This is a genomic window from Mangrovibacterium sp., assembly GCF_059905295.1.
The window spans coordinates 1-42,193 of record NZ_JBZQJF010000241.1 but is presented as its reverse complement, the minus strand read 5'-3'; the positions used below and the strand labels follow the sequence as shown (position 1 = coordinate 42,193).

Below are 42,193 nucleotides of genomic sequence, written 5' to 3'. Positions count from 1 at the left end.
CACCGATAGAGCACGGATGTGGTTTGGACATTTGCCCAAGTGCCACCAATAGAACCTGGATGTGGTTTGGACATTTGTCCAAGTGCCACCAATAGAACCTGGATGTGGTTTGGACATTTGTCCAATTGTCACCAATAGCGTATGGATGTGGTTTGGACATTTGCCCAAGTGTCACCGATAGCGTATGGATGTGGTTTGAGCATCTGCCCGAGTGCCATCAATAGTGTATGGATGTGGTTTGGACATTTGCCCAAGTGCCACCAATAGCGTATGGATGTGGTTTGGACATTTGCCCAAGTGCCACCGATAGCGTATGGATGTGGTTTGGACATCTGTCAAAGGTATACCGGGAGAAAAGTTTGGCTGTTCCGGATTCAGGGGGTCTGTCGGATGATTTCGCCAGCTAATGAAAAACAGACATGATTCAGGGGAATCACCAACAGGAATGAAAGTGGATTCTTTTGAATCGGATTGATCCTCCCATTCCGACAAAGTCGGAATTTCCCTCCCTCGCGAGGGAGGGCCAGGGTGCGTACATTAGATACAAAGTAAAAACAGAAGAGACTTTCACAGAAAAGGCTCAAATCCGAAGATCTGAGCCTTTACTATTCCGTTGTTTAATTTTATTTATCCGTTTCAATAGCTGCTAAAATAAACGGTGCAACACCTTTGGTATCGTTGGTGTTGATTTTTTCGGTTGTATAGTATTCGTAGCTTCCGTCGCGATAGGTGGGTTTTCCGCCCAGTCCACAACTTCCGCAAATGTTCACCATGCTTGGTAGGCCGTCGTCGCCGGTTACAATGAACGTTTTTACCATATCGTCGAAGGCATTCGCTGCAATTTCTTTGTACTTCGGATCGAGATAACCCTTTTTAGCTCCCTTGGCGAAAGCATAAATGTACATTGCAGTTCCTGAGCCTTCCAAATAGTTTCCTTCGCGATCTCCCTGATCCAGCACCTGGTACCAGGCACCTGATTTCGGATCGCGAACTTTCAGTAAGGCATCGCAGGTTTCCTGTAGAATTTTAATGATCTCAGGGCGGTCTTTATGATCCTGCGGCAGGTAATCCAGCACATCCACAATGGCCATTACATACCAGCCCATAGCGCGACTCCAGAAGTTCGGCGATTGCCCGGTTTCCGGGTTGGCCCACTTTTGCTCTTTACTCTCGTCCCAGGCGTGATATAGCAGGCCGGTCTTTGGATCTACTGTTTTTTCATGAACCAGCACAATTTCGTGTGCCGCTACATCAAACCAATGCGGAGCGTTAAAGTCTTTCGCATATTCAGCCAGAAAAGGCATTCCCATGTAAACACCATCCAGCCAAATTTGCCAGGGGTAGATTTTCTTATGCCAGTAACCTCCCGATTTTGTTTTCGGGTGCTTTTCCATTTGGCGGACAAATTGCCCGAGCGCTTTTTGGTATTTCAGGTCACCGGTTTTCTCCCATAAGATTAACAGGTTTCGTGCCGGGTTAATGTTATCAATGTTGAATTTGGTTGAATCGTAGCGGGCAACATGGCCGTTTTCATCAACCATTTTGTCCATGTAGGTTTTCATGTAGGCCGAATATTTCGGATCAACATTTCCCAAACGGTCGATGGCCATACCTAACAAAGCAACATCATAGGACCAGCCACGACGTGTTCGTCCATTGTAATAGCCCAGGCTGTCATTTCTGGTCATAACCGCGTCAGCCATTTTAATACTCCATTTGGCTGGAGCTTCAGTTTGTTCTTTGTTTTGTTTGGTTTTTCCCGACGAACATGCCGTGAATAGTACGAGTAAACAGAGATAAGCAAAATACTTCATGTTTGTTTAGTTTTATTATTGAATATTAATTTGGAATTCAAATTCAGCTTGAATTTTGATGGTGCTTTTTAGGCCTGCTAAACACAGAACGAACTCTTTTCATAAAATCCTCTGAAAAATACAACTATCTTTGTGAAATCGTTTACATTTGTTCGGAATTTTTCTATATTAGAACGATAAACGAAATTATAAACCTCAAATATAAATGATCCTATGGCAAGTATGAATGATGTCGCCAAACGGGCAGGTGTTTCAATAGCGACTGTATCGCGGGTTTTAAATAACAGCGAAAGTGTGAATGAAGAAACCCGGATGAAAATTCTTAAAGCCATTAAAGAGCTCAAATATCAACCCAGTCGTGTTGCCAAACGTTTACGCTCAAAAAGCGGTGCCGGTAATTTGTTAGGTGTGTTGATTCCTGATATTCAAAACCCTTTTTATGTGGATGTGCTTCGTGGTATCGAAGATGTTGCCTATGAGAATAATTACGTGATCATTATGTGTAACTTCAACCAGGACGAGAAAAAGGAATCCATGTACCTGGAGATTCTGGAGTCTGAGGCCATTGATGGCTTAATCGCAGCGCCCGCAAATGAGGATGATCAGCGTGTGAAAAAGATTGTTCGCAATGGCTTGCCTGTTGTTTGTGTCGATCGCGGATTAAAAGGAATGGATGTTGATATTGTTTGGGTAAATAATGAGGAAGGAGCTTACCAGGCTGTCAGTTATATGATTGAAAAAGGGTATAAGCGAATTGCTCATATTGGTGGTTTGCCAACAATTCCTTCCAGTCGTTTGAGAAAGGATGGGTACCTGAAAGCGTTAAAGGAAAATGGGATTGAGATTGATAAAGATCTGATTGTGCAGGGTGACTCCAGTTATACCAGTGGTATTCAGTATACTTCCCAATTATTGGATCTTAAAAACCCGCCGGATGCTATTTTTACAGGTAACAACCTGATTACCCTGGGTGCTTTGGAAGTGATCAACGGTCGCAAACTTAATATCCCTGGGGATATTGCTGTTTTAGGTTTCGATGATATGAATTGGTCGAATGCGCTTAATCCGCCACTGACTGCAGTACGCCAACCGGCCTACGAAATTGGTAAGCGGGCAGGGGAGTTGCTGATTCAGCGAATTAAGGATCCGAAACGTCCAAGTATACAGATGACGCTTAACTCCGAATTGAAAGTCCGAAGTTCTTGTTAATGAAAATCGTTTACATTAAATAATGTCCTTTGAAAGAAGACATTATTTTTTTTGTTTTTGTTTGGAAAATGTAAACGTTTACATTATCTTCGAACTGTGTTTTGAAGCTGGATGTGTGTTTTGTAAAATAGGTTTTATTCGTTCGAGATATAACGCACCCGCTAATCAAAACCATTTCAATAACAAGAATAGATGTAAATGAAACTAATCAAATTAAATACGCCCTCGCAATTGGTTATTGGCGATGGGAGTTTGTCGCAGTTTTTTGAAGATTTTCGTGCTTCTGGAATGAAGCGTTTATTTGTATTAACCATCCCGGTTATTCAACCCTTACTTCAAACCTATTTTAATTCGTTAAAAGAAGCTGGTATAGCAGTTGCTGTTAATGAGCAGATTGCTGCAGAACCCAGCTTTGCGGAAGTTGAACAAATTCTGGATGAAGCCCGAAGTTTTAAAGCAGATGCCGTAGCCGGTATTGGTGGAGGTAGTGTGTTGGATGCAGCTAAGTTTATCGCTGCACAATTGAAAAATACCCAAACAACGGCCGAAATTATCGGAATTGGTAATCTGAAAGAACGTTCAACCTATTTGGCATGCTTGCCAACTACTGCAGGAACAGGTAGTGAAGTTTCGCCCAATGCCATATTCCTGGATACAAGCGACAATGAGAAGAAAGGTGTCATTAGTCCTTTCCTGATGCCGGATGCAGCTTATGTAGATCCTCTGTTAACGGTTGGTGTTCCGCCGGCAGTAACTGCTTTTACCGGTATTGATGCTTTTACACATTGCCTCGAAGCATTTATCAACCGCTTTGCACATCCGGTAATCGACCGCTTTGCGCTTGATGGCATGCAACTCATCTTCAAAAATCTGAAGCAGGCATATGACCACGGAGATGATATGGAGGCACGGGCAGCAGTTGCACTTGGAAGTGTTTACGGCGGGATGTGCCTGGGACCAGTAAATACGGCGGCCGTTCATGCATTGGCTTATCCGCTGGGAAGCAAATACAAAATTGCACATGGCTTATCGAATGCTGTGATGTTGCCCTACGTGCTGGAATATAACTTGCCGGCAGCCACCGAACGTTTTGCAATTATTGCAAAAACTCTTGGTGTTGTTGGCTGTACTACTGATGAGGACTATGCAAAAGCAGGTATTGATGCCATCAAGAAATGGATCCTGGATCTGAATATTTCACCAAAGCTTTCAGCCCTGGATATACCGGAAACGGCATTGGAAGATATTGCGGCGTCAGCATTGAAGGTTCAGCGGCTATTGAATAATAATGTCCGCGAAATTGCATTGGAAGATGCCTTGGCTATTTATAAGAAGGCTTTTTAAGATTTACTGAAACTAAATTCACCCGAGATAAGATGAAAAAGAACAACCCATATAAAGGCGTTATTGTGCCGATGATCTCTCCCTTAACCGATGACTTCGCTGTTGATCGGGAAGGAGTAAAACAAATTGTTACAAATTTCTTGAAATACGATGTTGCTCCTTTTATTGCCGGAACAACAGGTGAGGCAAGTTCACTGTCGTTTAAGCAGAAACTTGACCTGGTTGAAGCTACAGTTGAAGTAGCTAAAGACAAGGCTGTAATTTATGCCGGTATTTCATCCAACTGCCTGCCCGAAACAATTGATATGGCAAAGAGTTTTGCTGATGCAGGTGCTGATGTGTTGGTGGCCAATGTTCCTTCGTACTACCCGCTTACGGATGCGCAGGCTGCCAAATACTGCGAGCAACTGGCTGATGCCAGTCCGATTCCTTTGATTTTTTATAACATTACTGCCACAACAGGCTATTCAATTCCATTGGAATTAATTGATCAATTGAGCCATCACCCCAAAGTCGTTGGTTTGAAGGACTCGGAACGCGATGAAGAGCGTTTGGATCAAGCTTTGGACTTGTGGCGCGATCGCGAAGATTTTGTACACCTGATTGGTTGGGCAGCGATGTCGAGCTATGCACTGAAAAATGGTTCCGATGGTATCGTTCCAAGTACCGGAAACTTTGCGCCAGAGTTGTATGCCGAATTGTATGCAAATGCGCTGGAAGGAAACTGGCAACGGGCCGATGAGCTGCAGAAATTAACTAACGAGCTAGGTGCTTTATACCAAAAGAATAGAACACTTGGTGAATCTTTGGCCGCATTGAAAATCATCATGAATGAGCGAGGTTTATGCGGAACACAAGTAATGCCGCCGATTTACAAGGTGGAAAAAGCCGTAGAGGAAGCCTATCGTCGTGAGGTAAATGCCTTTTTAACAACTTCAAATTTGTAAAAAAACTCAACATGAAAAACGATAAAATAGTATTAGCTGTTACAATGGGTGATCCTGCGGGAATCGGCCCCGAGATTGCTGCTAAAGCCTTTGCTGATCCAGCTGTGTTTGACAAATGCAGTCCGCTGTTGGTGGGGAACGTTGCAGTGATGGAAGAAGCAATTAAGCTAACCGCTGTTAATCTTAAAATCAACCCGATTAGCGATGTTAAAGATGCCAAATTGAGTTTTGGTACAATCGATATTTATGATATTCCTGCCGACTTAAGCAAGATTTCTCATGGGAAAGTGACTGCTGAAGCAGGTGATTTGGCTTTTAGAGCTGTTCGCAAAGCCATTGAATTGGCTATGAATGGTGAAGTGGATGGAACTGTAACCGGTCCGATTCATAAAGAAGCAATTAACCTGGCTGGTCATCATTTCTCCGGACACACGGAAATTTATGCTCATTTCACCGATACGAAGAAATACACCATGTTGCTGGCCGACGAGAAGATTAAGGTTACCCATGTGAGTACACACGTTTCACTGCGAAAAGCCTGCGACTTAGTTACTCGTCAACGCGTTTTCGATGTGATCCGATTAACCAATGATGCATTGAAACGCATCGGCATTGCCAATCCGCGAATTGGTGTTGCTGGTTTAAACCCACATGCCGGTGATGGTGGTTTGTTTGGAACTGAAGAAACAGAAGAAATTTTGCCGGCTATCAAAGAGGCAAAGGCAGAAGGCATTCAAGTTGCCGGGCCATATCCTCCGGATACGCTGTTCTCGTTGGCTAATGGAGGTAGTTTCGATGGTTGTGTAGCTATGTATCACGATCAGGGACACATTCCGTTTAAGCTGGTTGGCTTCATCTGGGATGAAGAGAAACAGGCTATGAAAAGTGTGAAAGGTGTGAATATCACATTGGGTTTACCAATTATTCGAACATCTGTAGACCACGGAACAGCATTTGAAATTGCAGGAAAAGGAATTGCCAGCCCTGATGCACTGGTTTATGCAATGGATTATGCGATTAAACTATATCTAAATAAATAAGACTCTGGAAGATGATTGCAGTAATTGCAGATGATTTTACGGGTGCTGCCGAAATTGGAGGAATTGGACTTCAGTACGGATTAAACGTATTGATTGTGACCGAAATATCCGAAGTGGTAAAGCCCGATTTGCTGGTTGTTGTAGCAGATACACGGTCGATGTCAATTGATGAAGCAAAGCTGAGAATTGAGCATTTGACGAAGGGCCTGTTACAACTGAACCCGCAATTTATTTATAAAAAAATTGATTCTGTTTTAAGAGGTAATATATACGATGAATTGCTGGTTCAACAACAGGTTGAAAAGAAAGACCGTGTTGTTATAGTGCCTGCCAATCCGCATTTTAACCGGATTATAAAAAACGGTACGTATTACGTCGACAATGTTCCATTGGCCCAAACCTCGTTTGCAAACGACCCGGAATTCCCGTTAACGTCGAGCGATGTTCGTGAAATTATCGGTGATACACCCTCGCAAATTAAATGCTTGAACTACGACGTTGAAATTCCGGACACTGGCTTTGTTGTTGCGAATGTGAGCACTAACGAAGATATTGAGCACTGGGTTGAGCAGATGGATGATCAAACAGTCTACGGTGGTGGAGCTGGTTTTTTTGATGCGATTTTGCGGCAAAAATTTCAACATCGGGAGCTTGGCGAAGATCTGGAGGCCTCGGATGCACAGAAGACTTTATTTGTGTTTGGTAGTACCTTCCCGAAGACGAATGACTTTATTACAAAGTTGAAGTCTGCTGGTATGATGTTTATTAATCTTTCTGAAGATTATTTTCAACAACTCTGTTGCGAAGCTCAAAATGTGACCGAATTAGCTGAAGATATTGCTTCATGGATAAAAGATGGCCGAAAAGTTGTAGTGACCACAATTTTTACTGATAATTTTGCGGAAACAATGGATCCGGAGACGGTTCGTCGTGAAATAGGTCGACTTGTCGAAAAGGTGTTTGAAATTATTCCTGTTGAAGAATTATATATTGAAGGTGGTGCAACAGCTGCTCAGATAATTAAGAACCTGAATGTATCGAAACTAAAGCCAATTAGGGAGCTTAGTTACGGGATTATTCAGATGGAAGTTGATGGTTATCCCAACCTGAGCCTGATTACAAAACCGGGAAGTTATAAATGGCCCGATAGTATAATTCCCAACACCAATTAAACTGAATCCAAATCAAACAATCGAAAAACCAATAAAACAAAAACTGAACAAATGAATCCTGTGCCTAGCATACATTTTATCGATTACTTCATCATGTTTCTAACCCTGGTCGTCTCACTGGGAGTCGGCTTCTGGTTTTCGAAACGCCAAAAAGATACCAACAACTATTTTAAAGCAGCCGGTTCTATTCCTTCGTGGGCAATCGGTATTTCTATCCTGGCAACCTTAATCAGTAGTATCACATTTTTAGCCTATCCCGGCGAAGGATATACTTCAAACTGGATTCGGTTGGTCCAAGGTTTAATGGTGCCGGTTGTTTTAGTGGCTATTGTTGGCTTTGTTGTTCCCTTATTTCGTCATGTGATCCAGCTGAGTACTTACGAATATTTCGAAAAACGCTTTGGATTTTTTGCCCGGATGTATACGTCGGTGAGCTTCATATTGACTCACTTCTCCAAAATGGGAACCGTTTTCTTCCTGATCTCTTTGGCATTAAGTAAGATGGTGGGACTCGACACAGCTACAATCATCTGGATTATCGGTGCTGCTGTTATCGTTTTAACGCTTTTAGGGGGGATTGAAGCGGTAATTTGGCTCGATGTGATTCAGGGATTTTTGCTGATTGTAGGTGGAATTATTGCGCTGGGTATTTTGTTGTTTACGCCCGAAGGTGGCCCGATGGAAGTATGGCGCGTTGCCATGCAAAATGACCGAATCGGGTTTGGTCCGTTCGACTGGAATTTTGTACACCTTACGTTCTGGGTGATGGCTCTGAATGGTGTATTCTATGCAATTCAAAAATACGGAACTGACCAGACCATCGTTCAACGTTATTTAACGGCTAAAACCGACAAAGCAGCAATCCGGGCTTCGTTGATTGGTGTGCTACTTAGTGTACCGGTTTGGGCAATGTTCATGTTTATTGGTACAGCTCTGTTTTCCTATTACAAAATTACTGGAGATGCCCTGCCTGCAGGGATTGAAGCTGATGCGGTTTTCCCGTACTTCATTTTAACAAAATTGCCAGTCGGGGTGGTAGGATTAATCCTTTCAGCATTAATGGCGGCAGCAATATCGAGCCTGGACTCGGACCTGAACTGTTTGTCGGCTATCCTGATGGAAGACTACTACAAACGCATATTCCCGAACAGTACCGACAAACAGCAACTCCGGATGGGACGCTTGTTTATTGTGTTGGCTGGTTTGGGAGCAATAGCTGTGGCCTTGTTTTACGTTAATGCTGGTAGTGAAGGGGTCCTTGGAATTATCTTCACCCTCTATGCAATTTTCTCAGGCGGTATTGCCGGAATGTTCCTGTTGGGAATTTTCAGCACACGTGCTAACAAGCAGGGCTTATATTGGGGAATTGGTGCCAGCGTATTATTTACAGCCTGGGCATTGCTGACTTCTACACCAATTGGACTGGGCGATAATAAGTCAATTATTCTGGATCTTGGAAATTATAATTATACCCAGCATAAATACATGATTGGCGTGTACAGCCACGTGGTATTGATGGTTGTTGGGTATGTAGCCAGTTTATGTTACAAAGGGCGCGAAACAGATATTTCGCTGACCTGGACTGGTTGGAAACAAAGAAAAAAACAGCTAAACAAAGCATAAAACAGAAAACTAATGAAAATGAAAAATCTACTCGTTGCAGGTTTGGCGCTTTTGTTGTTGGCTTCGTGTCAGCCAAAGGCAAAAAAGGAAGAACCTAAAGGAATGGAATTATTAAAAGTATCAGCTAATCATCGTTTTTTTGAGACCGAAGATGGTAAGCCTTTCTTTTGGTTGGGTGATACTGGTTGGTTACTTTTTACAAAGTTGAACCGCGAAGAGACCGAAAAATATTTGGAAACCCGCAAAGAACAAGGATTCAATGTTATTCAGGTCATGGTATTACACGGCCTGGGGGCGGTGAATGTTTATGGCGATTCTGCCTTGGTTAACCACAATGTGGCTATTCCCAACGTAACTGAAGGGAACAACTTTAGCGATTCTACCCAATATGATTACTGGGATAATATGGATTACGCGATTGACCTGGCTGCTAAAAAAGGTCTGTATATGGCCTTGGTTCCGGTTTGGGGAAATAATGTGAAAGATGGTGGAGTGTCGCGCGAAGAAGCTTCAGTTTACGGCAAATGGCTTGCAGAGCGTTACAAAGACCGGAAAAATATTATTTGGCTGAATGGTGGCGATACCTTTGGAAGCGATTCTACGGCTACTTGGAATATTATAGGAAATGCGTTGAAAGATAACGATCCGAATCACCTGATTACGTTCCACCCTCGTGGTCGTATGCAGTCAAACGACTGGTTTAAGGATGAGCCCTGGTTGGATTTCAATATGATTCAATCCGGACACCGCCGTTATGATCAGGATGATACTGAACGTGGTTACGGACAGGATAACTGGCGTTATATTACCGAAGACTGGGACTTAACACCTGTTCGTCCCACTATTGACGGAGAGCCTTCCTATGAAGGAATTCCACAAGGCTTACATGATACACTGCAACCATTCTGGAACGATGCTGATGTTCGTCGCTATGCTTATTGGTCGGTATTTGCTGGTGCTTTTGGTTACACTTACGGAAGCAGTGCTGTCATGCAATTTTACCAACCTTCTGATAAAGGAGCCGCTTATGGTGCTAAAGAATATTGGACGAAAGCCATTAATGATCCCGGGGCAAATCAAATGAAATATGTGAAAGAGTTGATGTTGTCACGTTCGTATTTTGATCGGGTACCTGATCAAAGCTTAATAGCTGGTGAGAATGGCGAGAAATACGATTTTCTGATTGCAACACGTGGAAAAGATTATGCTTTCATTTATACCTATAACGGCCGCGATATTCCGGTACAGATGGGCAAAATTGCTGGCGATAAAGTGAAAGCCAGTTGGTTTAACCCACGAAACGGACAATTCTCAGAAATCGGAGAGTTCGAAAATACCGGTGTGCAGTCCTTCGATCCTCCGGGAGATGCCGGCGATGGTCATGATTATGTACTGGTACTGGATAGCGTAAAATAGATTGAGCATGAAAAATAGAATATTACTGTTGGTTGTCCTTTTGGGAATCTTGATTTCCTGTTCGAAGGAAAAGGAAGCTTACCTGTTCAGCTCTTTTCGCGAACCGGCAGATAAAGGCCTGTTCTTTGCTTACAGTGAAGATGGCTACCATTGGAAAGACTTGGGGGGTCCATGGTTGGCTCCTGAGGTTGGCAAGCAAAAAGTCATGCGCGACCCATCGGTTGTTCAAGGCCCTGATGGTACATTTCACATGGTTTGGACTTCATCGTGGCGCGGAGATTTAGGCTTCGGTTATGCCAGCTCCAAAGATCTTATTCACTGGTCAAAGGAGCAGCTTATTCCTGTAATGACCGATACATCGACCGTGAACGTTTGGGCACCTGAGCTTTTCTACGATGATGATAATGATCGATTTATAATTATCTGGGCTTCTACTATTCCTTACAAATTTGAAAAAGGTGAAGAAGAAGAAAAGAATAACCACCGGATGTATTATACAACCACAAAAGACTTTAAAAGCTTCACCGATACGAAGTTGTTTTATGATCCCGGTTTTAGTGTAATTGATTGTGTGATCGTAAAACGTGGGGCCAACGATTATGTGTTGGTATTGAAAGATAATACGAGACAAAAACGAAATATTGAGGTTGCCTTTGGTAACAGTCCGTTGGGACCATGGCATGATATTTCCAAACCTTTCACTGGTTTTAAGTCTGAAGGGCCGACGGTTGTGAAAGTAGGGGAAGACTACTTGATTTATTACGATGACTATGGAAACATGCGATATGGATGTGCCCGTACGCGCGACTTTAAATCGTTTGAGGATATCTCCGACCAGGTGACATTACCGAAAGGGCATAAACATGGCACGATTTTTAAAGTAAAACAATCAGTTGTCGATGCTTTATTGAAGCAATCAAAGATGAATAATGAGGATTAGTTGATGTGATAACAGGAATTCGGTTAACAATTGAAAAATTGATCGGATTCCTTCTTTTTGAAAACATTTAGTAAAACAATCAGAAACATGAACTTAGGAAAGAAATTAATCAGCATGGTTTTTCTGGCGTCAGCCTTTACCGGCTTTTCACAGGCCCAGGAATTACCACATTATACAGGCGAAAAATTAAACAATCCCGATTATCACCACGGACAGCTGTCACCGGTGTTGGGAGTACACAATATTGAAACATTCCGGGCGAATCGCGAATTTCCTAATCTGGCCGATAGTTTGGGGTGGACCTACAACCATGCGCCCATGCTGGCCTACTGGAATAACACCTTCTTTTTGGAATATCTGAGCGATCCGGTTGGTGAGCACATTGCTCCCGGAGCCACCTTGCTGCAAACATCCAGCGATGGTACTGAGTGGTCGAAACCGAAAGTGATTTTCCCACCTTACGACATCCCCGACGGTTTTAGCAAAGAAGGTGATACCGCAGTAGCACATAACCTGAAGTCGGTGAATCACCAACGTATGGGTTTTTATGTGAGCTCAAACAACAAGCTGTTGGTGTTGGCTTACATTGCTATTTCTCTCAACGAAAAAGACAGCCCGAACGATGGTAACGGTATTGGTCGTGTTGTTCGCGAAATTAAGGCTGACGGTAGCTACGGACCAATCTATTTTATTCGCTATAATCATGGTTGGAATGCCAAAAATACCAGTCTTCCTTTTTATACAAAGAGTAAGGACAAAGCTTTTGTTAAGGCTTGTGATGAACTGCTGAACAACCGTCTGATGGTTCAACAATGGAATGAGGAAGCAGATCGTGACGATCCGTTGATTTCGTTGAAAGGAGATTATAAAGCGTTTAACTTTTATCATTTGCCCAATGGGAACGTAGTCGGTTTGTGGAAACATGCTTTAACGGCAATTAGTGAAGACGAAGGTAAGACCTGGACGCATCCAACCCGTGCTCCGGGATTTGTAAACAGCAACGCCAAAATTTGGGGACAACGCACTTCTGATGGTCATTATGCAACGGTTTACAATCCATCTGATTTCCGCTGGCCTCTGGCTATTTCAACAAGTACTGACGGATTGAACTATACCAACCTGTTGCTTGTAAACGGGGAAATCTCGCCGATGCGCTATGGTGGAAATTATAAATCCTACGGTCCACAGTATGTCCGCGGAATTGCCGAAGGAAACGGAACCCCGCCAGACGGCAACCTGTGGGTTACTTATAGCATGAACAAAGAAGATATTTGGGTTTCTAAAATACCTGTTCCGGTTATTGATCGGGAAGCATCTGATGTAAATGACATTTTTAATCAGATGCCGGAAGGTAAAGAGTTAGACCGTTGGAACATTTTTAGTCCGGTTTGGGCTCGTGTGCAAGTGGAAAAAGATGATGAAGGAACGCGCTGTCTTGTTTTGAACGATCAGGATGAATTTGATTATGCCAAAGCAGAACGTCTTTTCCCGCGTGCAGCAAATGTGGCTGTCGAGTTTAAGCTGAAACTTGCCCAAAACGACCACGGAAAATTGGATGTTGAGTTGGTTGATGAAAAAGGGACTGCGGCCTTACGTTTATGTTTTAATGCTGAAGGTCAACTGCAGCAAAAGAATGGTTATCGCATGAAAAACATCATGAGCTATGAAGCCGGGAAAGAATATGATATCCGGATTGAACTGACAGCCGGGAATCGCTTTTACCATGTATTTGTAAATGGTGAAAAGAAGTCGACAGGCCTTTGTTTTGCGCCTGTTCATGCAGTGGAACGCGTGACTTTCCGAACTGGTGATGTTCGTCGGTTCCCGGATGTTGATACACCCACAGATCAGGACTACGACCTGAAACAGACCGGGAAACCTGCTCCGCTGGCTCGTTTTTCAATTTATTCGTTAACGACAAAAGATTTATAAAAATGAAATTTCATAGAACAGTTTCTTCATACATCATGGTTTTGATCGTTTCCCTGGCAGTTGTTAGCCAGGGAAACACTTATGCCGCCGGAAAATCGAAAGATAAAAGCATTTTGAAAGCTGATAATTTCAAGCACTATGTGGACTATTTTAACCGGATGGAAGATGAAAATTTGTCCTTTGCCATTCCGAATGCGCAAGCCTGGGATTGGATGAAAGCAAATATTCCGTTGTTTGAATGTCCCCAGGATAACTTCGAGGAAATCTACTATTATCGCTGGTGGACTTATCGTAAGCATATTAAGGAAACACCTGAAGGCTGGGGTATAACAGAATTTCTCATAGACCGCTCTTATGCCGATAAATACAACTTGATTGCTTGTGCAATCGGTCATCATATTATGGAAGGTCGCTGGTTACATGATCCCGAATATATTCAACAAGATGTACATGTGTGGTATCGGGGCAATGATGGAAAACCGATGAACAAATTGCATAAATTCAGTAGTTGGACACCTTACGCCTTATTGCAAGCTTATTATGTCAATAGTGATAAAGCTTATCTGCTTGATATGTTACCTGATTTGACCAGCGACTATAAGCGTTGGGAGGAAGAACGCCGTAATGCAAACGGACTGTTTTGGCAAAATGATGTCAAGGATGGTATGGAAGATCAGATTAGCGGCGGACGTCACGAAAGAAATGAGCGCCCGACAATCAATAGTTATATGTATGGAAATGCAGAGGCGCTGTCTGAAATTGCCAAAATGAAAGGGGATTCAAAAACATCTGCTTTATATGCAGCAAAAGCTGACACGATGAAAGAGCTGATTGATACTAAACTTTGGGATCCTGAAGATCAGTTCTTCGAGACAGTAAAACAATCGGGTGGATTTGCAAAAGTTCGCGAAGAAATTGGCTTCATTCCCTGGTATTTCAATATCCCTAATGCAAGCCAGTCAGTAGCTTGGAAGCAAATAGATGACAACAATGGCTTCTCAGCACCATTTGGCTTGACAACTGCTGAACGTCGTCATCCCGATTTTAGAAGCCACGGCTGCTGTAAATGTGAGTGGGACGGTGCGATCTGGCCTTTTGCGACAGCTCAAACGTTAACTGGCCTGGCTAATTTGCTGAATGACTACAAGCAGGATGTAGTGACTGACAGTACCTATTTTCGTCAAATGGAATTGTATGTAGAGTCTCAATATTACCGTGGACGTCCGTACATTGGCGAATACCTGGATGAAGTAACCGGCTACTGGTTGAAAGGAGACCAAGAGCGTAGCCGCTATTATAACCATTCAACTTTTAATGACTTAGTGATTACCGGCTTGGTTGGTTTGCGTCCTCGTCCGGATAATATCGTTGAAGTAAATCCGCTGGTTCCGGCAGACAAATGGGATTGGTTCTGTCTCGATAAAGTTCTTTATCACGGTCAAATGGTGACCATCGTTTGGGACAAGACAGGTGAAAAATATGGTCATGGCAAAGGACTGTATGTGCTTGTGAATGGTAAAGAAATTGCCCGACGAGCTGATCTGGGAAAACTGACAGGGAAGCTTTAAGACGCTCATTTTATCAGTCGCAGTCTACGTTTTCAGGTGCGACGAATGACAACAAATGACTATCAATGACCACCTAATGACTAAGAAATAAAACATGAAACGAATTATAATTTTCACGCTTTTGCTTGCCTGGGCCTTTCATTTTCAAGCTGAAGCTAAAAAAACGGATTGGCGAAAAGGGATTCTGGTCGATGAATTCATTTATACCAAAGCACCGTATCCTTCTTGTCACTCGGCAACCATTGCTGAAACGCCATCAGGACTGGTGGCTGCCTGGTTTGGTGGAACGCGTGAACGAAACCCGGATGTTTGCATTTATGTAAGTCGGCAGGTAAACGGTAAATGGACTGAATCGGTTGAAGTGGCTAATGGAGTGCAAAACGATAGCTTGCGTTATCCGACCTGGAACCCGGTATTATTTCAAATGCCGGGAGGGAATTTGCTGTTGTTTTACAAGATTGGCCCAAAACCATCAGAATGGTGGGGGATGATGATGCGTTCTTCCGATGATGGAAAAACCTGGTCGAAACCCGAACGCTTGCCCGAAGGTATTTATGGACCGGTTAAAAATAAACCGCTTTTGCTAGCTGACGGAACGTTAATTTGCCCGACCAGTGTGGAAGGTGATGGTGGATGGAGAACTTATTTTGAGTTTACCAAAGACGAAGGTAAGAATTGGGAAAAAGGGGATTACATCAATGATGGAAAAATCTACCAGGCTATTCAACCGACTTTATTGACCTATGCTGACGGGCGTATGCAGAGTTTAGCGCGTACCCGTAATGCCGTGATTGGATCATCCTGGTCTACTGATCAGGGCAAAACCTGGTCACTGATGCAAGCTTCCGGATTACCCAGCAATAATTCAGGGATTGATGCCGTGAGCCTCAAAGATGGTCGCCAGCTGATTGTTTACAATCATGTGAAAACCCCGGTTAATGCACCGAAAGGTTACCGAACGCCCTTAAATGTTGCGATTTCCAAAGATGGGAAGCACTGGGAAGCAGCTTTGATTCTTGAAGACTCAGAAATTAGTCAATATTCCTATCCTTCTGTTATCCAAACCTCGGATGGTCTGGTACATGTGGTTTACACCTGGCGACGTGAGCGCATTAAGCATGTGGTGATTGATCCAAAACAACTGAAAACGAAACCCATTGTTTTTGAACAGTGGCCGGAATAGAACGTACTCAAATGAAAAGTTCAATGGCCTTCTGAGAAGATAACGATCGAAAAACCTATAAACGACCATGAAATGAAACAGATTAAACTTATTATCATCAGCCTGTTCTTATTTGCCTTTGGTGCGAATGCTCAGTTGGTGAATTCCGATAACAAATATCAACGTCCGCTAACCGATGTTTTGAAAGATATCGAGCAGCGTTTCAACGTACAACTCAAGTTTTCCGAGAAAGATATTGACGGTAAAGTTTTGAATTACGCTGATTGGCGCTTTCGTCCGGACCTGGAAGAAACGCTGCGAAATGTTTTATCACCGTTTGACTTGGTTGCTAATAAGCAAGATAAGCCGGGTGTGTATAAGATTTCAGAATACCGTTATCATCGAAGAACGGTAGCTGAAGCGAAAGAATTTTTGGATTATTTAAGTAGTTTGTATTCAAACAAAGAAGAATGGGAAGCGCGACGGGCAGAACTAAAAAGCTGTTTGCCGGTAGCTGTGCGTCTGAATAAAGCCCCGGCTTCTCCCGGCACAAAGCCTATTCTGACTAAGGTGCGAAAAATGAATGGCTATACCGTTCAAAATATTGCTTTGGAAATCCTACCTGGGGTTTATGCTTGCGGTTCGATTTATCGCCCGGCGAAAATCAAAGGGAAGATTCCGGTTATACTTTGTCCGAATGGACATTTTGGCGACGGACGATATAACCCGGATATTCAGAAACGCTGCGCAGGACTGGCCCGCATGGGGGCAATGAGTATTAGTTACGATCTGTTTGGTTGGGGTGAATCGGGGCTTCAATTTCCCATGAAATATCACCGTAAAGCCTTAGCCAATACGATACAGGCTTTAAACAGCATTCGCTTGCTTGATTACCTACTTAGCCTTGATTATGCCGATACCGATCGTGTCGGAATTACCGGCGGTTCAGGTGGTGGTAGCCATACCATGCTGATTTCAGCTATCGATGATCGGATTGATGTGAGTGTACCGGTTGTCATGATGTCGGCTATTCATTATGGCGGATGCCCCTGTGAGAGTGGTAATCCGATTCATCTTTGCGGTGGTGGAACCAATAATGTGGAGATTGCTGGTTTATTTGCTCCAAAGCCACAGCTGGTTGTCTCTGATGGTGGGGACTGGACTGCTAATGTTCCGGTGTTAGAATTTCCTTTTTTGAAGCGAATCTATAGTTTTTATGGTCCTGATGCTGTTGTTGAAAATGTGCACTTACCGAATGAAAAACATGATTACGGCCCTTCAAAACGAATTGCAATGTATCACTTCATGGCTAAATACCTGAAGTTGGACGAATCGAAAGTCTTCGATAAAGCAGGTAATCTTGATGAATCAGCCATCACCGTTGAAAAAGATAATGCTATGAAAGTATTTGGTGATAATGGTGAGAAGTTGCCTGCTAATGCTTTGAAAGATTTCGATGCTTTGGAAGCTATGTTTCAGTGATAAAGTATAATTCGATACTTTCAAAATCAACCATGGTATCGATCGTTAAACCGGTTTTTGATGTAATACATGCCCGGGTTTACGAATTGATTCTTGAGTGAAGACATTTTTCATATTTGAACTATTTTTTATTAGAAAAAACGGAAAGAAGATGATTCCTATTGATTACAAAAAAATCACTATTTGCAAATGTGGTGCGGTACCTACCATGATAAAAATTGCCTTGTATCCACCTCTTTGGAAGGTTGTTTGTTCCTGCGGACGTACAGGGATGAGTGAGTGTAGTGCTTCAAAGGCAATTGAAAACTGGAATTCAGGATATTTAAAAGTAGGATGAAAACAATCAAAACTTATTTTAAGTTAGTGTTTGCCATTGTATGGTTAAGTAACCTTTCAGTTAGTGCTCAACAATTGGCTTTCCCTGGTGCAATGGGCTATGGCGCTTATTCAGCAGGAGGTCGAGGAGGGAAAGTTATTGCAGTTACAAATTTGAATGATAGCGGGCCTGGGAGTTTACGTTCTGCTGTAGATGCCGAAGGACCACGTACGGTTGTTTTTCGGGTTTCCGGAAATATAGCATTGAAATCGATGCTGACCATTTCAAATCCTTACATAACTATAGCTGGTCAAACGGCTCCTGGTGATGGCATTTGCCTAAAGGATTTTCCATTGCATATTACGGGTGCTCACGATGTTGTTGTGCGATTTATACGCGTGCGACCAGGAATTGCTTCCGGCTTGCTTGGAAGTGAAATTGATGGAATTGAAATCCGTGATAGTAAAAATGTTATCCTTGATCATTGTACAATGGGCTGGACTGTCGATGAAGCACTAAACAGCTGGCATGGAACCGAGAATATTACTGTTCAATGGTGTATGATTGCCGAACCATTGAATAAGTCAGTTCATGAAAAAGGAGCACATGGTTTTTCAGCCTCATTAGGCGGTCAAAAGGCATCTTACCTTTTTAACTTATTTGCTTCCGGTGTAGGACGTAACCCAAGTATTGGCGGTAACCACTTGGAACATACACATGATGTTGATTTCAGCAATAATGTTGTCTTTAATTACGGGTACCGAACATGCGATGGGAAACCTTTGAATATAAATTTCATTGGAAACTATTATAAGCCGGGACCGGCAACCCAGGATGTCGTTAAAAACCGCTTGGTAAAAATTGACAATGCACAAAAGTATGGTTTTGATGGGAAATGGTACATCGCAGATAATCGGATTAAGGGAAATGAAAAAGTTAATCGTAATAACATAAAATTCGGCCTTGAATTTGAAGATGGCTGTAGTGTTGAAAAGAATTTACTGAAAGAGCCGTTGCCAGTAGTAGAAACCCATCATGTGAGTGCTGAAAAAGCGTATGAACTCGTGTTGAAAAATGTTGGTGTGACTGTTCCCGGACGTGATAGTCGTGAGAAGCTAATATTAAACAGATTGAGCGGCGCCGTGAAAATCGAAGGTGATGGCATTGTAAATACAGTTGAAGAAGCCGGAGGCTGGCCGGAACTGAAGAGTATGCCTGCACCATTGGATTCAGATGGTGACGGAATGCCTGACGCATGGGAAGAAAAGCACAGTTTAAATGTGCATGATTCGACTGATGGTGCAAAGATTACTACAAATGGGTATACTTTCTTTGAAGACTATTTGAATGAACTTGCAGGTGTTGTATTATACAATAAATGTACGTTAATGTAAGTTTTTATATTAACGGTAAGGTTTGTTAAGGACTCTGTTTGTATGATTAGCTTACTTTCTTGATAAGTTGCAGTAGAATCTAATATGTCGCATAAAATTACAACTTCCGATAACTGGCCTAACGAATGGAGATCCTTCAAACAGGGGAATCAGGAGTCTTTCAGAAAGATTTACGATTACTTTTTTGATCGCCTTTACTGGTATGGAATGAAGATTTATGCGGATGCTGAACTTGTTGAAGATTCTATCCAAGAGCTTTTCCTAAAGTTATATACCAACCGGGAAAATCTTTCTGAAACCGGGCAGCTTGAGTTTTATCTACTGAAATCGCTGAAATTAACGATCTACCAAAAGCTTCGTTACCGAAACCGGCTTGAAGATTTAAGTGTTCCGATCGATTCATTCAAGATGGAACTGGCTGTCGATTCGGAAGACGCAGAAAGCGATCTTAACTCCCGAATTGAGATCATGCAAAAGACGATTGAATCGCTAAGTCCTGCAGCACAGGAAATAATCTATTTGAAATTTTACAGCGGTCTCGACTACAAGCAAATTGGAGATTTGTTGGGGGTTCAGCCGGATTCAGCTAAAAAACAGGTTTATCGTGTTGTTTCCCGCTTGAAAGAGGTAATGACCGATAAATTCATGGAATTCTTTTATATCTGTTTTAGAGCATAAAAATTAAACTGAATTTGATGTCCACGTTGAGCCTGTTTCTGCAATTATTGGGTAAAAGGTCGCAGAAATGGCAAATTTACAAGACTATATTGAAGACCCCAGGTTTATAAAATGGGCTTTGGATCCGGATGCGGAGACTGAAGGTTATTTTAAAAATTATATGGAAAAGTATCCGGATGAACGAGCCGGACTTTTACGGGCAAGGGCGGAACTTAAAGCATTGAAGGTACGTCAGCCGTTAGTCTCTCAAAAACGAAAATCAGAAATTTACAATACTGTTGTCGCAGCAGAAACCAAAGGACAAGTTCGCAAAAGGACGATTCCTATACGTATGGTAATTTCTTATGCTGCTGTGGCGATTTTGTTTTTTGCATTGGGCTTTGCAGTAACCAGTCTTCTCCAGAAAAACAGAGCATTTCCTGTTCCCGGGAGTTTATTGGTAAAAAGTGCTGCACTAAATACGATGGTTTATCTGGCCGATGGCAGTAAAAAGGAAATCAGCGACCCGGAAATGCTGATTGATTTTTCAAATTTCGGCCAACTGGTTCTTGGAACCGACACGATGGACATAAGAAAAACAGGTTTGGCTGATGCTACCAACATGGTTGTTGTTCCGTATGGCAAACGTGCCCATATACGCCTCTATGATCAGAGTATGGTAGAGCTGAATGCCGGCAGCCGGATTCTCGTTCCGGAAGTTTTTTCGAAAGAAAATCGTTCTGCCTGTTTGTTGGGTGAGGCCTTCTTCGACATTACCAAAGATCCCAATCATCCTTTTTTAGTGAATACGGCGAAAACTGAAATTAAGGTACTTGGAACAAGCTTTAGTGTTGATGCTTATCCTGATCAGGACGAAGAAACGACCTTCCTTAGAGAGGGGAAAGTTTGGCTTCGGAATATAAACCATTCCGTTCTGACTGGCTGGGAGAAATTAAAACCCAGTGAACAAGCGAAAATGAGTGCGGAGACCGGAAATATTGTCATTTCACGAGGCAATGAAAAAGAATATGATTTGTGGAAACGGGGGATTATATCCATTAATAATGAATCGGTTAATGATGTAATAACACAGGTGGAACGTTTCTTTAATATCACGATAAGTATACCTGATAAACAGATTCGGAATCGATTATTGACGGGAAAAATGAATCTGAATACCCAGTTAAGTGAAGTGTTTGAATACCTTGAAAACCTGACTGATGGAAAAATTGAAAAAGTAAACGCAGGGGAGTACGTACTGCAATAAAAACCGGAAGATGGTGGCTCATCCTCCGGTTAATGCCAGTTCGTTATAAACCAGCGCATTTATTAATATGTAAACAGACCAAATTTATGAAAAAAAAGTCATTAACTGGCTTCCCTTCTTGGGAAAGTCTAAAACCCTTATGGAGAATCATGAAACTGACCATGCTTATCTCTTTCTGTTTTGTCGTTACTGCGGCAGCCAACTCGTATTCGCAAGCAACGAGGCTAAACCTAAAAACAGAAAACACGACTGTAAAAGAACTTTTGAATCAAATTGAATCGCAAAGTGATTTTGTTTTCCTCTATAATTTAAATGAATTGGATGAAAACAGAAAAGTGAATATTGACCTTGAAAATGCAACGATTGACGAGGCTTTAAACGAAATTTTACGGGATCAGCATTTAAAATATTCCGTTTATGATCGTCAGATCATCATTCGGGCTGACGATTCTAAACCCAGTACAAATACTTCAGGACAAGCTCAGGAAGTGAAAGGGAAAATAACAAGCACTTCAGGCGAGCCTATTCCGGGCGCTACGATTATCGTTAAAGGAACAAATAATGGTGCTATTACCGATGTTGATGGTTCGTTTGTTCTTAGTGGGGTTCGTAAAGGCGACGTACTTGTTTGTTCATTCGTTGGAATGATCAGCAAGGAAATCGTATATCAGGGAGAAGCTTCACTTAACGTTCAGCTGGAAGAAGAAACGATTGGCATCGAGGAAGTTGTTGCAATTGGCTATGGTACAATGAAAAAAAGTGACTTAACGGGATCTGTTACACAAGTATCAGCAGACGACCTGGTTACTGTATCTGGTTCTAACCCTATTCAGGCTTTGCAAGGTCGTGCCTCCGGGGTCGCCGTTATGAATTCTGATGCTTCACCGGGTTCATCACCAACTTTGCGTATTCGCGGTGCAGGTTCTATTAGTGCCGGAAACGATCCATTGATCGTTGTTGATGGTTTCCCATTGGTAAATAATAATTTAAATGATATCAGCAGCAACGATATTGCATCGATGGAAATCCTGAAAGATGCATCATCTGCAGCTATTTATGGTTCTCGCGGAGCGAATGGTGTAATCCTGATCACCACTAAAAAAGGAGCGAAAGGAGCCAATAACCTGGATATATCGGGTTCAGTAGGTGTTCAATCGCCGGCTCGAGTTCCGGAGACTTTACATCGGGATGATTTCCTGAAATTCATCAATGAGGCTTATACCTATTCAACCGGGATGCCTGTTTATTCATCGTCTAATCCGGCTCCGGACTACGATACTGACTGGCAGGATGAGATTATCAAAGATTACTCCCTGACACAAGATTACTCGTTGGCTTTCAGTGGAGGAAAAGACAAGACAACTTATATGCTTTCCGGTAATTTATTTAATCAGGATGGAATGGTTGAAGCAGCAGCCTACAATAAACTATCAGTGAGATCCAATATCAGCCACGAATTTAAGCCTTGGTTGACAGTAGGAACACACATGCAGGTTAGCCGTTCAGAAAGAGATGTTCGTACTGATCCAACTGAAAATATTTTCCGATACGGATGGCCAACTGTACCTGTTCGCAATCCGGATGGATCCTGGTATTATGCAACAGAAGACCCCTCCATCAGTTCATATTTTGAAGGAACCTGGAACCCGGTTTCTGAGGCATCAGAAATGACCAATACATTGTCTACAGACCGTGTGTTGGGAGATGTTTATGCTGAATTCAAATTCTTAAAAAACCTCAGTTTTAGAACAAATTTTGGTGTTGATATTGCTAATGAAAAGAGCTATGAATATTACACCTCAAAGTCGACTGCAGGTATTGGTTCTGGTAGTACCGGTACAGGAGGACAGGCTTATATGCGTAAGACAAGTCGTTTGACAGAAAATATTTTGACTTACACCAATACATGGAATGACAAGCATCGTTTAACAGCAACCGGTGTTTACTCTTGGCAAGATTATATGTACGAGAGCCTGGGTATTAATGGTAGTGGCTTTGTAAACGATGCAACCGGAGCCAACGATATGTCACTGGCAGATACGGAGAGTGTAACTTATAACAGTGATAAATATTCCAACCGGTTGATCTCATGGACTGCTCGTGCAGCCTACTCTTACGACGATAAATACCTGCTTACAGTAACTGGTCGTTACGATGGCTCTTCTCGCTTCGGTGTAAATAATAAGTGGGGGTTTTTCCCTTCAGTTGGCTTTGGTTGGCGTATTGATCAGGAATCCTTTATGGCCGACAATGCACTTATTTCAAACCTGAAACTTAGAACCAGCTATGGTGTGACTGGTAACCAGGAAATTGGTAATTATAAATCGTTGTCTACCCTACAATCGGTTTACTACATTTATAACGACGTGCCTATCCTTGGATTTGTTGAGACAATCGGTAATCCAAACCTGAAATGGGAACGAAATACCCAATACAATATCGGTTTAGATGTTAGTTTGTTCGATCGTATTGACTTCAACTTTGATTACTATACCCGTAGAACAACTGATCTGCTATACAATGTACCTATCCCAACCACTTCGGGTTATTCAAGCATGTTGGATAATATTGGAGAAGTGAAGAACTACGGTTTGGAAGTAACTGCTCATGCTCGTGTCATCGATTCGGATTTGAAATGGGATGTTACTGCAAACGTGTCAAGCAACAAGAATGAGGTTGTTAAATTGTACGGAGATGTTGATGAAATTAACCTGGGAAGTTCTTCGGCTGGTATTGCAAGTTATTTGAAAATTGGTGAGCCGGTAAACAGTGTTTGGGCTCGTGAATCTGCCGGAATTATTAATACACAGGAAGAGTTAACGGCTTATCAGGAAATTCGTTCATCGGCCCAAATGGGAGAGGAAATGTATGTTGATAAGAATGATGATAAAACGATTAACACAGCTGACTATATCAATATAGGCTCAACAATGCCCGATTTCTTCTATGGTATTTCAACAAGTTTGAGTTACGACCATTTCACACTGGATATCTATGGTCAGGGAGCTACAGGCCTTGCTTCAAATGATGATAATAACTATTTGATTTATGGTGAAAATCAGATTCAAAACAGAAATTATTTGCCAACAAAATATGCGTATGACCGCATGTGGAGTGAATCAAATAACAACGGATCTTTCCCACGTGCAGGTGCTCAGGAAGTATACTTGTCAGACCGAACTAACGGAAACTGGAAATACTTTGTCGTTAAGAACATTAAATTGGGATACGACTTCTCGAATCTGATCAAAAAATACAACTGGATTAAAGAGTTGAACCTGTATGTGAATGCTCAAAACTACATCAACTTTGCGAACCATCGGGGATACAACCCGGAAAACGGAGATTCTAAATTTCCTTATGCAAAAACAATGATTTTCGGCCTGAGAGCTAAGTTCTAATCCTCAAAAATTGAAATAATTATGAAATCACTAAAATATATCATTTTCAGTCTGTTCGTGGTAGGTATTACCAGTTGTACTGATTTGACTGAAGATCCCTACACGTTTCTTTCTCCGAATAACTTCTATAACAGTGCTGATGATCTTGAGATGGCTTTGACCGGTGTCTATGATGGTTATCAGGAGGCATTTGTGAGATATTACAAGTATATCATGCAGTTGGAGGTAATGACTGAATTCGGAGCTCCGGCTTATGCAAAGGATAATGTTCATTTATGGAATGTCTGGTCTGATATCAATAATGCCGATAAAATGGTTTTCGGTAACTGGGACGATGCCTACAGTGCGATCAACAAGGCCAATCTGGTTGTTGGACGTGGTGCGGATATTGACATGGATGAAACTTTGAAAGAACGTTATTTTGGAGAGGCTCGTTTTTTGCGTGCAGCTATTTACTTCAACCTGGTACGGATGTATGGAGGGTTACCGATCCCTGATAGTTTTACATCTGGTTTGGATGGGTTGGATATTCCGCGTAAAACAGTAGCTGAAACCTATGATTACATTATTAAAGATTTAGAATATGCCATTGATAAATTGCCGGTAAAATCAGCTTACGGCTCATCTGATGTTTGGCGTGCTTCTCAAGGGGCTGCTCAGGCATTGTTAGGCGACGTTTATTTGACGATGGGAGATATGATGTCGGATAATTCGTACTATCAAAAGGCAAAAGAGTATTTGGGCGATGTTATAGCCTCAAAAGAATATGACCTGGAACCTGATTTCAAAGATTTGTGGTACTGGTGGAATACCGGAAACAAAAATGGTATTGAATCGGTGTTCGAGATTCAGTTTGGAAATTATAGCAACGAGTATAATAACCTTCATATCATGTTTGGTGTGAATATTACCGAGCAAACAATTGGTTGTTACATGTACCGTCGTTTCGGACCCACCATCGATCACTATTTATCGTACAGTGATCAGGATGCGCGTAAAGAAGGAACATTCCTGACTTCTTTTAATCAAACTGAAAAAGGAAATCCTTCCAATATTTTGGGAACGCTGACTTTTGTTCCGGAAGATAAAGGCTTTTATCCAGGCTCTGAAGGTTGGAAAACGGCTTCTCCGGGTAATATAAAATTCTACGACAGAACAGAAGAGTCAGCTTCATTGAAGAAACCTCAAGCCGATTTTTATGCCATTCGTTATGCTGATATTTTGTTGAACTATGCAGAAGCAGAAAATAACCTGAATGGGGCAACTACCGATGCATACGATAAAATTAATGCCGTTCGCAATCGCTCGAATTTGGACGATCTGCCGGCAGGGTTGAGCCAGGAACAAATGGCTGATTCGATCTATCGTGAACGAGGCTGGGAACTTGTTGGTGAAGGTCAGTTGTTTTTTGACGAGTTAAGAACTAATCGTATTGGCGAAAATGTGAAGAAGCACGTAGATTGGGGTGTTGCAAATGGAATTTACATGTACACACCTCTTGAGTTTGTGCCGTCAAAAGACTTCTTATTCAAAATTCCACAATATGATTTAGATTCCAACCCAGCCTTGGAACAGAACCCTGATAACGTTTCCAAATAGTATAAAGTAAGTTTTTAAAAAGACGGTAGTTTGATGCTACCGTCTTTTTTTACTACTCATTTGTTATAAGCCAAATAAATTCATTAAATTAGCACATTCCAATCAAATAGTAAATCAAAAGGCTTTTTAAAACTTATGAAATCGATCACAAAAATAGTTCTCTTCCTGATTGTAAACGTTTACATCAATAGTGCATTATTTGCACAAACTACTCAGGTAAAGTATCTCTCTGGTACAGGTGTTGATAAACCTGTTGAATGGGATTTCTTTTGTACCGATGGTCGCAACTCGGGAAAGTGGACAAAAATTGAGGTTCCTTCGTGCTGGGAACAGCAGGGGTTTGGCCATTACGATTACGGTCATGTGAAAGATTCTGTGCGAGGTAAAGAGCAGGGCTTGTACAAATACGAATTTTCAATTCCTTCTGATTGGAGTAAAAAGCAAGTCAATATTGTTTTTCAAGGATCAATGACTGATACTGATGTCAAAATTAATGGCAAGTCTGCCGGACCAATTCATCAGGGAGCATTTTATGAGTTTCATTACGACATCAGCAAATTGTTGAAGTATGGGCAGAAAAACCTGCTTGAAGTAACTGTTTCAAAGCAATCGGCTAATGAGTCGGTGAACAAAGCAGAGCGCCATGGCGACTACTGGATTTTCGGTGGAATTTTTCGTCCTGTTTTTCTCGAAGCGGTGCCGACGAATCATATCCAACGTGTGGCGATTGATGCCAAAGCAGACGGTTCATTCACCGCCGATGTGTTCCTGAAGAGCAGTTTGAAAAACGGAGAGCTGCGAGCACAAGTACTGACGCTGGATAATAAGGAAGTTGGAAAGTCTTTTTCGGTGCCGTTTGAGAAAGGTGCATCAAAAGTTACGCTTCAATCCAAAATAGAAAATATTAAAAGCTGGAACCCGGAAGATCCAACCCTGTACCAGGTGAAATTTGAATTGATTTCGAAAGGGCAGCCGGTTCATATTCTGACCAAGCGTTTTGGCTTCAGAACAATCGAGGTTCGCCAACGCGATGGCATTTATGTAAATGGTGTCAAGGTAAAATTCAAAGGTGTCAATCGTCACACCTTCCGTGCCAAATACGGACGTGCATCCAGCAAAGCACTAAGCATTGAAGATGTTGAGTTAATCAAATCGATGAACATGAATGCAGTGCGTATGTCGCATTACCCACCGGATTCGCACTTCCTGGATGTTTGTGATTCGCTCGGTCTTTTTGTCCTCGATGAACTAACTGGCTGGCATGCAACTTATGACAATGTTGTTGGTCCAAAACTGGTGAAAGAGATGGTTACGCGCGATGTCAATCATCCTTCAATTGTGATTTGGGACAATGGGAATGAAGGGGGACATAACCCTTACTTTGATGCTTTTTTCAATAAATATGATATTCAAAAGCGCGTGGTTATTTATCCCTGGATGGTGCACAATGGAATAGCAACACAACATTATCGTCCATACGATTATGGTGCGGGAACTTTTTGGAACAGCCACCTGATTGCCATGCCTACCGAGTTTTTACATGGTATGTACGATGGTGGTCACGGTGCGGGCTTGAACGATTACTGGGAATACATTTGGAATAAGCCTAACGCAGCCGGTGGTTTCCTGTGGGACCTGTTCGATCAGGGGATATTGCGTACCGACAAAGATGGTGAAGTTTATGATACCGACGGTAACCACGGAGCAGACGGCATTGTGGGACCAAAATTGGAAAAAGAAGCTTCTTATTATGCCATCAAAGAAATTTGGTCGCCTGTAAAGTTGGAGGAGCGGGAGATTACTTCACAATGGGATAAAAAATTGGGTGTAGAAAACCGCTATTTGTATACCAATCTCAAGGAATGTCAATTCAACTTCAAACTTCAAAAATTACACCTGCCGAATCAAATGGTCATCCAAACGGTAGAGACAGGTCAAATTCCTGTTCCGGATTTGGCTCCGGGCGAGAAAGGCCAGCTGGAAATTCCGGTGCCAGCAAACTGGGCTGATTTTGATGTGATGGAAATTACAGCAACCGATCGTTTTGGTAAAGAACTATACACCTGGAATTATCCACTTTTGACGGCTTCAGCTATGGCTAATCGTTTGATAGACCAGTCTCCGAAGACCGAAAAACTGGAACTGACAGATAAGGGTGACAAGCTTTTGATACAAGCTGCCAATGTCCAATTTACCATTGGTAAGGATAATGGATTTCTGCAACAGGTTAAAAATGAAAAAGGCTTAATTCCATTTACCAATGGCCCTGATATAAGTGCCGGGGTGACAGCTTTCAAGGGATTGGAAACGAAAATATTTGGCAAGGACAGCATAATGATTACCTGCCATTTTGAAACCCAAAATCCGGATTCTTCGCGCATGAAAGAGTTTATCTGGACATTCTACCCGAATGGTTGGGCAAAGCTTCACTTGTACTATTTCCCACCCGAATACGACAAGGATTTCGATTATATGGGTGTGAATTTTTCATATCCTGAAGAATTGGTAAAAGGAGTTGAATGGTTGGGAAATGGTCCTTACCGTGTTTGGAAAAACCGGACACAAGGTGTTGAATTTGACGTGCATCAGAAAGATTACAATAATACAATTACCGGCGTAAGTCCGTTGATTTATCCGGAGTTTAAAGGATATCATGCCAACCTTTACTGGGCTCGTATTCAATCGAAAGAACAATCGTTCACGGTTGCCACATCAACCGACGATGTTTTCCTTCGGCTGTATACTCCGGCTGATCCTAAGGAATACGATAAGCGAGTTGCTCCGGTCTTCCCGAAAGGAGATATTTCTTTTATGCAAGCTATTCCGCCTATCGGAACAAAATGCAACGATCCTTGGAACATGGGGCCATCAGGCCGGAAAAATAAGTTCTTCGATTACGGGCCATTTGATGATTGGCACATCCGCAGTCAACAGATGACGCTGTACTTCAATTTTTCATCGAATCAATAAACCTTTGACTGAAAACCAATGAAACAATTCAAACTGAAAAAATACTTAATCTGCATGGTACTGGCTATTGTCAGTACTTCTGCGTTTGCAGCCGATATTTGGGTTTCACCCAAGGGAAAAGATACGAATCCGGGAACTGAAGCGCAGCCCCTGCAATCAATTCAGCAAGCGCTGCTGAAAGCCCGCGAGTTAAGATCAGGTAATGATTCTTCTTCCAAAGATGTCATTCAAATTATTTTAAAGGCCGGTGAATACCAGCTGCAGGCGCCAATCCTGTTGAAGCCGGAGGATTCGAACACAACAATTCGTGCAGCTAAAGATGCGAAGGTGACAATTAGCGGTGGTCAGCATGTTACGGGCTGGCAGCAGGTTGGAAAGTATATTTACAAGGCTCATTTGGATCGGGACAGTAAGCTTCGAACCTTATTCGTTAACGGTAAACGGATGCATATGGCCGGAACTGATGTTCCTGTTAGTGGATTGGGTGATTGGGGAAAATTTGAAATAAAAGGAGATGAGCCCTGGGCTTTCGGTGCAGGTTCTGCCATCGACGGAATTAAGTTTGCCTCAAAAGATATTCAACCTTACAAAAATCCGGAAGATGTGGAACTGGTTCAGTTTAATATCTGGACGGAAAAGATTCTTTGTGCCCGCGATATGGTGCAATTGGGTGATACTACGGTTATCAAGCTTCAGCAGCCTTACGGTGCAATTGCCACAACGATGGCCTGGGCTGGTAAGATCAATTATAACAAGACTTTTGTAATTCGTAATGCTTATGAATTGCTGGATTCTCCGGGTGAGTTTTACTTTAATCGAAAAAGCAAAACGCTCTATTACTACAGTGATGGAGAGGATATGGCAACAGCAGATGTGATTGCCCCAACCGCTGAAGGCTTGGTGCATATAAAAGGACAATCGACCGAACAACGGGTGCACGATATTCGCTTCGAGGGAATTACTTTTTCCTACGATCATTGGCCATTGATGGATGTTGCCGGATCGCATGGTTTTGCCGGTATTCAAAGTTTGGGCTTGGCTGTGAAATACATTCCCGGAGGAAACTGGCACAAAACGGAATATAACAGCACCGATGTGCCGCGTGGAGCTATCCAGGTTGAAAATGCCGAAAAAATTGAATTTATCCGCAATCGCTTTGAGCATATCAGTTCGGGTATTGCCGTTAACCTGGTAAACGATGTGAAAAACAGTACCGTGGAAGGAAACTATTTCAACGATCTGCTGGGAAATGCGGTTAATGTTGGTCATCCGCAACACTATAAAATCGGTGATGGCGCCATTTACGGGAAAGGTATTGAAGGCCTCTGCGAAAATGATCGGGTAGCCAATAATTACCTGCGCAATGTGAGTTTGGACTTTCGCCAGGTTGAAGGAATTACCTCATTTTTTGTAGCTAATACCCAAATCGTACACAACGACATTGACGGAACGCCCTATGGAGCTATTGTGTGTGGCTGGTGGTGGGGAAATTCAGGTATTCCGGCATCCAAGTTAGCTAAAAACAATACGATCAGCTTTAACAAAGCGGGTAATACGCATAATGTGCTCGACGACGGCGGTATTATTTACTTATTGGGAGAACAGCCCGGCACGGTCGTAGAGGGGAACTACATTTACAATGGCCCTCGCTGTATCTATCCGGATGACGGTTCTGCCTACCTGACAATTACCAGAAATGTGGTTGATAATAATAGCTACAAGTGGATGTGGCTTCACCTGTGGACCAAACGTTGCCACGATATTACAGCACGCGACAACTATGTGAAGAATAATTTGCTGATGGATAATGGAACCAACGACAAGATTGAGGATACCCATAATTTCCGCGATGAAGAGTTCTCGGATCAGGCTCAAAAGATTATCGATTTTGCCGGTATCGAAAAGAAGTTCAAGGCTATTATCCCGGAAAAAGAACCTGCAAAAATCAGCATTCATCCCAAAGGATTTAAAGAGCGGGATGTTTTTAACTAGGCTGATGCGGTTTTTAACCGCCTTGGCTAAGAACAGCAGAAATCCACGTAGCGAAAACTTGAAACTTGAAACTCGAAACTCGAAACTGAATGAAACCATCAACTATCCATAAGCTATTTATACTGCCGGGTATGCTTGCTTTGCTGTTTGCCTGCCAGTCTAAAAGCGCTAAACAACCTGAACCCAATGATGCTGTAATGCATGTTGACCGGGTTGCTGTTGAATTGATTTTAGATGATCAAAGCCAGAGCGACTCTTTGTTGGGCCTACTTGGTCAAACGCCTTTTGAAACGTATCAATGGAAGAATCACCTTGTTCTTTTCGGAGCTGAGACGGATACGACAGGGATTGCAGGAAGGATAAGGCAAACCGGAATCGGCCTGACGATGAAAAAGTATGATAGCCCGATGTATGTCTTTGATCGTGCTATGCAATGTGGTGACTCCGTTGCGGCAAAGCCTTGGCGCAATTACTTGCTAACGGCCAACCTGGTTGCCGACACAAGCATGCAGAAGGAGTACATGCATTATCATGCTGTTCAGCTTAAGGAGTGGCCAGAAGTGGCTCAGGGATTTTGTAATGCCGATTTTCAGCAATTGATTGTGTTCCGTAACGGACGTCAGTTGCTGCTTGTCATCTCTATTCCGGCTGACAAAACCCTGGATGAACTGAATCCGAAAACAGAAGAGAACAATCCTCGGGTTGTGGATTGGAATAAGCTCATGAGCAAATACCAGGAAGGAATACCTGGAACAGAGCCGGGAGAAACCTGGGTGTTTTTTGAAAAGATTGAAGACAAAAGTAATGAGTAGCGAGTAAAGAGTATGCTGTAAAGAACGGTAGCCCGAAGGGCTTAAACAACAATAGCCAGGGGCAACGCCCCTTGCAAAAAGCGAGTAATATTGAATATCGTCCGGGGTAAAATGCCGATAAAAGCAATAGCGTTCCTGTCGGACGAAATTGAGGAGGAATTGATTGACGAATAGAGATTAACGATTAACGAGTAACCAGTAACCAGTAACCAGCAACAGAAACACAATGAATTTTAAACGATCGATAAAGTTATTTTATATCCTTTTGACTGCAATTATTTTCTGGTCGTGCACCGGAAAAGGAAAGCTTGCAATTGTATCTCAACAGCATAGTTCCCGTGAAAAATATGCTGTTGAACGGCTTTCTGCTCAATTAACGAAGAGCGGCTATCAGGTTGAAGTCGTTTCATCTGCTGATAGTACAACAGACGCAAAAATCATCCTGCAACAAATCACGAAGGACACCACTGCTGTTAAAGGCAGCCCTGCAGCTTTGTCGGAAGAAGGCTATGCCCTTGAAGGTAAAGGCAAGGATATTCAGCTTACTGCAACCGGTACTTCGGGAATCCTGTATGGTTGCCTGTACCTGGTCGATCAACTGAAAGAAAAAGGAAAGTTACCTCAAAATATCAAGCTGACTGACCAGCCGGAGATGGTGATGCGTGGTACTTGTATCGGTCTGCAGAAAACAAGCTATCTTCCGGGACGGGGAGTTTACGAATACCCTTATACTCCTGAGAATTTTCCTTGGTTTTACGACAAAGAACTTTGGATTAAGTACCTCGATATGATGGTTGAAAACCGTTATAACTCGCTTTACCTGTGGAATGGCCATCCTTTTGCCTCCCTCGTGAAGTTGAAAGATTACCCCTATGCCGTTGAAGTTGATGATGCCACCTTTGAGAAGAACAAGGAGATGTTTGCTTTTTTGACCAAAGAGGCAGACAAGCGCGGTATCTGGGTTATCCAAATGTTCTACAATATCATTTTGTCGAAACCTTTTGCTGAACACAATCACTTGAAAACACAGGATCGCAGCAGAGGAATTACACCGTTAATTTCAGATTACACCCGAAAGAGTATTGCTGCTTTTATTGAGAATTACCCCAATGTGGGCTTGCTGGTGACTTTGGGCGAGGCGATGAATACCATCGACGATGATGTGAACTGGTTCACCAAAACGATCATTCCCGGTGTACAGGATGGTTTGAAAGCGATCGGATCCGATCATGAGCCGCCGATCGTGCTGCGTGGTCACGATACCGATGCCAGCCGGGTGATGGGAGCAGCCTTGCCGATTTACAAGAACCTTTACACCATGTTTAAATATAACGGTGAATCGCTGACAACCTACAACCCGCGCGATTCGTGGTCGTCTATTCCAACAGCACTAAGCAAACTGGGATCGGTTCATATTTCCAATGTGCATATTTTGGCAAACCTCGAGCCTTTTCGCTATGGCTCGCCCGACTTCATCGAGAAGAGTGTGCAGGCCATGCACCGCGACCAGGGAGCAAACGGTGTGCATGTGTATCCGCAGGCCTCGTACTGGGATTGGCCTTATACCGCCGATAAAACGGAGCCACGCTTGTTGGAAATGGATCGCGATTGGATCTGGTATGCTGCGTGGGGACGTTATGCCTGGAAAGCAAAGCGCGACAGCCTGGCTGAAGTGAACTACTGGTCCGGTAGATTGAATGACTTCTACGGAAGTAAATCGGCTGGTGAAAATATACTGACAGCTTACGAAGAAGCTGGTGAGATAGCGCCCAAGCTGTTGCGTACTTTCGGTATTTCTGATGGAAACCGACAAAGCTTGCTTTTGGGTATGTTCATGGGACAACTGGTCAATCCGCAGAAATATAATGTTTACGCCAATTTTTGGTCGTCCAGTGGCCCGTTGAAAGAGGTGTTGCAGGTGTATGCTGAAAAAGAATTTAAAGGAGAAGCGCATCAGGGCGAGACGCCTCCGCAAATTGCTGCTGAAGTTGTAGAACACGGTCGCAAAGCAGTAGCGGCAATTGATGCAGTTTCGGGCCAGATCACCGAAAATAAGGACGAGTTTGTACGACTTCAAAACGATATGCACTGCTACCAGGCGTTTGCCGATTGCTTTGCCGAAAAGGTGAAAGCGGCTATGCTGGTGCTCAATTATAAATATTCGAATAAGGTTGAAGATCTGGATGCGGCCTTACCGCACCTGGAGAAGAGTCTGGCCTATTTTAAGCAATTAGTCGACCTGACAAAGGATACGTATCTGTACGCAAACAGCATGCAAACGGCTCAGCGCCGTATCCCCATTTCGGGGGTCAACGGAACGAATAAAACCTGGGCCGAGTTGCTGCCGCACTACCAAACTGAACTGGATAACTTCAAACGAAACCTGCAAATGTTGAAAGACAACGGTGGGCAGGTGAAAGCCGCTCATCCCATGTTGAAATCGGTCGATGTGCAGGTGCTCAATCGGGGAGTTAAACGTTACCCGCTGAAAACGGGTGTGCAGGTTTATTCGGATAACAAAGCTAAAATTGCTGCCGTTGCCGATGAGTTGAAAGGCTTGTCGGGTGTGAAATTCTCTGATAATGGACAACGCGAAAATGGTACTGTGCTACGATTTAAGGCCCAAAAGCCGGTGAAAGTTGTGGTCGGCTATTTCAATACCAATAGTTATTCGGTTTTGGAGCCGCCAACATTGGAAACCAATGCTAATGCCAACGATCGCGGACAGGCGGATATCAAAATTGCCAACGCCATTGATCTGCCGGGCTTGTACCCCGTAAATGTTTACACCTACCGCTTTGATGCGGGTGAGCAGGAGCTCGTGTTGGGCAAAGGCCGTGTCTTGATTTTAGGCTTCATGGATGCTGATCAGGAGATCGAAATTCACGATGCCGGTATGGTCGACGATCCCAATGGCCCAGCCGTTGACTGGTTGTTTTATTAATGGCAGGTCTGACTTATGTGTCGTATAAAACGATTCCCTTTTGCGTTATCGCGAAGAGGGGGCAGGACGACGAAGCGACCTGTTAAACGTTCTGATATAATTTGAAAGTAACCGGGGCTGGTGTCAATCCCTCAGGTTCTGATGTCGCTCCCCCAGGGGCGGATGTCTATCCCCCAGGGGCGGATGTCTATCCCTCAGGTTCGGATGTTAATCCCCCGGGTTCGGATGTTAATCCCCTGGGTTCGGATGTCAATCCCCAAGGTTCGGATGTCTATCCCCAAGAGGCGGATGTCAATCCCCAAGGTTCGGATGTCAATCCCCCAGGTTCGGATGTCAATCCCCCAGGGGCAGATGTCAATCCCCCGGGGGCGGACCTTAATGGCACGGGGCGAATGCCAATGAACCCAATTGAGAAGCAGAAGAGTTGGGTGAAGAAATAAATGGAAACAAGAAATATAAATAGAAACAATAGCAAAGAATAAAGATATGGCTCGAAGAATAGGAATAATTCCTTTGTTGTTGCTGGCACTAAACCTGTCGGCACAGAAGGCAACAAAACTGAAACTTTGGTACGATAAACCTGCGGAGAAATGGACAGAGGCGCTACCGATCGGTAACGGTCGTCTGGCTGCTATGATTTACGGAACAACCGGCGTGGAGCAAATTCAGCTGAATGAGGAAACCATCTGGTCGGGTGGCCCCAACAATAATACCAATCCGGAAATGGCTAAGATTCTCCCTGAAATTAATCGTTTATTTTTCGAGGGAAAGTATCAGGAAGCAGATGATTTAGCTAATGCCGAAAAACGTGCTCGCAACAATGGAATGAAATACCAGCCTGCCGGTAATCTGTGGGTGACTTTTCCCGGACACGAGAAGGTAACCGATTATTACCGCGAGCTGGATATTGAGAATGCCATTACAACGGTGAAATATAAACTGGATGGCGTGGAATATACCCGCGAGTATTTTGCTTCGTTGGATAACGGAACCATCATGGTGCGTTTTACCGCCAGCGAAAAGGGTAAAATAAATTGTCGCCTGGGGCTCGACTGCGAGCTGCGCAGTAAAATCACGATGGATGCGGATTCCACAATCAACCTTTCCGGAATTACGGATGATCATGAGGGGGAGTTGGGGCAGGTTCGTTTCAATGCATTGGTAAAACCGAAGCTTGAAGGTGGCCAGCTTGAGTTGGATGGTAAAGCGTTGGTGATTAAAGATGCCGATGCTGCAACGGTCTATATTTCCATCGCTTCAAACTTTAAGAACTACCACGATATTAGCGGCGACGGTTTCGCTAAAGCGGATTCAATTTTAAAAGTTGCCATGGTCGGCAATTATAAAAAGGCCAAAGCTAAACACGAAGCTATTTATCACGACTATTTCGATCGGGTAAGCCTCGATTTAGGTGACAGTGGTGCATCCGCAAAAACGACCGATCAGCGTGTTGTTGATTTCAGGAATGGTGACGATCCGCAATTGGTGAGCCTTTATTTCCAGTTTGGCCGCTACCTGATGATTTCCGGTTCGCAACCGGGAAGTCAACCCCTGAACCTGCAGGGTAAATGGAACGACCGCGTTGATCCGCCCTGGGATTGTAAATACACGACCAATATCAATGCTGAAATGAATTACTGGCCAGCCGAAATGACCAACCTTTCGGAACTGCACGAGCCTTTTCTGCAAATGGTGAAAGAGCTTTCGCAAAGTGGCCGGGAAACAGCTAAAATACTTTATCATGCGCGTGGTTGGGTCTTGCATCACAATACCGACATTTGGCGTATTACCGGCCCGGTCGACTGGGCACGCTCGGGCTTGTGGCCTACAGGCGAAGCTTGGGTAAGCCAGCACCTGTGGGAGCACTATCTCTACACCGGTGACAAGAATTTCCTGAAGGGTGCTTACCCGGCTATGAAGGGTGCTGCCGAGTTCCTGCTGGATATCTTGATTGAAGAACCTACGCATGGCTGGCTGGTGATTGGACCTTCGGTATCACCGGAGAATAGTTACCTGCCCAAGATCAATGTTGGTGTAGGCAACACCATGGATAATCAATTGGCCTTCGATCTGTTTTCGAATGTCATTCGCACAGCTAAAATACTGGGTGTTGATGCTGCCTTTGCGGACTCACTGGCTGCGGCTAAAGATCGCTTGCCGCCGATGCAAATCGGACAGCACAGCCAGCTGCAGGAATGGATCAAGGACTGGGATCGCGTAGATGATACGCACCGCCATGTGTCGCACTTGTACGGTGTTTTCCCAAGCAACCAGATTTCCCCTTATCGCACGCCGGAGCTTTTTCAGGCGGCTAAAAACTCGTTGATCTACCGTGGCGACGTATCCACCGGTTGGTCTATGGGGTGGAAAGTGAACCTGTGGGCACGCTTCCTCGATGGCGATCATGCGCTGAAGTTGATTGGCGATCAGTTGTCGCCATCGGTGCGTAACGAGCGCGGTAAAGAGACTGGCGGAACATACCCGAACCTGTTCGACGCACATCCGCCTTTCCAAATCGATGGGAACTTCGGTTGTACCGCCGGAATTGCTGAAATGTTGCTACAAAGCTACGATGGCTGTGTTGATCTTCTGCCTGCTTTACCTGTAAAATGGAAAAAGGGTGAAGTGACCGGCTTAGTTGCCCGCGGTGGCTTTGTTGTCGATATCCGCTGGGAAAATGGCAAAATCGCAGAAGTAACGATTGAGTCGAAGTTGGGCGGCAACCTTCGCCTGCGATCACTCAATCAATTGATCGATGTTGATGGAGCAAGGCTAACAGCCGCAAAAGGGGACAATCCTAATCCCTTCTATCCGGTTAATCCAGTTAAAGAACCACTGATCTCGAAGCAAGCGAACTTGAAGAAACTGAAGCTGGCGAAGACCTACCTCTACGATATCCCGACAGAAGCGGGCAAGTTTTACTCGTTCAAATTGAAACAATAAGTCATGACTAGCATAAGCAAAACAATAAAATGGAAAGTAATTGTGCTGTGCTCAATTTTGCTTGGGGCAGTTTCTGCGATGCAGGCACAGCCACTTGATAAGCAAAGTTCGGTTCGCGAGCAGATTCTGCTGAATAAGGATTGGCAAACACATTTGTTAGGCGACGAGAATGCCGGTGTTTACCGAAATCCGGACTATAAACCGGAAGGCTGGAAAGCGGTTGATATTCCCCATAACTGGGACGATTACGGCGGCTATCGCAGGCTTGTGCATGGTAATTTGCACGGTTCAGCCTTCTACCGTAAAGTGTTTTCAGTTGAGAAAATTGAAAAGAACAAACACTATTTCCTTTGGTTCGAAGGGGTGGGCTCCTACGCTACCGTTTGGCTTAATGGCGACTCCATTGGCTACCATGCCGGAGGGCGTACGTCCTTCACCCTGGATGTGACCTCGGCTATCAAAGAAGGCGACAACCTGCTGGCAGTTCGTGCCGATCACCCGGCCGAAATTCGAGATTTACCATGGGTGTGCGGCGGTTGTAGTACGGAGTGGGGCTTTTCGGAAGGAAGCCAGCCGCTTGGTGTCTTTCGTCCGGTACATCTTATTGTAACCAACAACGTTCGGGTTGAACCTTTTGGCGTTCATATCTGGAACGATAAAAATATTAGTGCTGAAAAGGCAAGCTTGAATTTAACGACTGAAGTTCGGAATTATGGCAACAAAGCCCAAAAACTGAAGGTGGTTAACCGCCTGTTGTCTGTAGAGGGAGCGGTTGTTGCCGAGATTAAAACAGAAGTTGCTGTACAACCCGAAACAACTGACACGGTCGCCCAGCAAATGCCTGATATTCAAAATCCAACCCTTTGGTCCCTCGAAAATCCTTATTTATACACTGTTGAAACATCAGTTTACGAAGGGAAAAAACTGCTCGATCAGTTGCATACACCGTACGGAATCCGCTGGATAAACTGGGATATTCATCATGAGGGAGCCAGCAATCGCTTCTATTTGAATGGAAAGCCTGTGCTGATTAACGGAACTGCCGAGTACGAGCACCTGATGGGGCGTAGCCACGCATTTACCGATCAACAGATCAAAGCACGGGCCGAGCAGGTCATGGATGCAGGATACAATGCTTTCCGTGATGCGCATCAGCCTCATAATCTTCGCTATCAGGAGTATTGGGATAGTTATGGCTTACTTTGGTGGCCACAGATGGCGGCGCATATTTGGTTCGACACCCCGGCTTTTCGCAATAACTTCAAGCAACTTCTAACCGACTGGATCCGCGAACGCCGGAACAGTCCTTCGATTATCCTTTGGGGATTGGAGAACGAAAGTACACTTCCCGAAGATTTTGCAAAAGAATGTTCAGCCTTGATTCGCAAGTTGGATCCGACAGCCAGCTCACAGCGGTTGATCACGACCTGTAATGGTGGTAGCGGAACCGATTGGAATGAGATTCAGAATTGGTCGGGAACCTATGGCGGGAAGCCGTTTGAATACGATCAGGAGCTTTCAAAACAGCTGCTGAATGGCGAATATGGTGCGTGGCGAAGTATCGACTTTCATACTGAAGGTGGTTTTGAACAGGATGGTCCGTGGAGTGAAGATCGTTTTTGCTTACTCATGGAGTCCAAAATACGCTTAGCCGAAAAGGCAGGTGACCGGGTTTGTGGTCAGTTTCACTGGCTGCTGAATTCGCACGAAAATCCAGGCCGGACTCAAGGTGGCGAAGGATTGCGCGAACTGGATCGTGTCGGTCCTGTCAATTACAAAGGAATAATCTCGGCCTGGGGCGAACCCCTTGATGCGTATTATCTGTACCGCGCCAATTATGTGTCGGCAGAAAAACAGCCCATGGTCTACATCGTTTCGCATACCTGGCCCGATCGCTGGCTGATGCCCGGCAAAAAAGATGGTATCCGGGTGTTTTCAAATTGCGAGGAGGTTGAACTGTTCAATGGCGTGAAGGAAACATCGTTGGGACGGCAGAAGAACCCCGGTCGTGGAGAGCACTTTGTTTGGGATAATGTAGATGTCGAAAATAATGTCTTGTATGCTGTTGGTTACGAAAATGGTCAGGAAGTGGCACATGATGTGATCGTTTTGCATCATTTACCGAAAGCGAACGAAATTGAAAAGCTTGCCGGTGATGTTCAACCCTTAAATCAGGATAAAGATAAAAATTACTTGTATCGCGTGAATTGCGGTGGGGCAGATTATACTGATCGGAATGGGAATTTATGGATGGCCGATGTGCGCTGGGATGGCGGCAAGAGCTGGGGCTCCCGCTCGTGGACAGACGACTATCCGGGATTGCCGGCCTTTTATGGCAGTCAGCGACAAACTTACGATCCGATTGAAGGCACCTTAGACTGGCCATTGATTCAGACTTTCCGCTACGGACAGGGTAAACTAAGCTATCATTTTCCTTTACCGGATGGCGACTATCAACTTGAACTGTATTTTGTTGAGCCATGGTACGGAACCGGCGGAAGTCTGGATTGCGAAGATTGGCGTGTATTTGATGTTGCCGTAAATGGAAAAACAGTGCTGAAAAATCTGGATATATGGAAGGAAGCAGGACATGATCATTTGCTGAAAAAGACGATTCCGGTAACGGTTCGCGGCGGGAAACTTGATCTTTCTTTCCCTGAGGTAAAATCGGGACAAGCTGTAATTTCGGCTATCGCGATTTCCACAGCAGATAAAAATGTGAAGGCTGCTCCGGCCTCCGGAAAACTGATTCAGCTTGGAGAAAACTCAACCGGATGGACTGCAAAAAGCTGGCTGAATACCGGCGATAATGTAGATGCTGCAGCTTCTGCTCAATTCTCAAAATTGGCATCGGTACTTTATGGTGCCGAATGGTTGCAACCGAAAGCCCTTTCGGATTCAAAACCACTTCAGTTTAAAGTGGCGCAGGATGCCGATATCTACATCGCCTTGCTGGATACAACAAAAGTACCGCAGGGCTATCAAAATTCGGCGGGCAAAACAGTCCAGTTAAACACCCTTGAAACGGTTCATGAACCAGGCCGGGTAAGAAATTTGGAAACTGGAGAGTATGAAATGCGGAGTGTTGCCAAAACCATTGCCGGGATTGATTATTCGCTTTATCAAAGGAGGGTGAAAGCAGGTGAATTGGTAGAGCTTCCGGCTTTTAAAGGCAAGAATACGCTGGCTTTAGTTGCGGCGGTTCCGGTTTCTACCTTGGATGCTGCACGCGATTTACGGCCTTCAGTAACTTACCAGGCAACCGATGCTGAAGGAACCGGTAATACGGTTTTAGAGGAATACTTGGATCATCCGGCTCAAAAACTCACGAAAGCAGGCGATGAAGTAATTTTTACCATTCAGGTTGGACTGGCATCGAAATATGGCTTAGAGTTCAGATTCTCTAGCCCCTCGGAAGAAGATATTCCTGTTGAAATGTCCATTGAAAGTAAAGACGGACGCCCGATGAGTTCAAGGAATCTGGAATTTGTTCAGGCCGATAATCGTTGGCGAAGCCTTCGAACTGATACAGGTTCAATTATAAACGCAGGGACTTATAAATTGAAATTAAAATTGAAAAAAGACGGGCCTGTTTGGTTCCGCTTTGTGAAAGTGCAATAAAGCTGTTCAACCTAATAAATAATGAAAAGAACCAATTATCAACTAATCGATTTTCTGGATTTCGATCCGGCATTTTCAGGGAGTGAACTGCTCTGGAAATGCGGCGAGCCAAAGGATGTGAGGGAGGAAAACGGAGACATCGTTTTCGAAATCCCGTTTCAGAGGCAAAAGCCTGTGAATGATATTGTGGCCGACGAGGAAATTGAGCCACAGTATCATCAGCTGCGGCTTCGGGCCTATAACGATAAAATATTGAGAATTGCAGTCGGAATTGATTGCGATGCGATGAACGATTCTCAGGTTTTGCAGTTCCATGATTCTGTGCACCAAACGCCGCTAAAGGTGCAAACAACGAATGAGGCTTATACGATTACCAATGGGCAAGGCAACTTAAAAGCTAAACTGAACCGCTTGCCTTTCAAATTAGATCATTGGAGCGATTTACTGCCGGCAGCCAGTAAAAGTCTGGAACTGGCATTTTACCCCGATCCGAAGAAGGAAATTCAGCTAAGTGCTTACGATCAGTTTTTTCCGGCCAGGCACGATGCTTTTGCGCTGGCCTATGTTGAAGAAAAAGGTCTGGTGCGTAGTACTACCATGTCCTTCCATTGCCAGCCCGACGAATGTT

At 43.7% G+C, this 42,193-nt stretch carries 25 protein-coding genes; 24 read left to right on the top strand and 1 reads right to left on the bottom strand.

Annotated features, from left to right (window positions below; translation table 11 throughout):
• Positions 1–623: 623 nt before the first annotated feature.
• Positions 624–1,814: a glycoside hydrolase family 88/105 protein gene (locus AC37HE_RS12630; RefSeq protein WP_500783205.1), complete on the bottom strand. Its 1,191-nt coding sequence runs from the start codon at positions 1,812–1,814 to the stop codon at positions 624–626.
• A gap of 213 nt (positions 1,815–2,027) precedes the next feature.
• Here AC37HE_RS12630 and AC37HE_RS12625 point away from each other — a divergent pair, with 213 nt between their 5' ends.
• From AC37HE_RS12625 to AC37HE_RS12510, 24 genes are all read left to right on the top strand, one after another.
• Positions 2,028–3,023, top strand: a complete 996-nt coding sequence (locus tag AC37HE_RS12625; RefSeq protein WP_500783204.1) for a LacI family DNA-binding transcriptional regulator — start codon at positions 2,028–2,030, stop codon at positions 3,021–3,023.
• Between the two features lie 198 nt (positions 3,024–3,221).
• A complete protein-coding gene (locus AC37HE_RS12620) occupies positions 3,222–4,367 on the top strand; it encodes an iron-containing alcohol dehydrogenase (protein WP_500783203.1) in 1,146 nt (381 codons plus the stop codon).
• A gap of 32 nt (positions 4,368–4,399) precedes the next feature.
• Positions 4,400–5,314 carry a dihydrodipicolinate synthase family protein gene (locus tag AC37HE_RS12615; RefSeq protein ID WP_500783202.1) on the top strand — a complete coding sequence of 305 codons (915 nt, stop codon included), beginning with the start codon at positions 4,400–4,402 and terminating at the stop codon, positions 5,312–5,314.
• An 11-nt stretch (positions 5,315–5,325) separates the two neighbouring features.
• Positions 5,326–6,354 carry a 4-hydroxythreonine-4-phosphate dehydrogenase PdxA gene (pdxA, locus tag AC37HE_RS12610; protein ID WP_500783201.1) on the top strand — a complete coding sequence of 343 codons (1,029 nt, stop codon included), beginning with the start codon at positions 5,326–5,328 and terminating at the stop codon, positions 6,352–6,354.
• An 11-nt stretch (positions 6,355–6,365) separates the two neighbouring features.
• A complete protein-coding gene (locus AC37HE_RS12605) occupies positions 6,366–7,526 on the top strand; it encodes a four-carbon acid sugar kinase family protein (protein ID WP_500783200.1) in 1,161 nt (386 codons plus the stop codon).
• Positions 7,527–7,577: 51 nt separating this feature from the next.
• Positions 7,578–9,149 (top strand): sodium:solute symporter family protein, encoded by a 1,572-nt coding sequence (locus tag AC37HE_RS12600; protein WP_500783199.1) that lies wholly within the window; start codon positions 7,578–7,580, stop codon positions 9,147–9,149.
• 18 nt (positions 9,150–9,167) lie between these two features.
• The gene (locus tag AC37HE_RS12595) at positions 9,168–10,565 is read left to right on the top strand and encodes a glycoside hydrolase family 140 protein (protein ID WP_500783198.1); all 1,398 of its coding nucleotides are present in this window, start codon (positions 9,168–9,170) and stop codon (positions 10,563–10,565) included.
• A 7-nt stretch (positions 10,566–10,572) separates the two neighbouring features.
• The gene (locus AC37HE_RS12590) at positions 10,573–11,505 is read left to right on the top strand and encodes a glycoside hydrolase family 43 protein (protein ID WP_500783197.1); all 933 of its coding nucleotides are present in this window, start codon (positions 10,573–10,575) and stop codon (positions 11,503–11,505) included.
• Positions 11,506–11,592: 87 nt separating this feature from the next.
• Positions 11,593–13,437 (top strand): hypothetical protein, encoded by a 1,845-nt coding sequence (locus AC37HE_RS12585; RefSeq protein ID WP_500783196.1) that lies wholly within the window; start codon positions 11,593–11,595, stop codon positions 13,435–13,437.
• 2 nt (positions 13,438–13,439) lie between these two features.
• The gene (locus AC37HE_RS12580) at positions 13,440–15,005 is read left to right on the top strand and encodes an MGH1-like glycoside hydrolase domain-containing protein (RefSeq protein WP_500783195.1); all 1,566 of its coding nucleotides are present in this window, start codon (positions 13,440–13,442) and stop codon (positions 15,003–15,005) included.
• 94 nt (positions 15,006–15,099) lie between these two features.
• A complete protein-coding gene (locus AC37HE_RS12575) occupies positions 15,100–16,188 on the top strand; it encodes a sialidase family protein (protein WP_500783194.1) in 1,089 nt (362 codons plus the stop codon).
• Between the two features lie 72 nt (positions 16,189–16,260).
• Positions 16,261–17,649, top strand: coding sequence for a prolyl oligopeptidase family serine peptidase (locus AC37HE_RS12570; protein ID WP_500783193.1), 1,389 nt, complete (start codon positions 16,261–16,263; stop codon positions 17,647–17,649).
• Positions 17,650–17,982: 333 nt separating this feature from the next.
• On the top strand, positions 17,983–19,359 hold the full coding sequence (locus AC37HE_RS12565; RefSeq protein WP_500783192.1) for a pectate lyase family protein: 1,377 nt from the start codon (positions 17,983–17,985) through the stop codon (positions 19,357–19,359).
• Between the two features lie 84 nt (positions 19,360–19,443).
• Entirely contained in the window at positions 19,444–20,037 is a 594-nt protein-coding gene (locus AC37HE_RS12560) for an RNA polymerase sigma factor (protein ID WP_500783191.1), read from the top strand.
• 67 nt (positions 20,038–20,104) lie between these two features.
• Positions 20,105–21,283 (top strand): FecR family protein, encoded by a 1,179-nt coding sequence (locus AC37HE_RS12555; protein WP_500783190.1) that lies wholly within the window; start codon positions 20,105–20,107, stop codon positions 21,281–21,283.
• 149 nt (positions 21,284–21,432) lie between these two features.
• Positions 21,433–24,684: a TonB-dependent receptor gene (locus AC37HE_RS12550; RefSeq protein ID WP_500783189.1), complete on the top strand. Its 3,252-nt coding sequence runs from the start codon at positions 21,433–21,435 to the stop codon at positions 24,682–24,684.
• Between the two features lie 21 nt (positions 24,685–24,705).
• Positions 24,706–26,283, top strand: coding sequence for a RagB/SusD family nutrient uptake outer membrane protein (locus AC37HE_RS12545; protein ID WP_500783188.1), 1,578 nt, complete (start codon positions 24,706–24,708; stop codon positions 26,281–26,283).
• A 135-nt stretch (positions 26,284–26,418) separates the two neighbouring features.
• Complete coding sequence (locus AC37HE_RS12540) at positions 26,419–29,253, top strand: glycoside hydrolase family 2 protein (RefSeq protein ID WP_500783187.1); 2,835 nt, start codon at positions 26,419–26,421, stop codon at positions 29,251–29,253.
• A gap of 18 nt (positions 29,254–29,271) precedes the next feature.
• Positions 29,272–31,245 (top strand): right-handed parallel beta-helix repeat-containing protein, encoded by a 1,974-nt coding sequence (locus tag AC37HE_RS12535; RefSeq protein ID WP_500783186.1) that lies wholly within the window; start codon positions 29,272–29,274, stop codon positions 31,243–31,245.
• Between the two features lie 89 nt (positions 31,246–31,334).
• A complete protein-coding gene (locus tag AC37HE_RS12530; RefSeq protein ID WP_500783185.1) occupies positions 31,335–32,057 on the top strand; it encodes an L-rhamnose mutarotase in 723 nt (240 codons plus the stop codon).
• A gap of 265 nt (positions 32,058–32,322) precedes the next feature.
• Positions 32,323–35,001 carry an alpha-d-galacturonidase gene (locus tag AC37HE_RS12525; RefSeq protein WP_500783184.1) on the top strand — a complete coding sequence of 893 codons (2,679 nt, stop codon included), beginning with the start codon at positions 32,323–32,325 and terminating at the stop codon, positions 34,999–35,001.
• Positions 35,002–35,487: 486 nt separating this feature from the next.
• Positions 35,488–37,944 (top strand): glycoside hydrolase family 95 protein, encoded by a 2,457-nt coding sequence (locus AC37HE_RS12520; RefSeq protein WP_500783183.1) that lies wholly within the window; start codon positions 35,488–35,490, stop codon positions 37,942–37,944.
• A gap of 3 nt (positions 37,945–37,947) precedes the next feature.
• Positions 37,948–41,565 (top strand): malectin domain-containing carbohydrate-binding protein, encoded by a 3,618-nt coding sequence (locus AC37HE_RS12515; protein WP_500783182.1) that lies wholly within the window; start codon positions 37,948–37,950, stop codon positions 41,563–41,565.
• A gap of 21 nt (positions 41,566–41,586) precedes the next feature.
• Positions 41,587–42,193, top strand: a 607-nt coding sequence (locus tag AC37HE_RS12510; protein WP_500783181.1) for a hypothetical protein, incomplete at its 3' end; no start/stop codon positions are given.

Excerpts from the sequence above, each read along its gene's own strand:
- AC37HE_RS12630 (WP_500783205.1), bottom strand. The coding sequence starts at position 1,814 with ATGAAGTATTTTGCTTATCTCTGTTTACTCGTACTATTCACGGCATGT.
- AC37HE_RS12625 (WP_500783204.1), top strand. The coding sequence starts at position 2,028 with ATGGCAAGTATGAATGATGTCGCCAAACGGGCAGGTGTTTCAATAGCG.
- AC37HE_RS12620 (WP_500783203.1), top strand. The coding sequence starts at position 3,222 with ATGAAACTAATCAAATTAAATACGCCCTCGCAATTGGTTATTGGCGAT.
- AC37HE_RS12615 (WP_500783202.1), top strand. The coding sequence starts at position 4,400 with ATGAAAAAGAACAACCCATATAAAGGCGTTATTGTGCCGATGATCTCT.
- pdxA (WP_500783201.1), top strand. The coding sequence starts at position 5,326 with ATGAAAAACGATAAAATAGTATTAGCTGTTACAATGGGTGATCCTGCG.
- AC37HE_RS12605 (WP_500783200.1), top strand. The coding sequence starts at position 6,366 with ATGATTGCAGTAATTGCAGATGATTTTACGGGTGCTGCCGAAATTGGA.
- AC37HE_RS12600 (WP_500783199.1), top strand. The coding sequence starts at position 7,578 with ATGAATCCTGTGCCTAGCATACATTTTATCGATTACTTCATCATGTTT.
- AC37HE_RS12595 (WP_500783198.1), top strand. The coding sequence starts at position 9,168 with ATGAAAAATCTACTCGTTGCAGGTTTGGCGCTTTTGTTGTTGGCTTCG.
- AC37HE_RS12590 (WP_500783197.1), top strand. The coding sequence starts at position 10,573 with ATGAAAAATAGAATATTACTGTTGGTTGTCCTTTTGGGAATCTTGATT.
- AC37HE_RS12585 (WP_500783196.1), top strand. The coding sequence starts at position 11,593 with ATGAACTTAGGAAAGAAATTAATCAGCATGGTTTTTCTGGCGTCAGCC.
- AC37HE_RS12580 (WP_500783195.1), top strand. The coding sequence starts at position 13,440 with ATGAAATTTCATAGAACAGTTTCTTCATACATCATGGTTTTGATCGTT.
- AC37HE_RS12575 (WP_500783194.1), top strand. The coding sequence starts at position 15,100 with ATGAAACGAATTATAATTTTCACGCTTTTGCTTGCCTGGGCCTTTCAT.
- AC37HE_RS12570 (WP_500783193.1), top strand. The coding sequence starts at position 16,261 with ATGAAACAGATTAAACTTATTATCATCAGCCTGTTCTTATTTGCCTTT.
- AC37HE_RS12565 (WP_500783192.1), top strand. The coding sequence starts at position 17,983 with ATGAAAACAATCAAAACTTATTTTAAGTTAGTGTTTGCCATTGTATGG.
- AC37HE_RS12560 (WP_500783191.1), top strand. The coding sequence starts at position 19,444 with ATGTCGCATAAAATTACAACTTCCGATAACTGGCCTAACGAATGGAGA.
- AC37HE_RS12555 (WP_500783190.1), top strand. The coding sequence starts at position 20,105 with ATGGCAAATTTACAAGACTATATTGAAGACCCCAGGTTTATAAAATGG.
- AC37HE_RS12550 (WP_500783189.1), top strand. The coding sequence starts at position 21,433 with ATGAAACTGACCATGCTTATCTCTTTCTGTTTTGTCGTTACTGCGGCA.
- AC37HE_RS12545 (WP_500783188.1), top strand. The coding sequence starts at position 24,706 with ATGAAATCACTAAAATATATCATTTTCAGTCTGTTCGTGGTAGGTATT.
- AC37HE_RS12540 (WP_500783187.1), top strand. The coding sequence starts at position 26,419 with ATGAAATCGATCACAAAAATAGTTCTCTTCCTGATTGTAAACGTTTAC.
- AC37HE_RS12535 (WP_500783186.1), top strand. The coding sequence starts at position 29,272 with ATGAAACAATTCAAACTGAAAAAATACTTAATCTGCATGGTACTGGCT.
- AC37HE_RS12530 (WP_500783185.1), top strand. The coding sequence starts at position 31,335 with ATGAAACCATCAACTATCCATAAGCTATTTATACTGCCGGGTATGCTT.
- AC37HE_RS12520 (WP_500783183.1), top strand. The coding sequence starts at position 35,488 with ATGGCTCGAAGAATAGGAATAATTCCTTTGTTGTTGCTGGCACTAAAC.
- AC37HE_RS12515 (WP_500783182.1), top strand. The coding sequence starts at position 37,948 with ATGACTAGCATAAGCAAAACAATAAAATGGAAAGTAATTGTGCTGTGC.